The sequence below is a fragment of the Nocardia sp. NPDC056611 genome (assembly GCF_042792755.1).
Lineage (GTDB): Bacteria > Actinomycetota > Actinomycetes > Mycobacteriales > Mycobacteriaceae > Nocardia.
Map to the genome: position 1 here is coordinate 1,345,411 of NZ_JBHTVV010000001.1, position 56,497 is coordinate 1,401,907.

Here is a 56,497-nt window from a genome sequence, read left to right on the forward strand (position 1 = left end):
CGCCCTAGAAGATTGCGATCGAAGGCCCGACGGCGACGTCGGGCCTTCCTCAGTTCTCTGGCACGGGCTTTCGCCGGAGACGTCGCGGTCTTCCGGGCAATCGACTCTGGCTCCGGGCGCACGTATGTCTATTGGGCCAATGTCGACTGGTGTCTGTCGCGGGGAAGGGCAACCGGGTCGGGGATATGCGAAACCTGGCGGACCGCAGTGGGTTCCGGGTCGGCAGGCCTTTCGTGAACAATGTTAACTGAACAACTGACCAGTATTCATGTGGGTGACGGCTCGCGGTGGTGTGCGGTGCCTAGCCTGCCGCGCATGACAAAACGATTTCTACTCGCGCTGGCGGTCATGCTGGGCCTCGCCTCACTGGGAGCGCCACAGGCGAGCGCGGCTCCGTCGAGCGATAAGTGTGCACAGCTCGACAGTTCGCTGCAGTGGTATGGCGACAACGCCGCCAAGTTGCAGCAGATGATCAATGAATATGGCAAGTGCAACAAGGCCGTTCACGGCAACAAGCATCCGGTTGCGACGTTCGACTGGGACAACACCACGATCAAGAACGACGCGGGTGATGCCACCACGTTCTGGATCCTGCGGAATGACAAGGTGTTGCAGCCGCCGAACAAGGACTGGATGCAGACCAGTCCGTATCTGACGAAGGATGCGGCGGACGCGCTGTCCAAGGCTTGCGGGACCGACGTCGCCGCCGGGCAGCCGCTGCCGACCAGCACGAACACCGCGTGCGCCGATGAGCTGTACACGGTGTACAACGACACCACCACGACCGGCGGCAAGCCCGCGTTCGCAGGGTGGAATCAGCGCCGCACGGAAGCCTCGTACGCGTGGGTGAACAACCTGCTCTCCGGCTACAACGACGAGGCCGTCACCAAGTTCGCCGAGGCCGCCCGTGCGGAGAACCTCGCGAACCCTGTCGGCGCCACGCAGATGGTGGGCACCAAGAAGGTCGTGGCCTGGGTCCGCTACTACGACCAGATGGCGGACCTCTACCGCACCTTGCAGAAGGAGGGCTTCGATGTCTGGGTGATCACCGCCTCGCCGCAGGCCGTGATCGAGGCCTGGGCGCCGCATCTGGGCGTGCAGCGCAATCACATCGTGGGAATCCAGAACGTCATGGATCACGGTGTGCGCAGCTACCACACCGTCGGCTGCGGCGGTTCCGGTGACGACCAGGCGATCACCTACCTCGATGGCAAGCGCTGCTTCATCAACGAGCGCGTCTTCGGCGTCAGCGGCCCGGCCGCGTGGGAGCGCCAGGACACCCGCCAGGTCTTCGCGGCGGGCGACTCCACCACCGACACCACCTTCGTCCGCGACGCGACCGCCCTGCACCTGGTGATCAACCGCAACAAGACCGAGCTGATGTGCCCCGCGTACTCCAACGGCGACAGCAAGTGGCTGATCAACCCCATGTTCATCGAGCCCAAGGCCCAGAAGACCTCGCTGTACCCGTGCTCCACCAAGGGCTACACCAACCCGGACGGATCCGGCGCCCCGGCGAAGGACGACGCCACCGGTGCGGTCATCCCCGACCAGACGGACCGGGTCTACTGAGTTAGCGCGCCACCACCAGCCGGGCTCGGCAAGATCGCCGAGCCCGGCTTTTCCGTATCCGGCATCAGGCTGCATTCGGCGATGAACAGTTTGGCGGAGGACCAGTCGGCGATCAGTGGATCCGTGTCGGCGGTGAGGGAACGACCGTGGCGATTCTGGCAGCGCCTCGAACTGTGCCGCTGGCGAATAACTCAATCGCGGTGGACGGTGCCGAATCCAGGTGTGCCGAGTTCGATCGGTTCTCGGCCGGAACGATGGTGTACCTGGTGCCGGTGTCCGCGCAGATTACGTCGGCGATCTTGACCAAGGCTGGTATGTCATCGGGCTCGAAATGGTTGGCGCTCGGGGCGATCACCTCGTTCACGCATTCGGCGTAGGCGAGATTCATCAGGCGGTTGACCACGGCTCCGGGGCGTTTCGGGTCGCCGAAGTAGACCAGGACGAGGGACCATCCACGTTCCTCGGCGAGCGCGTGGATGCGCGCTTCGTCATGCTGCCATTGCGCGCCCGACACGTCGGGGCGGAGGAATCCCATCACGTAGTTGGTCATGGTCGTGTCCCGGCGTAGTCGCGGTACACGGGTCGGGTGATCGCGAGTCGGCCTCGATCGGTACAGCGCCAGCGGGCGGGTCCTTGCAGGGTGCCCGTTGCCAGCCCAGTGCGCGACAGTCGCAGCAGCGCCCGGTGGATCGAGGACTCGGGGAGCCCGGTCGCGCGGCAGAGCTGTCGGACGGTCAGCGCTTGGGTTGGATCCAGGTTCGACAGTGCGCCAAGCACTTTCGATTCAGGTTCGGTGAACGCCATCGCTCACCGTCCTCGGCTGATCGGGACGTGGGTGCGTGGCGGTTCAGCCGCCAGCCGTGCCTGGATGTCGGCGACGGTCAGCCGAGTGGCAGGGCGGTCGACGTTCCCGAGGATGTGGCCGGTCGTGGCGGCGGCGAAGACCAGTAGCGAGACGAGCGTGAGGGCGAGAATGATGTCCATGTTCGGCAGCTCCCGGTACTCGGCGGTCGTTGCAGCGCACCCAGATACCGCGAGCTCGTGGACTGAAGTGCCCACCCGGTATTGGGGCTGATTGCCAGTCCACTCCACACCGAGCAGTTGGCGGTAGATGCGCGGCGTGGGCGGGTGTGTGCAAAGGGGGTGTGCACAATCGCCGATTGATAGCGGTTCGACGTTACCGATGCCACACTGCGATTCATGGGACGCCGTGCGAAGCAACCGAATCGGCAGTTCGAAGAGCTGGTTGAAGAAGCCGGCGGGGTGCGCAAGGCGCTCGCCCGCCGCATCGTCGACCGGGACCGCGGTCTCGGACTCGAGCTCAGCTACGACCACACCTCGATCGGGCGTTGGCTCGCAGGGGAACAGCCACAGCCGCCGGTGCCCAACTTGATCGCGGACACCCTGACCGAATTGCTCGGGCGCACGATCACACCGGCCATGTGCGGCATGTCGAACCTCCGGGATGCGGCCGCGGATCTCGGCCTGGAGTTCTCACTCAGCCTGTCCGGCGCGGTCGACGCTTCGACCGCGTTGTGGCGCAGCGATATCGAGCACCGACGATTTCTGCAGGACACGTCCTATGCGGTCGCGGTGTACCCGGCCGCGTCCATGCGGTGGTTGACACTGCCCGGTCCCGAACATCCCGTCTCGATCGGCTCGTCGCGACGGGTGGGACAGATCGATGTCGATGCCGTCCAGACCATGGCTGCCGCGTTCCGGGATCTGGATAACAAGGTCGGTGGCGGCAAAGTCCGTTCGACGATCGTGCAGTACTTGCACAGCTCGGTCGCGCCGCTGCTGCGCGGCAGTTTCAACGAGCACATCGGTCGCCAATTGTTCGGCTCCACAGCAGAACTCGTTCGGTTGCCCGGTTGGGCCGCGTACGACCAGGAAGACCACGGCCTCGCTCAGCGCTACCTGATCCAAGCCCTCCGGCTCGCCCGCGCCGCCGGTGACGGCGCACTCGGTTCCGAAATCATGGCCGCGATGAGTCATCAGGCCACCTACGTCGGTCGGCCCGGAGATGCCATCGACCTGGCTCGCGCCGCGCAGATCGCCGCCCGCACTGCAGGTCTGGCGGCCCTCGAATCCGAATGTCATATGGTCGAAGCCCATGGGCACGCCGCCCGCCAAGACGAAACGGCTTGCATCACAGCACTCGGTGCCGCAGAACGCGCGTTCGACCGTGCGAGGCCCGGTGAACAACCGGCATGGCTGGCCTACTTCGACCAGTCCTACATGTCCGCGAAAGCCGCCCGTTGCTTCCGTGAACTCGGCGACAACATACGCACGGCGCAATTCGCGCAGCGGTCGTTGACGATGTCGGTGGGGTACCAGCGTGGGCGCGCATTCAACCTGAGTCTGCTCGCCTCCGCTCTGGCGGTCACCGATCCGCGCGAGGCCGTGCGGATCGGGCTCGGCGCGCTCGATATCGCCGCTGATCTCGCGTCACGCCGCAGCCTGTCCTACCTGCGAGACCTGCGTTATCGGCTGCGACCGTTCAACGACCTGACCGAGGTCGCCGAGTTTCGTCAACAGATCCTCGATCTCAGTCGGCGAGGCTGAGCGCCCGATAGATCGCGACCACCGTAGCCGCACCCACGATCTCGCCCCGGTCGATCATGGACGCCGCTTTGGTAAGAGGGATCCAGCGCACGTCCTCGGCCTCATTGATGTCGGGTGCGGTGTCGGTCAGATCCGCGCCCCGGGAGAGGTAGATCTCCTGCGGCTGATCCAGGGTGCCGATCGAGGGCTGATAGGTCACCAGATGCTGCATCGTCCGCGGCCGCCACCCGGTCTCCTCCTCCACCTCCCGAGCCGCCGCCACCGCGACGTCCTCGGCGGAATCGACGTAGCCGCCCGGCAGCTCCCACACCCACTGATCGATGATGAACCGATGCCGGTACATCAGCAGCGCGTCGCGATTCTCGTTGAGTACCAACGTCATCGCGCACCGTGGCATCCGAGCTACGTACTGGGTGAACCGGACGCCATCCGGTAGCTCGACATCCACAGTCGAGAGTCGAATGTGCCGATTCTCGTCGACCAGCCGCTCCCCGAGGATGCTCCACTGCGTTGCACGCTCCACTGTGCAGACAGTACGCGGCCGGACCATCAGACCGGAGCTCACTGGCCTACTCGAGTGGTTGATTCGTCGCTAATGAGCTGGTTGGTTCGTCGCATCTGGCCCGAAGGATCGGTCACCCTGTTTGTCGTCCGCCGACTGGTCGGATCGCGATGGACGGCCCGTCGATCAGCACCGCGCTGTTCGTATGCTTGCCCGTCAGCTCGAGCTGTTAGGTCAGAGACTTGCGGCTCTTGTCGTTTTGGCGGGCGGGATGTTGACAGACCGGCTTCAGGGGACACCTCGTGACCGGCTCGGGTTCGATCGCATTCCAGCTGGGGGCGCTGGAACGGCCGCGCCGTTTATCGGGCGTGGAAGGTGTTGCGGTACTGCTGTGGTGAGGTGCCGAGGCGGCGCGTGAAATGGTGGCGCAGGGTGGTGGAGGTTGCGAAACCTGCTTGCTGGGCAATGGTTTCGACGGGGAGGTCGGTGGTCTCGAGTAGTTCGCGGGCGTAGCGGACCCGGGTCGACAGGAGCCATTGCAGCGGGGTGGTGCCCACTTGGTCTTGAAAATGCCGGGTGAGGGTACGCACGCTCAAGGCCGCGTGGCGTGCGATATCGGTCAGGGTGAGCGGGCGGTGCAGGTTGGCTTCCATCCAGGTCAGGGTGCGTTGTAGCGGGTTGTCGGTGCGGTCCTGGGCCGGGTGTTGGATGAATTGCGCTTGGCCGCCCTCGCGCTGCAGGGGCATGACTATGCCGCGTGCGGTCTCGGCCGCGACCGCGGCGCCCAGGTCGCGGCGCACCAGGTGCAGGCACAGATCGAGACCCGCGGCCACGCCGGCAGAGGTGAGCAGCTGCCCGCCGTCGATGAACAATACGGCCGGATCCACGTCTACCTCGGGATAGCGGGCGGCGAGGTCGGCCGCGTGCCGCCAGTGTGTCGTGGCCCGGCGGCCGTCGAGCAGACCGGCGGCGGCGAGGGTGAACGCCCCCACACAGACCGAGGCGATGCGCGCGCCCCGTGCCGCCGCGGCGCGCAACTCCGTCAGCACCGGATCCGGGTGGGGCGCTGCGAAATTGGCGTGACCGGGCACGATGATGGTGTCGGCGGCAGCCAGATCGGGCACGTCCCAGTCGGTGCGCAGCGTGAACGCGCCGAGTGCGGGGTCTGTGGCGGTCTCGCCTCCGGGGGCGACCAGCCGGACCTCGTAACTCGCCCCGGCCGCGAGGCTGTTGGCCACGCCGAACACCTGGCCCGGGATCGTCAGCTCGAAGGGGACCACGCCGTCGAGCGCCAGAACCGCTATCACGTGCATGGCCAGAATTTAATGCACCGTGGCATTCTGGCCACTTTCGGGTTGCGGGGGTGCGTCGAAGAATCGGGAGCACAGACCCACAGGAGGCCGACCTTGAGTAATCGAATTCCCGATCCCTTCATCGACTTCGCACTGCCCGCAACGGATTTGGCGGTAGCCGCATATAGTTTCGCGCAGTCTGCCGAAACCCCGGTGGTGTTCGCGCACAGTGTGCGCAGTTACTTGTACGCGCGGGAACTGGCCGCGCGGCTGCATCCGGACGCCGGCTACGATGACGAGCTGCTGTTCCTGAGTTGCGTACTCCACGACATCGGTTTGAGCGAACTGGGCAACGGTGATCAGCGCTTCGAGGTCGACGGTGCCGACACCGCCGCCTCCTTCCTCCGTGAGCACGGTGTGGCCGAGCAGCGCGTGCGCATCGTGTGGGACGCGGTGGCGCTGCACACCTCCGACGGGATCGCCGGTCGCCGCGAACCCGAAGTCGCGCTCGCGCAGGTCGGAATCTCGGCCGATGTCCTCGGACGCAACCGCGAGCAGCTGCCGGTCGAACTGGTGGAGCGCGTGCACGCCGTGTATCCCCGGGCCGACCTGAGTTTCGCGCTCACCGAGGAGATCCTCGCGCAGACGCACGGCAAGCCGAGCAAGGCGAGCCCGGTCAGCTTCCCCGGACTGCTGCTGCGCGCCCGCCTGCCCTACGGCGAGATCCCCGACTGGCACGACCTGATGGGGGTCACCGGATGGGGCGACCGGCCACCGGCGGCGCGTACACCGGAACTGGCCGGAACCCCGGAGGAGCTGGCGGAACTCTTCGAGAAACGACTGGCGGCAGGCGATCTCGACGGGCTGGTCGAACTGTACGAGCCCGGGGCGGTTCTCGCGCCCGCACCGGGGACCGTGGTGGCGGGCGCCGACGCGATCCGGGAAAGTCTGCGCGACTACATCGCCGCCGGAGCGCGAGTCTCCCTGAGCCTGCGGCAGATTCATACGGCGGGCGATATCGCACTGCTGTCCAGCGACGCGACCGTCACCGGGCTGGCTTCCCAGCCGCTGACCACGACCACGACCGAGGTCGCGCGCAGACAACCAGACGGGCGGTGGCTGTACGCCGTCGACCACCCATTCTTCGGCGAATAACGCTGGCCGGTTTTCCAGCCATGCCCTCGGTCACGGCCGCATCGCTGACGGAGGTAATGCATGCATGAGACCACGGGGGCAGAGCCGCAGGTCAATAGCCTGCGGCTCTGCCGTTTTCGTGGCCGCGCGCGAACCGGAGGCGATCATGGTCGTACGCCGCGACGGTGCCCACTACCGTTGATAACCGGCGGGCAGAGGGAGGGCTGTGGGATGCGATGACTCGGTGTCGAAACGAGATCGGCGGCTGAATCGCGGCAGGGTTGCCGACCACCGAGTCAATTGGCTTGGCCGTCAATCTGTTTCACACCCGAGGTGCTGGTTGCCGGGTGTAGCGGATCGCTTGCGGTGCGGTAATCTCTGACCAGCTGAGTTCTCTAGATCGGAGCGGGTTGGTGAGTGCGGTGATGTCCCCGGTGCGGCAGGGACAGCCTCGGTCCAAGCGGGTGTGGATCGCCGGGGCGGTGGTGCTGGGAGTGGCGATCGCGGGCGGCGCTGTATATCTCGTCACGTCCGGCTCTTCCGACGACGCGGCCGCGGGGCCGACCTACCACGACACGAGCGACGAGTGCACGCTGGTCTCCGCCGCGCTGCTGAGCCGCTACACCCCTGGGGCGCAGTGCAGACGCACCCCGACGATGACGCTCAACCCCGACGAGGTCACCCACACGCCGAGTTGGACGACGGCCGATTCCGTGACGCATCCGGTCAGCATCCAGGTGGTCCTGCGCATGGCCGCCGGCTCGCCCGCGATGTACAGCCGTGCTCAGAGCTCGCTCTCCGATGTGTATCAGCCGCAGCTCAACGAGTCGAAGTCCATCGAGATCACTCCCGCTGAACTCGGGTCGAAGGTGCAGTCGGCCGTCATGGTCAGTGGTAGCCCGAAAGCGATTCCGGGTCGTTCCGACGCGCGACTCATCCTGCGTTCGGGTAATGCCGTCGTGGATGTCGTCGTCAACGACTGGAACGGTGCGGCCGCCTCGGAAGCCGCGGCGAAGGCGATCGCGGCGGACGTCGTAGCCAATCTGCATTAAAACGCAGGATGGTTCGGCAAAATCTGTCCGAACCCTGGTGTGACCCCTTCCCTGCAGGTAACTTTCGGCCTTGTCGTCAGTTACGCAGGAGGGGTTTGCCTTGCCCAGAACACAATTCGTCGCGGCACCACCGACGGGCAGCGAGCTCCGGCAGATCAGCGGGCCGGCCACGAACTGGATCTCGCAGCTGCGGCGCCAGCGCCGCGACCCGCACGGCGCGGCACGCGAGGACGAGAACACCTACGGCCCGGTGCATGTGCTGAACATGTTCGGCAGCCGGTGGATCATCGCCGCCGGTCCCGATGCGGCACAGCAGGTCCTGATGAACCGGGACCGGGTGTTCGCCAACGGCCCCGCGTGGAAGCCGCTCAACGGGCCCTTCTTCGACCGCGGCCTGCTGATGCTCGACTTCGACGAGCACAAGGCGCACCGCGCGATCATGCAGCAGGCTTTCGGGCGATCGGCGCTCAATTCCTACCTGGAAGCCCTCCACACCATCGTGGAACGCCACATCGCGGAGCTGCCGGAAGGCGGTGTGGCCGAGGGTAACCCGGTGCTCATGCACAAGCGTTTGGAGCAGCTGACCCTGGACGTGGCCCTCGAGGTCTTCATGGGTGCGCGCCTGCCGCGCGCGGAGGCCGACCGGATCAGCGGCGCCATCATGGCGCTCCTGCACGCCGGCGGCGCCATGGTGCGGATATCGCTGCCCGGCAGCCGCTGGCGGAAGGGCCTGCGCGCCCGCCGCACCCTCGAAGTGTTTCTCGCCGAACGGATCACGGCCGCCCGCGACCAGCAGGGCGCCGACCTGCTGTCGGTGCTGTGTCACGCCACCGGCGAGGACGGTGAACGCTTCACCGACGAGGACGTCGTGAACCACATGGTCTTCCTCCTGGCCGCCGCCCACGACACCACCACCGGCACCCTCGCCAACATCGTCTACAACCTGGCCAAGTACCCCGACTGGCAGAAACGCGCCCGGGCCCGCTCCCTCGACATGCCCCACGAGCTCGGCTACGACGAACTCGCCGACCTCACCGAATTGGACTGGATCTTCAAGGAAACGACGCGCCTGTGCACGCCGATCCAGATCGAGCCGCGCGTAGCCGTGCGGGACACCGAGATCTGCGGATACTTCGTTCCGGAAGGCTCGATGGTGATCGTCCCCGCCCTGGCCAACCACCACCGCCCCGAAATCTGGTCCCACCCCGAGGAGTTCGACCCGGAACGCTTCAGCGACGACCGCGCCGAACACAAACGCCACCGCATGGCCTGGGCCCCCTTCGGCGGCGGCCCCCACAAATGCCTGGGCCAGCACTTCGCCGGCCTCGAGATCAAAATGGTCCTCCACCAGCTGCTCCGCAGCTTCGAATGGGAAGTCCCGCAGGACTACATCATGCCCCTCGACATGAGCGCCACCCCGCTGCCGGAAGACTCACTGCCCGTGACCCTTCGACGACGGGGCTGACACGCCGAATCGGCTGCGGGGTGCCTGCCGGGCTTCGGCGGGCACCCCGGCCGGGGGCGGACTAGTCGGTCACGGTGACCGGCGGCATGGTGAATTCACCTGCCAGCATGGAGGATCCGGGGATGTAGGCGCGGGCGAACAGAATGAAGGCGTGGCCGAGGCCGGGGCCGGGGAGCCAGTTCGGCTGCTTGTCGGCGGCGGGTTCGGTGGCTTGGATACGGATGTCGAAGCTGCCGTCGGGGTTGGTGACCAAGCCGGGAGTGTTGTTCGAGATGTGGTAGCGGTTGATCGGGTTCTTGGTGAGGAACTGGCCGTTCTGCTGGACCTCGTAGAGGGTGACCGACCAGAACGCCTTGGACGGGATGCCGCCGGAGGGCAGGCGCAGGGTGTAGGCGCGGTCACCGGTCATGTAGTTGCCGGAGCTGTCGGTGAACGTGATCCAGTAGTTGGCTTCCTCGCGGCGCAGGCCGAGCATGCCCGTTCCGCTGCCCAATGAGCTGGCGCGCAAGGCGTAGTCGCGTTGTTCGGTGGTGCCAAGTAGGGATCCGGGCGGGCTGTAGTCGACCCAGCCCTTGGCCTTGGCCGTCTGGGCGGCGTACTGGGCCATGTAGTTGCCCAGCGTGGGATACAGCTCCTGCCACGCCTGTTGGGTCGGCTTCGGGATCTTGTCGAAAGTGCAATCCGCACCACAGATTCCGACCTTGCGGAACTTCTTGATCAGGGAATCGTCGTGGCTCGGTGGCGGATTCAGTTCCAGCATCTGATTGACCACGGCGAGGTAGTTCTCCGGCCCCGTGCCAGGCGCGACCCGGCGGACCGCGGCGCCGGCCGAATACCCCGGTGCCGGTGTGATGGTGAATCCGTCCTGGACGGCGTTGACCGCGGCCTGGTCGTCGGGCCCGGTCGTCTGAACGCGGAGGTTGACGTAGACGTCGTTGGTGGACGAACGCACCACCGAGACCCCTTCGGGCGCTTGACCGTTCCACTTCGGACCGACCAGGAGGACACGCTTCGCCGCGGTGCCGGTCGCCCGGGTGCCACCGTAATAGAAGGTGTTGGAGTAGAAGTCGATGAGGGTCAGCGCGTAATACCGGCTGCCGGTGTCGGGCGTATCGAGGAAGACCGGTCCCGCGGCGAGATCGATCCACGCCGTCGAGTAGAGCGCGTCGACCAGCGGTGCGTTGGCCCAGGTGTCGTTCGGTCCCGCCACCGACCGCGAGTGCGCGTAATGGTTGAGCGTGGTGCTGGTGCGTCCGCCGGTGGTCTCGAGCGCGTTCCATCGCAGCTTCGACAGGAAGTAGAGGGGGAACGCGTAGTCGTAGGCCTCGCGGATGGTGGTTTCCCGATGCGGTTCGGGACCGTTCGCGTCGGGTTCGTCAGCGCCCGCGGGCGCGGCGAGGGTCGCGAGTGTGGCGGCGGCGAGCGCACCCGCCAAGCCGCGTGCGACCAGGGAGAAGACGGCCCTGCGGCCTCTGATGATTCTCATATGGACCACTCCTGAGAGGTTAAGTCGAGCGCCTTAAGGCATATGACTTAACTTGGGTGGTCGTCAGCGGCGGAACTGCTGTACGGGCCACGGTCTTGACAGCCCGGTCGAGCAGGGGATGCGGTCACTCTCCGCTGGCGGCGCCGATCAGGAAGGGCCACGGCCAATCGGGCTCGGGTGTCGTGCCGGGCAGCTCGGCGAGGAGGGCGTCGGCGGCCTCCGAAACCGGCGCGGTGAGCATGCCGATGGTGGCGTCGATGATGTTGACGGTGAACAGTGCGCTGCGGGTGCCGTCCGCCGGTCCGGCGTGCTCGAACCCGGCAAGGGCTCGGACCGCGAGCATCATGCTCAGCGACAGGCGGGTACGCAGGATCGGCAGGGGAAGGTGTGCGAGGCGATCCGCCAACGCCGCCAGCACGGCCCGCACACTGCTGGTGACAGCGGGATCGGCACTGGTAAGGGTGTGGATCCACGGCGGGGTCGACACCTGGGCCAGGAAACGAAGGTAGTAGCCCTCGGGTTGAGCAGCCTTCTCGGCGAGGGGCCGGATCAGGGCGTCGGTGAGTTCGCGGGTCTCGGCCCCCTCACCGAGAGCGCCGAGCAGCTCCCAGCGCCGCTGATTCACCTGGCCGGTGTGCTGCTCGAACAGCTCGCGAACCAGCTGTTCCCTACTGCCGAAATGGTATTGCGCGGCAGTCTTGTTGCGCTGGCCCGCGGCGGCGGTCAGCTCCCGCAGGGAGACCGCGTCGATGCCGCGCTCGGCGAACATCCGCAATGCCGTGTCGGCCAGAAGCTGCCGGGTGGAAGGGCCTTGGGGCATTCAGCCATCGTAGTGATCACCGGAGCGGGCCGGCCGCCCTGACGGGATCGATGGACCGTAGTCGTCGATGGTCATGGAGTTGTAGAGGCGGCCGGTCTGGCCGGCGAGCCGTAGGAGGGCTCGGCGGGGGCGGGTGGGCAGGGCCGCGATCAGGCGGGCGCCTTGGGTCAGTCCGGTGATGCCGAGGCGGGATGCGGGGATGAGGGTTTTCGCGGCGCTGAGCGCGGCTGCTCGGCTGCCCTGGATGTGGGGTGTCATCACGCGTTCGTAAGCGGCGAAAGCGCGTTCGTGGTCGCCGCGCGCTCGAGCCAGTTCGCTCGCGAGAACGTAGGCGCCGACAACTGCCAGGGTGGTGCTGCCGCCCACCGCCGGGCCGGGGCAGTAGCCCGCGTCGCCGACCAGCGTCACCCTTCCGCGCGACCAGGTGTCCAGGTGGAGTTGGGTGATCGAGTCGAAGTAGAAGGCCGGTGTGGTGTCGAGTTCGGTCAGCCAGTGGTCCACCTCCGGATGCATGTCCTGGAAGGCGTTGCGCAGCAGTTCCTTCTGCCGTGGCATATCACGGTAGTGGTAGTCGAGTTCCCGCTCACTGTGGAACAGAAACAATGCCCGTGCCTCGCCGCAATGTCGGGTGCCGTACATCCCCGCGGTCCGGCCGACGCCGACATGAATGAGCAGCTCACGATCCAGCGCGGCGGCATCGCGCAAGGTCAGAACGCCGAGGTAGGCCCCGATGAAGGTGCTGGAACCGGGTCGGTCGCCGAAAACGAGCCGCCGGACCGTGGAGTGCAGTCCGTCCGCGCCGATGACGAGGTCGAACCGGCGCGGAGCCGCATGCTCGAACCGAGCCCCGCCGTCCGGCGAGAGCCCGGTGATCGAGTCCCCGAACAGGTACTCCACATCGTCACGCGTTGCGTCGTAATAGATCTCGCTCAGGTCATCCCGCATGATCTCGACATGCCGGTCGGAGGCGGCGCTGAAGATCTTGCCGAGGTCCACCTGAACCGCCCGCGACGACCTTTCCGGCCGCAAGGTCAACCGCGCAGTCCCGGTAGCGCACTCCTCGATCCGTTCCAGCACCCCCATCCTCTCCGAGATCTCCATCGCAGGCCGGAACAGATCCACCGCATGCCCCCCGGCCTTGCGCGACGTCACCGCCCGCTCCACCACGGTGACCGAAAACCCATGCCTGTTCAGCCAATACGCCAACACCGGCCCCGCGATGCCGGCCCCTGAAACGAGAATCCGCACGAAGCCCTCCTTGTGAACGAGTTCCACTATCCGCCGCCCACCACTCCGGATATAGGACAAATGTTCCCGAGCCAGTCGGATGCCCGGTCCGGGCAGGTTCACCGTGACGCCGGCCAGTAGCCCTTCGACTGGAAGTACTGTGTGGCCTCGGGGGAATCGTTGTAGTCGAGGAGATTTCCGACCTTCTTCGCGAGTACTTGCCGTACTTCCTCAGGGGTGGCGAAGAAGAACTCTCGGCGAGGGTTGGCGTGGTTGAGCCGTTGCTGGCCGAACTCCCTGTGGAGTTCGTTTTCGAGGGTGACCGCGTCGTCCGAGAAGTAGACCGCGTGGACGTCGAATGGGAACGGCACGGAGGCACCGCCGAGTTCGCGTACTCGGTCGAGTGGTTCGAGTCGGCGTGTCAAACCAATCTTGACCACGCCCGGGCCGAAGGCGCCGATGTTGGAGATGACGTAGACATAGCCTGCGCGGATATTCGCTGCGCGAAAGTCGTTCTGTGCGATGGCGTCGGCGATGCGTTCCAGCTGCTCTTCGATTTCGCTGGTGTCCTGTCCGGTGTCGCTGAGTCGCTGCAGCACGGCACGGTAGTGAGCTTGTTCCTTGTCGAGTCGCTCGCGTTCGGCGGCGAGCTCTTGTTCGACCTTGCGTTCCTCGCGCAGTCGCTCGCGTTCCTCACGAGCGATCTCGCGTTCCTCCTGTACCTTCATCATGTAGTCGGCGGTGAGCTCGAGTTCCTTGGTGCGCATCGTGTGATAGCTGGATGACACTCGCATCTGCATTGCCGCACCGAGTTTTTCGATGTCCTTGGCGGCCTTGTCGAGCCGTCGCTTGGCGGTGTCCAGGTTGCCGGCGCGCATGGTGCGGACGCAGTTCTCTGCCTCAGCGTTGTAGGCGCGCAACATGAGCTTGGCCAGGTCCGAGGTCAACCGGCGGCCTTCCACCAGGGAATTGTTGAAGCTGAACTTCTTGGCCACGACGATGGCCTCACTGCTTTTCACGGCCTCACGTACATCGGCGCGGAGCTGGGCGAGGGCCTGCTTGTAGTTCTCGGCGTTCTCCAAAGGGTGGTGATACTCGTAGATCCCCACCTCCTGAAGCACCAGGGCGTCGTCGACTGTGATGAGTCGGGGATCAGCCGGTGCCGGAGGCTCGAGAGCGGCAATCGCGCGGGACTGGAGTTGCGCGGTGAGCTGCTGGATCCGGTCTTGCAGGTCGGCGGATTCACGTTCCTTGACGACCAACATCTTTCGCAATCCCACGATCACTTCTTGCTGGTCGCTCATCCCCGTACTCCATGGTTTGCCAAGGGAACCAGTCCGTAAGGGTTCTTCGACACCGCGGCCGCCAGGTAATCCAGCGTGGCGCTGGGCTCCACCCTGGAGAGTTCCAGTGGAAGGAAATCCGCGCGATCAGTCGCCAACCGAACGAGGTCGATGCGGACGTCGTGGCCCGTCGCGCTGTCGACGGTATTGACTGCGACAGTGAGCGCGATGCTGTCGATGACCTTCTCCCGGTCGGCTTCGAACACTTCATGCGCCGTTCGCAACGCGGTCTGTGCGATCGCTGACGCGTAACGCCGTTTCGTTTCGGTCACCGGCACCGAGGTGGAGGTGATCTCGTCGCTGGTCTTGTTGTAGCGAAACGCCTTAATCGTCGGGAAGGTGTCGGGGTGCGGCGCCAACACGCTGATGTTCAGTTCGTGGTCGCCCGCGTCGAAGGAGTGCTCGTACGACACCTCGAACGCTTCTGGATAGATCGAGTTCGCCATGACGATCGACACGTATTCATCCATCGCATCGGGTCGGCGCTCCCGCAACCCGATGATCAGACTGTCCAAACGAGCATTCGACTCCTCAGTCTGGCGTCGACGTTCCGCATTCGCTTCGTCCAGTTCATGTTTCGCGTCGGCCAGCGCTGCCTTCCTCGCTGACTCCTGCTGCCGCCATCGATCGCGCAGCTCTGCGTTCATCGCGCAGGTATGAGACAGCGCCAGCTGCCAATGCTGAACGCGATTCAGGTACTCCTGTTGCGCTGACTCCATCTGGGCGGCATGTCTGCGATTGCCGCCGAGTGTGCCGCTGAGGCCCGACGGTGGCGGGGGCGGCACGAAGACCGGGCGATCAGGGGGCACTTGGTAGGCGGGAGGCCGAGTCGGCGTAAGTAGCTCAGGCCGATTGAGCGGGAGTTCCGCGGAGTGTTCGCGGAGCAATTCCAGATCGACCCAGTCATCAACCTCGAGAGTGGCGTTGAGGAGATTGTTGATCTCGTCGTAGGAGACGGCGAGCTGTGCATTCCTCTCCTCGACCTCCGCCTCTCGCGCCGCGATGTGGGCCAGTTTGGCCGCGCGCTCCGCGGATGCGCGTTCAGCGGCCGAAGCGCGCATGGCAGCTGCAGCTGCACGCTCTTGTTCGCGCGCGAAGCGCTGCGCCTCCCGGACGGCCTCGTTGTGCGCACGTGTCGCAGCCCGCTGCATCTGCGCTTGCCGCTGTTGCGCAAGCCGCTGCTGATGCTGCAATTCAGCGAAGAACCCCCGACGCCGCGTCACCCAGCTCCACCCCATTTCCGGCCATATTCACAGATCCGGCCGCAGAACCACGGCCTGCACTCCCTGTCGCGACTGGGTCGGCTCCGTTACAGACACCCGGCCCGGACACGCCGGATCTCGGGTCCATGGGCCGTCGACACTGGTCGGGGGCGTTCGTCACGCTGAATTCCTTGCCGGCGTGCTGATCTGATCGGCAGGGGGCGCGATCCCATCGCGGTACGCCTGCCCGATCGCTCGTTTCCGCGCGCAGGCTGGTTGATTCGTCGCTGGGTAGCTGGGTGATCGGCCGCTGAGTTCGTATTTGGTCAGGGCGTAGGGAATCAATCCGAGCTTATAACTGTTCAATTCAGTGTTAACGGTTAGAAGGCCGCATCTCGCGTGGGCCGATCGAGAGGGAGGTTGGGGGATGACCGGGCATTATGCGCAGGTTGCGTTCACCGATGCGGTTCGGGCTCATCAGGCGGCGCAAGGGAGTCTGCGGGGGTATGAGCGGATGGCGGCGGTGCCGGAGGTGGCGGATCGGCTGGGGGAGAACGAGGCGTGGTTCATCGGGGAGCGGGACAGTTTCTATCTGTCGACGGTGAGTGAGACGGGGTGGCCGTACATTCAGCATCGGGGTGGGGCTCGGGGGTTCTTGAAGGTGGTCGATTCGCGGACGTTGGGGTTCGCGGACTTTCGGGGGAACAAGCAGTACATCAGCCGGGGGAATCTCGACCATGACGGTCGGGTGGCGTTGTTCCTGATGGACTACGCGGCCCGGACCCGGCTGAAGATCTTCGGGCGGGCGCGGGTGGTGGAGGCTGCGGAGCAGCCGGAACTTGTTGCCTCGCTGACGGTTCCGGGGTACAAGGCGCAGGTCGAGCGGGCGGTGCTGATCGAGGTCGAGGCGTTCGACTGGAACTGCAGTCAGCACATTCCGGAGCTGTATCCGCGGGAGGAGGTGCTGGAGGCGGTGGCCGATCTGCGGGAGCGGATCGCCGATCTGGAGCGGGAGAACGCGGCCCTGCGGGCGGCGGGGACGACGAGCTGAGGCGGCTATCGACTGGCGGCAGCCGCCGGTGTGGGCTTCGCGGGACTCCATGCATGCCCAAACCGGCGGCTACCGTGGCTATTTCGCGCTCAGCCGGTGTTCAGTATCGCCTGCGTGGCGCTCCCGAGTCCGAGATCAAGGTGCCATGAAGGTGCCGAGCCCCGAGGACACGTTCGCCGCAATGCCGTCGGCGGTCGCCAGGGCGACGATCCGGCCGGCTCCGGTGCGCACCGGTACCGACGCCGGGGCGCAGGTGCAGGGCTGCGCCGCGGTTTCCCGGACCGGCATGTCGATCATGCCGGTGGCGCCGGTGGACAGGTTCACCCATCGGATTCGGACGGCCGAGTCGAGAACGTGGTCACCGTCGTACGCCGGCGGGTTGGCGACACCGAAGCTGGTGACTCCCGGCTCGTCGCCGACGGTGGCCGTCATGAAGATCGTGAAATATGCCGGGACGCCCCATGATTGGGAAACCTCCATCAAGGGGAGCTGAAACGTGGTCGTCTCCGCGGCGTGCGCGACGGCCTGCTGCTCCAGCAGCAGCGCACCTGCCATCACACCCGCGAAACCCAGCCTGCCGACGACACCGGCAGCCCGGCGAGTCACGTCATTCGTCACTGAACCTCCTCATGGTTGATTCGTGCGTGCATCGAGTGATTTCTGCGTGCATAGACATCGGCCGCGTGACCGCATGATCAGGGGATCGGCGCAGCCGACAGCCGCGAGCGCAGCGGCATCTGTGTATTCGACGCGGCGAGCTGCTCGGGCACCCCCGGCTACTGGGCGGCGCGTACGCCGGCGGCGAAGGCGTAGTCGCTTCGCCAATCCGGGCCGGTCGGAGCCAGCACGACCCGCTCGACACCGGCGGCCTCGTAGGCGACCAACTCGTCCGCGGCCGCACGAGGCTCCGCGGAGAGCGCCGGGGCGACGACGGTCACCGCGGGGGTCTGCCGCCCATACTGCTCAGCGAGCTGCTTCAGGTCGGTCAGCAAGCCGGGCAGATCGTCGAGCCCCGGGTTGATCGGCATCCAGGAATCCCCGTGCGCGGCGGCCCGGCGCCGGGCCCGAGCGCTATTGCCCGCGACCAGGATCGGCGGCACCGGCGCACCCGGCGACAGCGCGACATCGAGCCCGTCGTCCAGCGTCGTCCGCTCGCCGGCGATCAGCCGCGGTAGCACCGCCAGCGCCCGATCGGTGCGAACCCCCCGTTCCGCGAACCGCACTCCCGCCGCCCGCCACCCGATATCTCCGTGCGCCGGGTTGCCGGTCCCGACTCCCACCAGCAGCCGACCCTCCGACACCTGCTGCAAGGTGGCGATCTCCTTGGCCGCCCACGCAACCGGCCGCATCGCCAACAACATCGCGCCGAAACCGACCCGGATCCGATCGGTCACCGCCGCCGCCGTGCTGAGCGCGACGGTACTGTCGAGCATCGGCTGACTGGCGACGAGGTGATCTGTGGCCCACAGGGATTCGAGCCCCGCTGCCTCCGCCACCCGCGCACTCTCCCGGACCTCGCGTGGCCCCGACCCCGTGCTGTGCGGTCCCGACGTGGGCAGGAATACGCCGATCTGAATAGCCACCGGAGGGCCTCCACTTTCCTGTGCGGTTGGTACGTGGCTCAACGGTATGGCCTTGCCGCGAGCGTTCCAATGCGTGATTCGCTCAGATCTATATCCGAAGCGCGCAACTCCCGGCGCGCGGTGGTGAATGCCGGGAAAGCGGGATGCCCTTGCGGGCGGGGCGTTTCGGGTGGGTTGTGCGGTTCGAGCTCTTGCCCGATCCGGGGGTGCGACTCATGGCGCTGCGGTATACAGGCGGGGGACGGGTTTTCGGATACGGGTCGTAGGGGGCCGTTGTGGCGAGTTCGCGTGAGCTACGTACTGATGTGCCGCATTCGGCTCGGATGTATGACTACTTCCTCGGGGGGAAGGACAATTACGAGGCCGATCGGGAGGCGGGGGACAAGGCGCTGGCGGAGTTTCCGGCTGTCCGGGTGACCGCGCAGACCAATCGCGAGTTCATGCGGACCGCTACCCGGTATCTGGCGGGGGAGGGGGTTCGGCAGTTCCTGGATATCGGGACGGGGATACCCACCGAGCCGAATTTGCATCAGGTGGCGCAGGGGTTGGCGCCCGAGTCGAGGGTGGTTTACGTCGATAATGACCCGTTGGTGTTCTCGCACGCGCGGGCATTGCTGGTGAGTGCGGAGGAAGGGCGGACGGCGTTCGTCCTGGCCGACGCGGGCAAGCCGGAGGAGATTCTCCACGCTCCGGAACTGATGGAGACGCTGGACCTTTCGCAGCCTGTCGCGGTGTCGCTGATGGCGGTGCTGCATTTCGTGCCGGGGGACGTGCTCGAGATCGTGCGGACCCTGATGGAGCCGCTGGCGAAGGGGTCGTATCTGGCGATCTCGCATGTCACGACCGATTTCGACGCCGGGCCCGACGATCCCGAGGGGATGGCCCGGCTATTGCAGGTCTACATCGATCGCGGGATACCGGTGCAGCCGCGCACCCGGGGCGCGGTCGAGCAGCTGTTCGACGGGTTGGAACTGGTGGAGCCGGGGGTGGAGATCATCCACCGGTGGCGCAACCCCGGCGAGGAATTCCCGCCCGGCCACGACAAGAACGTGTCGCTGTACGGGGCTGTCGGCAAGAAGGTCTGAGCCGCACCGGGTTACGCGACGAAGGCCAGGCCGTAGAAGATCCAGCTGGTCACGGCGGTCAGCGTCATGCCGATGGCGGCGATCGGCGCCCAGCGGCGATGCCAGGCGCTGTGCGCGCCGGGGCGCGGGGGCGCGTCGAAGTTGCGGGCCGCGCGGATGATCACCACGGGCCACAGGACGACCGAGAAGACCGCGCAGGCCAGGTGGACGGCCAGGGCGGTCCACACCACGGTGGAGGCCGTGCCGCCGACGACGCCCGCGGCCCGCTCCTGCCAGCCGTTGAAGCGGACATCCATCTCGAAGAGCACCACGGCGGCGAGCAGACCGACCGCCAGCAGGATCTGAACTCCCTTGTGCAGGCCGAATTTCCGATTGACCCGGGCCTGGTAGACGCTCCACGCCAGCACTGCGACCACGGCCGCCATGACCAGCACCATGGTGTCCATCGCCCACGACGCTCTCGTGCCGAGGAAACCGTCGACTCCGGGGAAGTTGTTCATCGTCGGTGCCTTCACCTCTCTGCGGAGACAATCTTACCGACGGTGCGTCGGGAAGATCCGCGGACCGCGAGCGTAGCAGCGCGTGCGGCGTGTCCGGTTATCCCCCCTTTCCAGCCGCATCACCCCTCGTCAGCAGGGGTCCGGCGGCTGTTTGATGCCGTTATCGTCACCATCGAACGGAGGGTTCATGTCCGGAACGCAAGCGGCCGAGGGGCCGGGTCGGGTTTGTATCGTCGGCGCCGGGCCGGCGGGATTGTCCGCGGCTCGGGCGTTGAAACGCCTCGGGATCCCGTACGACCAGTTCGAGCGGCATTCCGATGTCGGCGGCATCTGGGACCTCGACAACCCGGGCACCCCGATGTACGAGTCCGCGCATTTCATCTCGTCGCGAAAGACGTCGGGATTCTTCGATTTTCCGATGCCCGAGCACTACCCGGACTATCCGGGTAACCGGCAGATCCTGGAGTACACGCGCTCCTTCGCCGCGGCTTACGGCCTGCGCGAGGCGATCCGATTCGATTGCGCCGTCGTCGATGTGCTCGAGGACGGCCTCGGCTGGCTGGTCACGCTGGACGACGGCACCGAGCGCCGGTACGCCGCGGTCATCTGCGCGACCGGCGTGACCTGGCAGCCGCGCTCGCCCGAACACCGGGGCTCGTTCGACGGCGAGATCCGGCACTCCTCGACCTACCGCAGTCCCCTCGAATTCCGCGGGCGGCGGGTCCTGATCGTCGGCCTGGGCAACTCCGGCGCCGATATCGCCTGCGACGCCGCCGCGAACGCCGAGGCCGCCTTCGTCAGCATCCGGCGCGGTTATCACGTCATCCCGAAACACATCTTCGGTATCCCCAGCGACGAAATCGCCAATAGCGGACCGCAATTGCCGCTGTGGCTGGAACGCCCGTTCTTCCAGGCGCTGCTGCGGCTGCTCCAAGGAAACCTGACGAAATACGGTCTGCCGAAACCGGATCACAAACTGTTCGAGTCGCATCCGCTGCTCAACAGTCAGCTCGTTCATTACCTGCAGCACGGTGACGTCGCCATCCGCCCCGATGTCGCGGCGCTGGAAGGCTCCCGAGTCCGGTTCACCGACGGCAGCAGCGAGGAAATCGACCTGATCCTCCACGCGACCGGCTACGACTGGTCGATCCCGTACGCGGAGAAGTACTTCGACTGGACCGAGGGCCGGCCCGACCTGTACCTGTCGGTGTTCAATCGCGAGCACCGCAACCTGTTCGGCCTCGGCTATCTCGAGATCAATTCCAGCGCGTACACGCTGTTCGACCACATCAGCAATGTCGTCGCCCAGTACCTGCACGACCAGCAGCACAATCCGGCCCGGGCGGCCGCGTTCGAGGGACTCATCGCCGGCGATCGGCCGAAACTCAACGGCGGCATCAAGTTCCTGGCCTCGGCCCGGCATCGCGCCTATGTCGACGCCCACGCCTATCACGGCTATCTCGCGGTGCTGCGCAAGCGATTCGGTTGGAGCAACCTCACCGCGGGCCTGTTCGAACCGATCCGGGCTGAGCGTTCGGCGTCGGAGGGTCGGTCATGAGGTGCCTGGTCACCCGCGCCCGCGCCACCGCCGAACTCGGCTACCACCCGGGCGATATCGGCGGCGCGATCCTCGACGCTGCCCGCTGGCACGAGCAACACCTGCCGCTGTGGCCGCCCGGCCGGTCCGGATCCCCTTGTCCGGGAAAAGGACCGGCTAGGCGAGGGTGCGGCGCGCCACGCTGGGCGCGGATCCGGTCCAGCGGATGTAGGCGCGGCGGAACTCGCGGATATCGCTGTATCCGATCTGGTGCGCGATCGCCGAGATCGGCAGCGCCGAATCCTGCAGCAGATAGGTGGCGCGCCGTTCCCGCACCCGATCCCGGACCGAGCTGAAACTCTCACCGGCGGTGGCGAGTTGGCGGCGCAGCGTGCGTTCGGTGACGTGCAGTCGCGCGGCGACCTCGGACATCGTCAGGGGATGCCGCAGATTCTGCTCGAGCAGGGTTTCGACGATCAGTACCACGTCGGGTTCCCGCCGCCCGATATCGAGCAGGCGGCGGCACGCGTCGACCGCGATCACGCGGGTCGGCTCACTGTGCGTGGCGAAAGGCAGGGCCAGGTCCGCGGCGGGGAAGACCGCCCGGTTGGCCTCGGCCGAGAACTCGACCGGGCAGCGGAAGAACCGCTCGTAGTGACCGGCGTACGGCGGCGGGGCATAACTCAGCTCCACCCGGGTGGGCGACCAGTCCGACCCGACCACGGACCGCACGAAAATCATGGTGCTGCACAGTATTTCCTCACACAGGAAGCTGAGCAGCTGCGGTTCGGGCCAGCGTTCGTGCAGGCGCAGCGCCGCGTGGTGCTGGTCGCGCTCCAGTTCGATGTCCATCAGGCTGCCCGATGCCTGGTGCAGTTCCAGCCCGATCGACATGGCCTCGCCCACGGTGGCGGCCGAGCGCATGGCCACCCCGAGCATGCCCATCGACAGCAGGATGTCGCGCCCGCCCACCTGCATACCGAGCGGCCGCCCGGGCATGTCCGCGATGGCGCGCCGCAGGACGGTGACGGCCTGCCGGAAGGACACCTTGATCGAGTCCGCGGTCAGCACATCCGGCGCGGTCAGACCGGTCCCCGTGAACCACTGCCCGACGTCGCGCGCCTCCCGCGCACCGATCTCGACCAGCCCGCTCAGGACCGATGGGGGGATCGTGGGCAGATCCAGCCTCGTGCTCACTCCGTCCGGACCTCGCACCGACGGACGCCAAACTTGGTCACACGTCCAATCTAAGTTCGCGAGATCGTTTACACCAGCGGACACCGGTCGTCACCCCTTGAACGCGGCGGGGCTCAACAGCCGCCGAGCCGGGCCAGCACCGCCCGGTACAGCGCGTGCCATTCGTCATTGCCCTGGCCCGCGAACTCCCCGTCCGTACTCAGCTGGAGAGTGTGCGCCAGCCGGACGCCGGTCACGCAGTCCGACGGGGCGACCGTGATGTACTGGCCCTGGAAGCCGTTGGCCTGGAAGCCATCCGGCGTCGCGCCGCTCCACCACTGGAAGCCGTAGCCTCCGACGGTGGCGTCCCCGGCATCGCTGGCCGGTTTCATGCCGGTGGTGGCGGCGGTGACCCACTGTGGGGACACCACTTGCCGGCCCTCGGGCGTGCGGCCGCCGGTACGCAGGAGCTCACCGAGCCGCACGAAGTCGCGAGGCCGGGCGAACAGGGCTTCGGAGGCGATGGCCGCGCCGGTCCGGTCGGTCATGATGTCGGCCGGCGCTTCCATTCCCGCGGGCTGCCACAACTGTTCGGAGAGAACCTGGTTGAACGGCTGGTGGTAGACGCTCTCCAGCATCCAGGCCAGCACCTGGGTGTCGGCGCTGCTGTAGTTGAAGGCGACGCCGGGCGCCCGATCCGCCGGAAGCGACTTCAGGAACTCGTCCCGGGTCTTCCCCGACCCGCCCTCGGTGTAGTAGTCCAGGGACATCTCGATCCACTGCGTCACCTGGGTGTTCTGCGACAGCTCCTCGGTGTGCTCGTCCCACCGGATGCCCGACCGCATCTCCAGTAGATTCCGGACGGTCGCGCCCTGCCAGGCGGTGCCGGTCAGCTCGGGGATGTAGCGCTCGATCGGATCGTCCAGCGAGGCGATCAGGTGCTGGTCGACGGCGATGCCGACCAGGGTCGAGACGAAGGACTTGGTGGTCGACCACGCCTGATGGGCGGTGTCATTGGACCAGCCATTGGCGAAGTACTGCGCGACCAGGGACCCCCGGTGCGCGAATTCGATGACGTCGGTGCCGGAGTCATTGAGAAAATCGGCGACCGTCTTGGTGCCGCCCGCCCACTCGTAGGTCACGTCGAGCAGATCGACGGGCGCGTGCGGCAGCGCGGCGGCGGCTCCGGCCGCGATCGGCGCGTGCGGCAGGGCCACATCGGGTTTGACCACATCGATCGGGAGCGGCAGCAGCACCTTGTTGTGGACGAGGATCTCGCGCACGTAGTTCGACCAGAATTCGGGCGACGACAGGCTCGCGGCGCTGCCCGCGATCACATCCCGCAAGAGCGGCACCCCGAGCAACCGGCCACCCTGGATCGCCGCCAGCAGATCGGTCGCGTCGGTGATCGGCTGCGGCGCGGGATCGGCCGTCGCGGCCGGGAACCGACCGCCCAGGGCGAGCACGGTAGTCGTGGCCGTGATCGCGCCGAACCGAATCAAACGACCGCGATTGCCTTGGCTGCGAACTGATCTGCGCATGCGGCTGGGGAACTCCTCTGAGTCCCGCCGTCCCCCTGGGGAACACTGAACGGCGGGTGTCCGGCTGGTTTCGCAAGAACATACCCAGAGGTAGAGGCGGTGGACTCGGGACTCACCGCCTTGACCGACCGGACACCCGTGAGTGACCGGTTTGCCCCCCCATCGGCCGGAATGGCCGCTCTCAGCCGGCGCTGCGCATCAGGCCCTGGGTGTCCACCGAGGCCACCAGATCGCCTGCCCGCGTGAAGATCTGGATCCGGCCGTGCATCCGGCCACTGCCCGCGAAGTTGCTCTCGCACCGCATGAGCAGCCAGTCGTGCAGGCTGAACGGGCGGTGGAAGGTGACCGTCTGGGCGAGCATCGCGGCGGCCCCGCGACCACCGAGACGCGCGATCTCGGACTGTGGATAGGGCCGCATGGCGACCGGGCCCAGGAAGCCCTCGCTGCCGTGGGCCAGCAGGGCGCGGGCCAGACCGGGCTCGTCCGGAGCCTTGTCGCAGCGCATCCACACGTCCAGGGTCGGTGACCCGGCCAGCTCGAGAGCGAGCGCATCGGCCCCGCCGAGCGTGCGAACCTCCCAGGGCAGCAGCGCGCAGGGCAGTTCGTCGCACTCGTCGGGACCGGGCACGTCCTCGGGCAGATTGGCACTGTGGGCGAGGAAGTCGGGCTCCTCGACGCTCAGCATGGCCAGCACACGCGCGTGTTCGCGCCCTTCCTGCCGGAACGACACCTGGACGGTCGCCAGCGCCCGGCCGGACTGAACGGTCTCGACCTCCACGTCGACATCGCGATCCGCGTACCCGCCGCGCGGAAACACCCCGTGCAGCGACTGGACGGCCATGTGCGGCACCGTGCGCTCGGCCGCGATGACGGCCTGGGCGAGCGTCTGACTGCCCAGGGTCGTCGGCAGCGTCGAGGTGATGTTGCGGGCCCGGAACCTCCCGGGCCCGGCCTCGGTCAGATCGAGAACATCGAGCAGGTCCGTCAGGTCGACGACCGGCCACATGTGGGTACCACCAGCCATGGCCGAATGTTTGCACACCCGGCCGTGGAAATCCGCACGGGTCCCGCTCGCCGGATCAGCTCCGCTCGGCGATCAGCGCGGGAGTCTCGTCCCCGGATCGCGCCGCGCCGCGGAAGGAAACCGCCGCGACGGACAGGATCCCGACGGCGAAGCAGGCGAGGGTGTACCAGAGGTTGCCGATGGGGTCGCCGTTCTCGGTGACGCCGTTCTTCGCGTCGAAGAAGTCCGGGAGGGCCGTCGCCCACAGGACCGCGAAGACGACGAGGTAGAGCGTGGCGTAGACGCGGACGAAGGCATTGTCGTAGCGCGGTTCGGTGTTGCCCGGCTGCCGCAGGCGCGACCACTGGCGATACATCAGCCAGACCGCCACCACCGAGAGCGCGATCAGTTCGAGCGCGTAGATGACGCCGCGCACGGTGGTGCTGCCGGCGCCGAGGACCGTGGCCGGAAGCGGGAGGATGAAGGTGCCCGCGGACGCCGCGAGACCGATCACCACTGTGCGCCAGGTCAATTGGAGACCGGTGAAATGCTCACCGGCATCCACGCGGCGACCCACGAACCGGTACACGCAGAACGCCAGCGACATCGGCCACAGGGCGGCGAAGACCACCACGCTCGGCAGCGGCACCGAATCGAACATGGGCTGGTTGAGCGGGTTGTCGGTGGTCCACTCCCACCAGCGCAGCTGCGGGCCGATCTGATCGAAGATCTCGTAGAACGCATGGTGCACGAAGCCGACGCAGGTCGCGCCCGCGAGCGCGCCGTAGCGGAAAACGCCCAGCATGCGCACGATCTCGTAGGCGATCGTGGCCATGAACGGGTAGATCGCCACGATGTAGAGCGGCAGGCGGCCCCACAGGAAGTCCACCGTGAACACGTTGTGCGCGAACATCGTGTCCACGTGTCCCGAAATGCCGAACGCGGCAGGGAAATACAACGGCGGCTCGATGACGAACAGGTACGCGGTCGCGCCGAACCACAGCACCAGATTGGTCGGGTCGCCGTGGCGGCGCAGCCGGATGACGGCCCACACCAGCGCGAGGATCGAGCCCAGGATGATCGTCGTCTCCAGGACCGGCAGGGTCCAGTTCTCCAGTGCCAGCGGGCTTCTCAGCTCGAACAGCCCGCCCGCCTCCTCACAGGAGAAGCCGAGCGACTTCGCCAGCCCGGCGAAGGTGGGTGCGCAATGCTCGGCCATCAGTTCGCTCCCGCCCCGGACGTCTCGGCGGTATACCAGCGGGTCACGTCGTAACCCTCCTGGTAGCGCTTGAACCACACGTCGGCCAGAGCGGGCGTCGTCTCGTGCGCCGGATTGTGTTTGGGCAGCTGGCTGCGGATGACGCCGCGCAGCGCGACGAGCTGCTCACCCAGCGGCAGATCGTCGAAGGCGCGCGGGCCCGGACCCGCGTAGGGCAGCGCGAGGCTGGGCACCACCTTGCCCAGCAGCTGCTGATAGCGGTAGGTCGCGAACATCGACATGGCGTCGATCTTCCGCTCCTCCAGCGGCACATGCTTGTTGAATCCGGCGCACGCGATCCGCACCATGCGCAGCACGTGCCGGAAGATCGACGGCGCCACCCGCATCCGGTAGAGGTCGCTGCCCACCAGCGAATCGAAGATGATCAGCGCGGAACTGCGGTGCTCGACCTCCTCGACGAAATGCCAGATGAACAGCGACGCGACGCGGTCGTCGCCGGGCCGGAAGAGCGAGGCCTCGTTGTCGAGCATCAGCTTGAACACCGAGGTGAAGGTGGCCTCCAGGTCGGCGGTGTAGGCCAGGCGATACTTCAGCGGCTTCTCGGCGGTGAGCTTGTCGAATTCGCCGACCACCTCGTCGAGGGTCTCCTGCAGGCCCGGGTAGGCGCGGATCAGGCCGCGCACATGCTGGCGGTGCGCGGTCGAATGCTGGCCCTCCTGCCGCATGAAGGCGTCGGCTTCCTCGGCCACCTCGGGGTCGGTGAACTGCGACTTCGCCTGGGTGATCATCTGCACGATCATCTTCTCGAAACCGATGGCCAGGAACGACACCGCGTTGGCCATGCTGGAGAAGGCCGGGTTCTCCGGATTCCAGAGGAACGGCACATCGTGTTGTTCAAACGCGAAAGTCAGCTTCCGCACAATCAGGTCAGTCATATCGGGCGATTCCTCGTCTTCCGGAAGGGCTGGGGTCCGGTGGCCCGGTCGCGCGCTCCGATGCCGCTGTGAACATACAAACATACACAGCCACGTACAAGTGTATGATTTGAAATCCCTGCTCAGCGGGATCGCGCGCCGAATGCGACCCTTCCGGGTGTTACGGTCTGGCCATGGCACGCAGGCGCGGGTGGGGCGGGAGTCCGCCGGAGAACGACGAGGAGGCGGCGGCTCGAATCGTCGCCGCCGCAGTCGAATTGATCGCGCGCACGGGCTCGGAGATCAGCATCGCCGACGTCGCGGAATCCCTCGGCGTGATCCGGCAGACCGTGTACCGCTACTTCCCCAGCGCCGACGCCCTCATGCGGGCCTCCGCCATCGCCTCGGTCGCCGGCTTCCTGGACCGCCTCGAAGCGCAGGTCAGCGGCATGACCGATCCCGTCGAGGCGATGACCCACGGCATCGCCTACACCCTCACCGAGGTCCGCCGCACCCCGCACCTGGGCCTGCTGCTGGCCGCCACCTCCTCCAACGCCGACCCCGCCGGCATCACCTCCGAGGAGGCGCAGGCCTTCGGCCTCACGATGATCAAGCGATTCGACGTCGACTGGCGGCATTACGGCTACGACGACGAGTCCCTGGCCGAACTCGTCGAATTCCTGCTCCGCACCATGCAGTCCTTCTTCATCTCCCCGGGCAACCCGCCCCGCTCCGACGCCGAACTGCGCCGCTACCTGCGCCGCTGGATGGGGTCGGCGATCATCGCCCAATCCACGGTCATGAACTAGGCGCTCCGCTCACCGGGGATCGTTAGCGCTGCTCTCGAGTGCTACCGTGCCCCCAAAGGAGGGCAGGGCTATGAAAAATGTTGTGGCACAGCTGGCGGGCGGGTTCAACGCGGGCATGGTGGCGCTGACCAAGCTCCCGGTCATCGGGCCGTTCGTGGGGCGCGGGCTGGTGGTCATCACCTACACCGGGCGGCGGTCGGGGAAGACGTTCTCCATTCCGGTCGGGTACATGCGGTCGGGCAAGGACATTGTCATCGGAGTGGCCATGCCGGAGAAGAAGACCTGGTGGCGGAACTTCCTGGGTGAGGGCGGGCCGATCTCGCTGCACCTGAACGGCGTGGATCGCAGCGGGCACGCGGTGACCGAGCGCGACAACGGGCGGGTCAGCGTGCGGGTGACGCTCGACGACACGGTCTAGCCTGGAGGGGTGCCGGTGCTGCGCGTGACCGTGGAATTCGCCGATGGGGCGCATCGGTCACTGCGCGTGTGCTGGTCCTCGGACACGGACTCACCGCGCTTCGAATCCGCGCGGGTGTTCCTGGTCACCGTCGAATCCCCCTCGCCCCGAACCTATCTGAGTCTGGTCGATCGGCTGGATCGCGCTTCGGTCCAGCTGCCCGAGGACCTGCCCGCGGGGACGTATGCGATCGAGATCGACGCCTACGGCAGCGCGAGCTGGGGTGACGGGCGGCTGGACGCGCGCGGGCGCAGTCCGGAATTCACCCTCGAACCGGTCTGATCCTCCGTCGGAGATCAGATTTCGCGAGTGATCTTCCGGTTTCCCTGACAAGAATTTTGGGGCACGATCGGGCGATGAAGGTTCACCACCTGAACTGCGGCACCATGCGGTTGCCGTTCGCGACGTACGTCTGTCACGTGCTGCTGATCGAAACCGCGGCGGCCGGTCTGGTGCTGGTGGATTGCGGCTTCGGCCTGGCGGATATCGCCGATCCCGCGGGGCGGCTGGGACCCAGTCGGTTCATGAACCGTCCCATCCTGGATCCGGCGGAGACCGCGGTGCGTCAGCTCGCGGGCCTGGGCTACGCGCCCGAGGATGTCCGCTACATCGTCGCCACCCACCTCGACGGGGATCACATCGGTGGAATGGCCGACTTCCCGCACGCCACCTTGCATGTCACCGCCGCGGAGGCGCTGGGGGCGATGCACGAGCCGACCTGGCAGGAGCGCAACCGCTTCCGCCCGGGGCTCTGGGCGCACCGGCCGAAGATCGTCGAGTACGCGCCGGAGGGGGAGAGCTGGCGGGGGTTCACCGCGCGGGAGCTGACCGAGATCAGCCCCGGAATCGTGTTGATCCCCATGCCCGGTCACACCCGAGGCCACGCGGCGGTCGCGGTCGACGCCGGTCACCGCTGGGTGCTGCACTGCGGCGACGCCTTCCTGCACCCGGGCCGCCTGGACGGGTCGCCGGTGCCGCGCATGCACGCGCTCGCCGAGAACCTCCTCGCCCACGACCGCGCGGTGATGCACGCCAATCAGGCGCGTCTGGCCGAGCTGTACCGGTCGAGCGGCCCCGATCTGCTGATGGTGTGCGCGCACGACCCCGGCATGCTGGAGGACGCGGTCGCCACCGCCTGAGCCGATCCCGGCTGGGCGGCAACGGTATTCGGGGGGACCCGCCCGGGCGCACCGGATATGCTGCCTGGCGGACCGCCGCGCCGGGAACAGGGCAGCGGGGAGGATCGAGGGGAGACAACAGGATATGCGGGGTGGATGGGCCAAACGGGGCCTGGTGGGAGCCGCGCTGGCGACCGTGGTGCCGTGGGCGGCGGTGGTGACGGCCGGACCGGTTGCGGCGGAGCCGAATCCCAAGGCATTCGACTTCTTCGTCGACTCGGGCATGGGGTCGATCAAGACCCGGATCGTGCGGGCGGCGGACGGCAATACCGATCGGGTGGTGTACCTGCTCGACGGTGAACGCGCCCAGAACGACTACAACGGCTGGGAGCTGCACACCGAAATCCCGGCCGCACTGGCCAAATTCAATATCAATGTGGTGCTGCCGGTCGGCGGCGAGTCCAGCTTCTATCAGGACTGGGACGCCCCGAGCAGCTTCGGCGGCGTGAATCCGGACGCCGGGCTGTTCCCGAGCCGCGACTCCGGGTCGGCCATCGCGGGCTGGGACGAGAGCTCCGGGAAGTCCTACACCTATCAGTGGGAGACCTTCCTCACCCACGATCTGCGGGACGCCCTACGGGATCGGCTGGGGTTCAGCGACTCTCGCAACGGCATCTTCGGACTGTCCAGCGGCGGCAGCGCGGCGCTGCTCATGGCCGCCTACCATCCGGACCAGTTCGTCTACGCCGGTTCGATGTCGGGCTATCTGTCCTTGGCGGCGCCCGGCATGCGGGAGGCGCTGCGCCTGGCGCTGCTCGCCGCGGGCGGCTACAACATCGATTCCATGGCAGCCGCGGGCAGCGCCAAATGGCAGCGCATGGACCCGTACGGCTTCGCGCCCAAGCTGATCGAGAACAACACGCGGCTCTACATCGCCGCGGGCAGCGGGACCCCGGCGCAACAGGACCTGTCCTCGGCGGACGCGATCATCCAGGGCATGCCCCTGGAAGGCATCGCCCTGGCCAACACCAAGGCGTTCCAGTCCCGCCTGCAGGCGCTCGGCTACGACAATGTCAGCTACGACTTCCCGAGCATCGGCGTCCACAACTGGGGCAACTGGGAACAGGTCGCGACGCGCATGCTGCCGGACCTGGCCCAGCACATCGGCAAGCCGCTGCCGCCGGGTGCGCAGCCGGGCCCGCCGCCCGGGGACGGTCCGGGCGGTGCGCAGCCGCCGAACGGTCCCACCGGCCCGCCGCCGCAGAACTAGCGGGTCGTGACACCGAAGATCCGCTGCCGACCGGTTCACCGGCCGGCGGCGGATCTTCTGGTGCGCGGGTCAGCGGGCGTTGTCGACGGCCAGCAGGTGGAAGGCGGTCTTGCCCGCCTGGCCGAAGTTGTTGTCCGAGACCAGGATCAACGAGCGGCCGCCGCCGGGCAGCTCCGGACCCCAGGTCATGCCCTCGGCGCACTGGGGGTCGATGCCGTTGGCGGTGAAATCGAACAGCAGCCGCTTGGACATCGGCTTGGCCGACGCCGGAGCCGAGGCCGCACCGGTCACCGGATCCGCACCGGCGGTGGAGGTTTCATAGATGCGGGCGGTGAAGCCCTGGTTCGGGACGAGACTTCGTTCCAGGGTCAGGTAGCGGTCGCCGTCGATCGAGAGGATCTCGGCGACACCGGTGGCGACCGGCAGCGCGCCGGGGGCGACCTTGTCGACCGGGTAGATGTACTCGCCCAGGTCCGCGCCGGTGGTGTGGTGGATCCGCACCAGGCGGGCGCGGCTCTCCACATCCGGTCCGGCCGCGGGACCGTCCTGGGTCAGGGCGTTCTCGCTGAGCGCGACGATGGACGAACCGGCCGCGTCCATGGCCTCGAACCCGAGGTTGTCACGAATGCCGGACTGCGGGACGCCCTGGGCGTCGAGCACCGGCGTGAAGGCCTCGGGCACCGGAATGTCGCGGACGTAGGAGCCGTCGAGGTTCGCCTCGCGGATGAAGCCCGGTCGGCCGACCTTCGCCTCGCCCTCGCTGGTGTAGTAGAAGCCCTTGTGATTCGGGGTCCAGCGAATGGACTCGGTGTCGGAGGCGCGCGGGGCGTACGGGTTGCCGTCGGCGTCGCGCAGCTGGATGAGGGTGTCGAACGCCGGGTCGCCCAGGCGGCCGTCCGCGCCGATCGGCAGCCGCAGCGTATAGGCCCGCACCGGTCCCTGTTCGCCGCGGTTGTCGCTGATGGCGAGGTAGTTCTTCTTCGCGTTGTCGTAGTCGATGCCCGACAGGCCGCCCACCTTGAAGCCGCCGAACTGGGTGTCGTCCGACAGCGTCACCGAGTTGACGTAGCGAATGCCGATCGCGGTGTCCGCCTGGCCCGCCGGCGTCGAATCCAGTGGTAGCAGCGGTGCGGTGAGGCCCACGGTCACGGCGCAGGCGACGGTGCTCAGGCGTGCGAACTTCATTGGCGTGAAGGCCCTTTCGTTACGGGGAAGCGCTGCTTCCCGGTAAGCGTCCGAACCCTCACGCCGGTCGGCCAGAGATCGTCCCGCTCAGCGGATTCCGGCCGGGAATTTCGTCTAAACGTCCAATCCGTAGGTGAGGACATCCGGGTCGGGGCCGATCCGGGTGCCCTGATCCAGGGCGGTGACGCGGTGCATCTGGTCGGCGGTCAGCTCGAAACCGAAGACGTCGAAGTTCTCCCGGATGCGGGACGGCGTCACCGACTTCGGGATCACCACGGTGCCCAGCTGCAGATGCCAGCGGATGATCACCTGCGCCGGGGTGCGCCCGGTCTCCTCCGCGACCTCCACCACGACCGGATCCTTCAGATCCGCGCCTCGCCCGAGCGGACTCCACGCCTCGGTCGCGATGCCGTTGTCGGCGTGGAAGGCGCGCAGATCCGCCTGCCCCAGATGCGGATGCAGTTCGATCTGGTTCACCGCGGGGATCTCGCCGGTCTCGGCCATCACCCGGGACAGATGGTCGCGGGTGAAGTTCGAGACGCCGATCGAACCGACCCGGCCCTGCGACTTCAGCGTCTGGAAGGCCCGGAAGGTGTCGACGAACCGGTTCGCCTGGGCCACCGGCCAATGGATGAGGTACAGGTCCAGGTAGTCCAGCCCGAGCCGGGCCGTGCTCTCGTCGAAGGCGCGCAGGGCCGAGTCGTAGCCCTGCTCGGAGTTCCACAGCTTCGTGGTCACGTAGACCTCGTCGCGCGGCACGCCGGACTCGCGGATCGCGCGGCCCACTTCGACCTCGTTGCCGTAGATCGCGGCCGTGTCGATGCTGCGGTATCCCGCGCCGAGCGCGGCGGTCACGACGTCGAACGCCTCCGCGTCGGCGACCTGGAACACCCCGAAACCGAGCGTCGGAATCACATGTCCGTCGTTCAGGACGACCGACGGCACCGTGCTGCTCTCGCTGCGAAAGGTCATATCGATCGACTATAGGCTTCCCGCGCCGCCCGGCTACCGCGTCCGGGCCGGGTCGGCGCGGATGGGGTCGTCCCCGGCCCAGCCCCAGCGGCTCTCCACCCGTACGGTGACCGGGGCGGCGGGGGCGTCGACGTACGGGGTGAGGCGCTGCAGTTCGCCCCAGTCACGGGTCCAGTCGTGGTCCAGGTAGGCGGGGATGGTCTCGGAACGCGCCAGCAGATCCGACCAGCCGAGCGGGCCGCCGCCCGAATCGCCCTGCCAGGTGGTGGCGACCTGGGCATTGAGCTTGTCGGGCAGGATGCGCCAGGCCGGGAGCTGGGCGACGCCGTCGCGGTGGTCGAACGGGCGCTGGCACGGGAAGGCCAGGCCGACATGGAAATCCGTCAGCACCGGGGCGTCGTGGCCGACCACCGCGTCCAGGGTGGCCAGGCGCGGCAGGCGTGGCGGTGTGAGGGCCAGCCACTGCTGACCGGTGGGGTCGTCCGCGGTGGCGATCAGGCGAATGGCATTGGCGCCGACGGGGACTCGGTCCAGGGGGATGGGCAGGTTGCGCCATCCGGGTGCGCCGCCGACCGTGGGCGGGGTCAGATCGCCGCGGGGCTGGAGGGTGCCGTCGTCGGCGCGATGCGCGAACTCCACGCGGAGGGCGGCTCCGTCGACTCGGTGGCCCTGCTGCTCGCCCGCGATATGACCGGCGACGGTCAGGATCAGCGCCTTGAATGCCGAGTCCGGTTGCGCCGCATCCTCATCCAGGCGATACCACCGGGTCGTCAGGTGGCTGGGCCGAGGGTGATCGGTGGTGTAGTTGCCCAGCACCGGTGTGCGTGTGGGATCCAGGCCGTAGGGCAGGGCGACGGTGCTGCCATTGATGCCGGGATCGGACTTGGGTTTGTCGGCCGGGCCGCCGCCGGGCGGGGGAGTGGACGGCTTGCCGCCGTTCCCGGCGCCGCCGCCCGGGCTGCCTTCGGGGGCGAGGTCGCCGACGCCGTTGGCGGTGAATCCGCTGTTGTCGGCGGCGAGTCCATCCGCCGGTGCGCCCGTGTAAGGCTGGAGGACCGAGTCCGCCGTCGCGGTCTCCACCAGGACGTCGTCGGCCATCGCGCACGGTTTGCCCTCCAGTGCGCGGATATTCGACAGCGCGACGGAGTACGCCGGGTATTGCGACCAGGCGGCCGAAGCCATGGTCGCCACTTCGAAGGCCACGAGCGCGGCGGCGGTGATGGTCAGCGGCCGAATGGCGATCCTGGCGAAAGGTGAGGCAGCCCGGCTGTTTCCGGCCGATCGATAGGGTTCGCGCCAGTACTGCCAGGCGGCCACAGCCAGGCACAGCGCACCCAGCCCGAAGATCAGCGACGCGAGGCCGACGCCACCCGCCAGCGGTGCGCGATCGGGCCAGCGCACACCGTAGCCGGAGACGTACCACCAGCCGTTGGAGCCGGTGAAGCTGAACGCCACCAGGAACAGGACCGCCGCCGCGAACGCGGTGCGCAAGTACGGTAGTCGAATACCGTTGCCGCCCACCGCGACCGCCGTCACCGCGGCCAGCGCTCCCGCCAGACCGGCGTAGACGCCGAAGTGGTGGGTCCATTTGGTCGGAGTGAAGGCCATGAGCAGCGGCGACATCACGGCGATGCCGAGCACCCGGGCCACCGGGCCGCGCGCGGTGTCCGGAATCCGTCCGCCCTTGCGCAGCGCCACCGCCAGGCAGACGGCCAGGCACAGCAGCATGGCGAGCACGCCGAAGCGGCGGGCCAGGGAACCGTCCGGGGTCAGCGAGAGCAGTGAGATCCAGCGGGTCGGCTCATCCGGCCAGGAGAAGTCGGGGCCCACGAGTTTCCGCACCCGGGTGGCCTCGGCGACCGACGCCAGCGTCTGGTCGGCGAAGACGACCGTCAGCACCAGGGTGCCCGCCGTGAGCACCGGGGCGATGCGCGCGAGATGGCTGAGCACCCCGCCGGAGGCAGCCCGGACCTGGGCGACCAGCACGAACAGCACCCGCCGCGAACCGGCGAACAGCGCTGCCAGGCAGATCAATCCGGACGGACCGGCCGCCAGGGAGAACGCCGCGATCAGGACCGCCACCGCGGCGGGCAGCAGGCGCCGCGTCGCGATGGCGCGCTCGATGGAACACCAGGTCAGGAGCGCGCCCAGGGCGATGAACGGTTCGGGACGCAGGCCGTTGTCATACGGCAACCACAGGGCGAGGAACACCAGTGCCGCCGTCCATCGCGGTCCCGCCGACCGCACCCGGGAACCCAAGCGCGGCAGCACTTCCCGGCTGATCACCCACCAGCACAGCACCCCGGCCAGCAGCGCGGGCAATCGCAGCCAGACGCTCGCGTCACTGATCCGGGTCATCTGGGCCAGCAATTCGTACGGCCACCCGAACGGCGCCTCGGCCACCCCGTACCAGCGGTAGTAGTTCGCGGTGTAGCCCGCGTGCTTCGACACCCGGGCCATGGTGAGGATGTAGCCGTCATCGGAGGTATTGGCCCCGATCACGTGCCAGACGCCCAGGGTCGCGAGCACCACCGCGTCGGTGCCGGTGAACCGCCACCAGCGCGCGGGCAGGAACCGCCGTCGGTGCCGCCCGTCGGCGGCATCGAGGAAGTACAGGCAGACCAACGCCACCAGCGTGCACAGTCCCGCGCCCGCCATGGCCGCCAGCTTCCACAGGCTCGGCCGTGACGAGAACCGCGCGTCCACCTCGGCGTGCAGCGTGGCATCGCCCAGCCGAGCCTGATCCAGATCGGTGTACACGCCCACGATCTGCGGCCGCACATCCTCGGCCACCGTGGACCGGAACGGCTTACCCTCCGGGGTCGCGAGTCCGGTCAGCTCGGCGGTCGTCCCGCTCGCGGTCGAGTGCACGACAAGAGCGTCGCAACCGTTGTGCGGCACGATATTCGGAGTCGAACCGGCGCCGGTGCCGGGTCCGGGCGCGGTGCCGCTCCCGGAACCGGCGGGCGGCAGCGGTGCGTCGGCGGCCGGTGTGGATCCGGCAGGGGGAGTGGCGCCCGCGGGCGGCGTCGGGCCGTCGGACGGAGCGGGGCCGGTGGGCGTCGTCCCGCCCTGGGGCAGCTTGGCGCCGGCGGGCGGAGTGCCTGTCGTGGATGGCGGGACCGCTGCCGGGGTCGAACCCGGTGCGGGCGGCACGGCTTGCGGCGTGACGCCCGAGGGCGTGGTGATCGCGGTCTCGGAAGCTGTTCCTACGCCCGTCATCTGGAATACCGACGCCGTGATCAGCGGCTTGTTGCGCAGTGTCACCGACAGGGTGCGCCCGCTGCCCGGCAGTTCCTCGATCCGCGCGATCAACCCCGTGGCGGAGCCGCCCGGGGCCTGGGCCGGCACCGTCGACAGCACGGTGCCGCTGGGCAGCTCCCGCAGCGCCGCGCACGGCACCCGGAGATCGAGCGTGAGCGGCACATAGTCCACCAGTGGCGCGGTCAGCTGAATCGCCTGCGCCGGTTGCCAATCGATACTCGCCCGATCCTGCCGGACCGGCAGCAGCGGCACCAGCACCGCCAGCAGAACACCGAGCACCCCCGCCACGAGGGCGATCAGTCGAATGTGAAAACTTCCCCCGGAAACTGAACGCACGAACGCCGATGCTAGCCATCGCCTCCGCGAATCTCATCGCGGATTTCCGCGGCGCCCGTTTCAGTGGCCGGCGATCGACCGCATCCAGTCCAGGACCACGGCGTGGTAGCCGCCGGTATTCGGGGCCAGATTGACGGCGTGGCCGCTGTCGGGCACCACGTGGGTGCGCAGTCGTGCGGCGGGCGAGAAGTACTGCTGTTCAGCCGCGTACAGGGTCGCGGTGTCGGTACAGGTGCCGAAGCCGGGGCCGCACACCATGCGGTCGCGGCTGCCGTCCACGATGAGCACGGGCGCGGAGATGAAGCTGGACATACCCGGCAGGGTGGAGAGCAGGCCGTCCGGGTATTCGGTGAGCGAGAAGGTCTCCTTGGTGGCCTCGTCGAGGGCGACCACCCGCGGATCCGGGTCCAGGCCGTAGAAGTCGGCGGCGCGGGTGCCGGGCCGGGTCACCAGGTAGCCGGGATCGTAACCGCGCCCGGCGAATCCGGGATCGTCGACGGCCTGCTGATAGGTGCTGATGACGCCGAGGACGTCCGGCACGCTGAGCGTGTGGGAGTAGCCGGTGAGCAGGACGCCGTCGACATCGTGGTAGCCGGTGGCCTCCATGACCGAGGTGCCCGAACTCAGCGAATGCCCGGCGGTGACCACCGTGGTGAAGGGCGCGTTGCCCGCCAGTCCGGCCCGCAGCGCGGTGACCATGCCGTGCAGGGCTTCCGCGGTGGCGGTGGCGGTCAGGCTGACGCTGAGCGGGCGGGTGCTCGCGCCGTTGCCGAGCCGGTCGGCCACCAGTGTCGCGTATCCGGCCTGGTTCATGGCCTGGCGGAAGTTGTAGGTCTCCGGCTGGTACGGGAAGTCCCAGTAGACGTGGTTGTAGTTGGAGCCCGACATCAGGACCATGACGGTGTCGGTCGGCCCGTCGGGCAGGCAGAGCGTGGCCGCCACCGTCCCCTGCGGCACCGGGAAGGTCAGGTCCTGGCAACGGTCCGATGCGGGTTCGCTCGCGTGGGCCGGACCGGTGACGAGAGCGAGCAGAGTCGCGGCCGCGCACACGGCCGACGTCCGTAATGAGGTGCGCACGTGCGGAAATCCCCTGAGCGGTTCGATTCCGGCCATCTTCTGGCGAATGACGATACTCCACACCGAGATCCGCGACCTACCCATCGAGAAACGTGATCGAAGATCTACGATGCACGGTATGGGCGCGCGAAATGTGCACTTCGTTGGGAGCTTTCCGGCCGAGAGCACCGGCGATGCGATGCGGGCGATGCTGGACGGTGCGGGCCCGCGGTTACGCACCCTGCCCACCGGGGAGACCCGCCGCTACGAGTGGTACATCCAGCCCATCATCGACGACCTGGTCGCCCAGGGTGCGCTGGAGGTGAAGAGGAGCGGCACCTGGCTCTCCAGTCACGAACGCACCATCCACCGTGCGGCCCGGGGCGTCGAGCTGACCGGCGGCATGATGGAACTGGGGTACCTGGCCGAGGCCCAGGAGGCGATGCCGATCTTCCGGGCCCTGCGCGCGGAACGGGATCTGCCCGGACTGTCGCTGCAGATCGGGATGCCCACCGCCTTCACCCTGGCGTTCATAGCCATGGGCCGGTGCGGCGTGCGCAAGCATCGGAAAGCATTTCAGGACGCCAGTATTCGCGATATCGAGACCATTCGCGCGCTGGCAGGTGACGACGTGGTCGTGCAGTTCGAGGCGACCGCCGAGATGGTGCTGATGGCCACGACCCAGCCCCTGCACCGGCAGGTGGAGGCGGCGGCCGGCCTGGGTCGCGGCATCGCCGAGATGGCCGCGGCGACACCGCCGGGGACCCGCATCGGCGTCCATTTGTGCCTGGGCAGCATGAACAACAAGGCGCGAACCACCTTGCGGGATACCAGACCGCTGGTGGCGCTGGCGAATTCGATTGCCCGGCAGTGGCCTTCGGGAAGAACCCTGGAATTCATCCACGGCCCGCTGGCGGCCGGAGACATCCCGCCGTCCACGGATCCTGCCTTCTACGCGCCCCTCGCGGGCCTGGACCTGCCCGCGGGCGCCCGCTTCCACGCCGGGCTGGTCCACGAAAGCCCCACCGAGGCAGCGCAAATCGAGACGCTGCGGATTGTCGAGAAGGCGCTGGGTCGTCCGGTCGACGGGGTGGCCAGTGCGTGCGGCCTGGGCCGCCGGCCGCGCCCGATCGCCGACGCTCTGGTCACTCGCGCCGGCTTCCTCGCCGCCGCAGGCTGATTCGGCCTCAGCCCGGGCTGATTCGGCCTCAGCCGACGACCGACTTCATCCAATCGACGACGACGGCGTGATAGTCGCGGGTGTTCGGGGCCAGGTTGATGGCGTGACCACTGTCGGGCAGCACGTAGGCGCGCAACTTCGCGGCCGGTGAGAAGTAGGGACTCTCGGCGGCCTGGAGGGTGGCGCTGTCGGCGCAGACACTGAAGCCCGGACCACAGACCATGCGGTCGCGGCTCCCGTCCACCAACAGCACCGGGGCGGTCATCAGGCTGGACTCGCCGGGCAGCGTGGCGAGCAGGCCGTCGGGATACTCGGTGAGGGAGAAAGTCTCCTTGGTGGCCTCGTCGAGGGCGACCACCCGCGGATCCGGGTTCAGGCCGTGGAAGTCGGCGGCGCGGGCCCCGGGGCGGGTGACCAGATACGTGGAATCGTAACCGCGCCCGGCGAATCCGGGATCCTCGACGGCCGGATAGTAGCTGCTGATCACCCCCAGCACGTCGGGGACGCTGAGCGTGTGCGAGTAGCCGGTGAGCACGACGCCGTCCACGTCGTGATAGCCGATGGCCTCCATGACCGAGGTGCTCGACGTGAGTGAGTGCCCGACCGTGACCACCTTGGCGAAGGGGGCATTGCCCGCCAGTCCGGCGCGCAGCGACTGCACCATGACGTGCAGGGCGTCGGCGGTGGCGGTGGCCGTCAGCGAGAGACTGGGCGGCCGGGTGCTCGCGCCGTTGCCGAGCCGGTCGGCCACCAGTGTCGCGTATCCGGCCTGGTTCATGGCCTGGCGGAAGTTGTAGGTCTCCGGCTGGTAGGGGAAGTCCCAGTAGACGTGGTTGTAGTTGGAGCCCGACATCAGGACCATGACCGCGTCGGCGGGACCGTCGGGCAGGCACAGCGTCCCCGACAGCGTGCCCTGCGACACCGGGAAGCTGACGTCCTGGCACCGGCCGGCCGTCGAGTCGTCGGCCTGGGCGACGCCCGGGGTGAAGCACAACAGCGTCGCGGCGGCGCTCACGGCCAGCGCACGGAACTTGGTGTGCACGTGGGTAATTCCCTTCCGGGGATCGGGATGGGCTGCGGCTCAGAGCTTCCGGCCGATACCACAGAGGACGACGAGACTGGTCGGGCCCGGGTCGACCGCGAGCCACTCGTTGGCGGCGACCAGACCCGGGGGCAGCATCTCCATGCCGTCGAAGAACTCCCGCACCCGTTCCGGCGGGCGGAAATCGGGCTGGGCGGGGCTGTTCGCGGCATTGGTGGCGGCGGTGTTCTTGAAGAACGGGTGGGTATTGGTCGAGGCGTGCTGGATGGCGAGCAGGCTGCCCGGGGCCATGGCCTCGCGCAGGCGGGCCACCGCTTCGAACGGCTTCTCGTCGTCCATGACGAAATGCAGGACGCCGACGATGAGGAAGGCGACCGGCTGTGAGAAGTCGATTCCGGCTTCGATACGCGCCAATTCGAGAATCTTGTCCGGTTCGCGAATGTCGGCGAGGATCGGCGTCACGCCCGGCGCGCCGGTCAGCAAGGCGTTGCTGTGGGCGAACACCACGGGATCGAAATCGATGGACGCCACGATCGAGGTCGGCTCGATCTCCTGCGCCACCTCGTGCACATTCGGCGAGATCGGAATGCCCGCGCCGATATCCACGAACTGGCGGATACCCGCGTCGGCGGCCAACTCGACGGCACGCAGCAGGAAACGCCGACTGTGCCAGGCGGTCACCCGGGTATCGGGCGCGACTTCGAGCATCCGATCGCCGTATTCGCGATCGGCGTCGTAGTTGTCCTTGCCGCCGAGCATGTAGTTGTACACCCGAGCAGGGTTGGGCCGGAACGGGTCCACACCAACCGGTGCTCGATTGTTCTCAGACACCGCACCTCCCTCGACATCCACGCCGATGGTAACAATCGGCGGCGCGCGCCAGAGGGAAACGCGCAGCTTACCCGCAACCCGCCAGAATGGTGCCCATGACGCGAATCGGAACCGAGCGGGTACCGGTGGGAGCGGGGCCCCTGACGCGGGCGGCGGTGGTGGCGGTGGCCCGCCGCCACGCGTGGGTGGACGTCGACGCGCGGGCACTGGCGGATCTGGAACGGAGGCGCCGCGACATCGACGAGCTGGCGCACAGCGACCGGCCCGTCTACGGGGTGTCCACCGGATTCGGGGCGCTGGCCCTGCGGCACATTCCGGCGGATCGGCGAACCGACCTGCAGCGCTCGCTGATTCGCTCGCACGCCGCGGGGGCCGGAGCGCCCGTCGAACCCGAGGTGGTGCGCGCCATGATGCTGCTGCGGCTGCGCACCTTGTTGTCCGGGTACACCGGCGTCCGGCCCGAAACCGCCCGTGCACTGGCCGCGCTCCTGGATAGCGGACTGATTCCGGTGGTGCCGGAATACGGTTCGCTGGGCTGCTCGGGCGATCTGGCCCCGCTGGCCGCGGTCGCGCTGGCGCTCATGGGGGAAGGCTCGGTGCTCGGCCCCGACGGCGCGCGACCCATCGCGCCCGCGCTGGCCGAGCACGGACTGACCCCGATCATCTTGGCGGAGAAGGAAGGTCTGGCCCTCACGAACGGCACCGAAGGCATGCTCGGCATGCTGGTGCTGGCCATCGAGGACCTGCATCGGCTCTTCGATCTGGCCGACCTCACCGCCGCCATGAGCGTGGAGGCGCTGCTCGGCACCGACCGCGTCTTCGCCGCCGACCTCCAGGCGCTGCGCCCGCATCCCGGGCAGGCGGTGTCGGCCGCGCGCATGCGGACGGCGCTGGCCGGATCGGAGATCGTGGCCAGCCATCGCGGCGAGGACTGCCCGCGCGTCCAGGACGCCTATTCGCTGCGGTGCGCACCGCAGGTACACGGCGCGGCCCGCGACACCCTCACCCACGCCGAGACCGTCGCCGAACGCGAATTGGCTTCCGCCATCGACAATCCCGTGGTGCTGGCCGACGGCCGGGTGGAGTCCAACGGTAACTTCCACGGGGCGCCGGTGGGCTATGTGCTCGACTTCCTGGCCATCGCCGTCGCCGACGTGGCCGGGATCGCCGAGCGGCGCACCGACCGGATGCTCGACGTGCACCGCTCGCACGGGCTGCCCGCGTTCCTGGCGGCCGACCCGGGCGTCGACTCCGGGTACATGATCGCGCAGTACACGCAGGCCGGGGTGGTGTCGGAGCTGAAGCGATGCGCGGTCCCGGCGTCGGTGGACTCCATCCCCTCGAGCGCCATGCAGGAGGACCACGTGTCCATGGGGTGGTCGGCGGCCCGCAAACTGCGCCGTGCGGTGGACGGGCTGACGACCGTGCTGACCATCGAACTGCTCACCGCCGCAAGAGCCTTGGACTTCCGCGCGCCGCTGCGGCCCGCACCGGTGACCGGCGCCCTGCGGGACCTGGTCCGCACCCGGGTCCCCGGCCCCGGACCCGATCGGCATCTCGCACCCGATATCGCCGCCGTCACCGACCTCCTGCATTCAGGAGCGATGGATCACCTTCTCGGACAAGGGGTTTCGTCATGACCAGAACGGTTCGCGCGGCCCGCGGCAGCACCCTCACCGCCCGCACCTGGCAGACCGAGGCCGCCTGGCGGATGCTGCACAACAACCTCGATCCCGACGTGGCCGAACGACCCGGCGACCTGGTCGTCTACGGCGGCACCGGCAAAGCCGCCCGCGACTGGCGCTGCTTCGACGCCATCGCCCGCACCCTCGTCGACCTGAGCGCCGACGAGACGCTGCTGGTGCAGTCCGGCAAGCCGGTCGGCGTGCTGCGCACCCACGAATGGGCGCCCCGGGTCCTCATCGCCAACTCGAATCTGGTGCCGGACTGGGCGAACTGGCCGGAATTCCGGCGGCTGGAGGCGGCCGGGCTGACCATGTACGGGCAGATGACCGCCGGATCCTGGATCTACATCGGCACCCAGGGCATCCTGCAGGGCACCTACGAGACCTTCGCGGCCGTGGCGGCCAAGCGTTTCGGCGGCACCCTCGCCGGAACCCTCACCCTGACCGCCGGCCTGGGCGGCATGGGCGGGGCGCAACCACTGGCCGTCACCATGAACGGCGGCGTGGCGCTGTGCGTCGAATGCGATCCGCGCCATGCCCGGCGGCGGGTCGAGACCCGCTACCTCGACGAGATCGCCGACGACATCGACGACGCCCTGACCCGGGTGCTCGCCGCCAAGGCCGCACGGCGGCCACTGTCGGTGGGGCTCATCGGCAATGCCGCCGAAGTACTGCCGGAACTGCTGCGCCGGGAGGTCCCGGTGGACATCGTCACCGACCAGACCTCCGCCCACGATCCGCTGACCTACCTGCCGATCGGCGTCGCCGTCGAGGACTGGGACGACTACGCGGGCCGCAAACCCGACGAATTCACCCGCCGCGCACGCGAATCCATGGCCATCCACGTGGGGGCGATGGTCGGGTTCCTGGACCGGGGCGCGGAGGTCTTCGACTACGGCAACTCGATTCGCGGCGAGGCCAAACTGGCCGGGTACGAGCGGGCCTTCGACTTCCCCGGTTTCGTGCCCGCCTACATCCGCCCGCTGTTCTGCGAGGGCAAGGGACCGTTCCGGTGGGTCGCGCTCTCCGGCGACCCGGCCGATATCGCCGCCACCGATCGCGCCGTCCTCGACCTGTTCCCGGAACAGGAATCCCTGGCCCGCTGGATCCGGCTGGCCCGCGACCGGGTCGCCTTCCAGGGCCTGCCCGCCCGCATCTGCTGGCTCGGCTACGGCGAACGGCAGGCCGCCGGACTGCGCTTCAACGAACTCGTAGCGGACGGGACGGTCAGCGCGCCGCTGGTGATCGGGCGCGACCACCTCGACTGCGGGTCGGTCGCCTCGCCGTACCGCGAAACCGAGGGCATGGCCGACGGTTCCGACGCCATCGCCGACTGGCCACTGCTCAACGCCCTCGTCAATACGGCCTCCGGGGCGAGCTGGGTGTCCATCCACCACGGCGGCGGGGTCGGCATGGGGCGCTCCATCCACGCCGGACAGGTGACCGTCGCGGACGGGACGCCGCTGGCCGCGCAGAAACTCGACCGGGTGCTCACCAATGATCCGGCCACGGGGGTGTTCCGGCACGTCGATGCCGGATACCCGGAGGCCGATGCCGTCGCGCGGGCGAAGGGCGTCCGGATTCCGCTGGGGGAGGCCTGAATTGACCACCTACTGGGGTGAGCGCGCGTGGCTGCCGTCGGGGGTGGCGGAGGGGGTGCGCATCGATGTCGCCGAGGGCGTCATCGTGGCGGTGGCCGGCGGTGAACGGGCCTGCGGGACCCGGCTGCCCGGCATGGTGGTGCCGGGGTTCGCCAACGCGCACTCGCACGCGTTCCATCGGGCGCTGCGCGGACGGGCCCAGTCGGGTCGGGGCAGCTTCTGGACCTGGCGGGACCGCATGTACGCGGTCGCCGCACGCCTGGAGCCGGACTCCTATTACCGGCTGGCGCGCGCGGTGTACGCCGAGATGGTGCTCGCGGGCTACACCAGCGTCGCGGAGTTCCACTACCTGCATCATGCGGCGCACGGGCAGCGGTACGCCGACTCCAACGAGTTCTCGCACGCGCTGGTCGCGGCGGCCACCGATGCCGGGATCCGGCTGACGCTGCTCGACGTGTGTTATCTGGCAGGCGGTTTCGGTCAGCCGACGACCGGTGCGCAGCAGCGATTCGACGACGGCGATGCGGAGGCGTGGGCGCAGCGGCTCGAATCCTTCTCCCCGGCAAGGGGATTGGTGCAGGTCGGGGCGGCGATCCACTCGGTGCGGGCCGTCCCCGCGGATCAGCTGCCCACCGTGGTACACGGCGCGGGGGACCGGACCCTGCACGTCCACCTGTCCGAGCAGTCGCGGGAGAACGAGGAATGCCTCGCGGTCCACGGCTGCACGCCCACCGAACTGCTGGCGGCCGCCGGGGCGCTCGGCCCGCGCACGGTCGCGGTGCACGCGACCCATCTGACGCCCGGGGATATCACCGCCCTCGGGGAGGGCTGGGCGTGCCTGTGCCCCGGTACGGAAGCTGATCTCGGCGACGGCATCGGGCCCGCCCGGGCGCTGGCCGACGCCGGGGTGCGGCTGGCGCTCGGCAGTGACGGGCAGTCCGTCATCGACCCCTGGTTCGAGGCGCGGGCCCTGGAAATGCACGAACGGCTCCGCAGCGGCGAGCGGGGACGATTCGGCGCGGGCGAACTGCTGTCCGCCGCCACCGCACACGCCGCCTCGGGATGGACCGGCCCGGGTGTGATCGCTCCCGGCCGGGACGCCGACCTGGTGTGCGTGGACACGGCGTCACCGCGCACCGCGGGCGTGACCGGGGACGGAATTTTGTTCGCGGCCACCGCATCCGACGTCACCGATGTCATGGTCGCGGGCCGCTGGGTGGTCCGCGATCGCGCCCACGGAACCCTCGGCGATGTCGCCGCGGCCCTCGACACCGAGATCGGAGCACTATGGCGATGAACCCGGAGACCACGGTCATCACCGGCATCGGCGAACTCACCACCAATACGGCGGAGTACGGCGTCCTGCGCGACGCGGCCCTGGTGATCGAGTACGACCTGGTGCGCTGGATCGGCCCCACCGCGACGGCTCCGGCTGCCGATCACCATGTGGACGCCGGAGGCCGGGCCGTACTGCCCGGCTGGGTGGACAGCCACACCCACCTGGTGTTCGCGGGGGATCGCACCGCCGAATTCGGGGCCCGGATGAGCGGAATCCCCTACTCCGCGGGCGGTATTCGCACCACGGTCGATGCCACCCGAGCGGTCAGCGATGCCACTCTGGCCGCGAACCTGCGGCGGTTGCGGGCCGAAGCCCTGCGTCAGGGCACCACCTACCTGGAGACCAAGACCGGTTACGGGCTGACCGTCGCCGACGAACAGCGCTGTGCCATGGTGGCCGCCGACATCGCGGACGAGGTCACGTTCCTGGGCGCGCACGTGGTCCCGCCCGAACTGTCCGCCGACGAGTACCTGGACCTGGTCTGCGGACCCATGCTCGACGCGGTCGCGCCGTATGTCCGCTGGACCGATGTCTTCTGTGAGACAGGCGCTTTCGACGCCGATCAGTCGGCCCGGGTGCTGACGGCGGGCCGCGCACGCGGCCTGGGTCTTCGCGTCCACGGCAATCAACTGGGCCCCGGGCCGGGTGTCCGGCTGGCCGTCGAGCACGGCGCGGCCAGTGTCGACCACTGCACCCACCTGACCGACGCCGATGTCGCCGCGCTGGCCGATTCCACCACCGTCGCCACCCTGCTGCCGGCCTGCGACCTCTCCACTCGCCAGCCACTCGCCCCCGCCCGCCGCCTGCTGGACGCCGGCGCCCGGATCGCGCTCGCCACGAACGCCAACCCCGGCAGCTCCTATACGACCTCCATGGCCTACTGCGTGGCCACCGCGGTCCTGCAGATGAATCTGACTATCGCCGAGGCGATCTGGGCCGCGACCGCGGGCGGCGCCCAAGCGCTCGCCCACGATCTGTCGGCGCCCGGCGCGGTGGGGGTGCTGCGCCCGGACTCCGCGGCCGACCTCCACATGCTCGACGCACCCTCCGCCATCCATCTCGCGTACCGCCCGGGCGTCCCGCTGACCCGGTCGGTCTGGCGGCGCGGCGAACAGGTGCGGCCCGGCTAGCCGGAGCGCTTGCTCACGAATCCTGTTCGTGCGCCTGCGCCACCAGATCGAAGAACACCCAGACGCCGCCCTTCTGATAGGCGTCCGGCGTCTCGGAACCGCCGAGGAAGGGGTACGGGGTGGCGATGTAGACCTCGCCGTCGTCGAGCGGGCCGAGGCGTCGGCGGATCTCGGCGACATGACCCGGCTGCAGTACGTAGGTGATGACGCTCGGATCGAACAGGACCCGGCTGACGAAATCGGTGACCTCGGTGAAGACGCCGTAATCCTTCACGCCGGGACTGTACGGGTCGAAGATGCCGTACTCGCCGGTGCGGCTGCTCATCAGGAACGCGTGCCCCAGATCCGAGTAGCCGACCACCGTGTCGTACGGCGGATACTGCTCGGCCCACGCCGGCATCACCCGGTCCATACGCAGGTCGCCGATGAGGCGGAAGGGAACGCTGGTCACCGCGACCATCCAACCAGACCGGCCGGGACTCTCACTCGACAGGTTCCGCCGCACCGGGTAGATATCGAGCGACCGATCGACATGGAGGTGCCCGGTGACCGAGGAATGGCGCAAAGCCGCTGAGCGCGTGCGGAACTGGGGTCGCTGGGGCGACGACGACCAGCTCGGGGCACTGAACCACCTCACACCGGACCGCATCGCCTACGCCGCCACCCGGGCGCTGCGGGGCCGCGCCATCCAGCTCGGCATCCCCATCGACGCCTACGGCCCCCAGGGTTCCAGCGGCTACCGGCGCAACCCCATCCACCTGATGTCCCTCGACGGCGGCGACGCCGAGCTCGCGGGCTACCTCGAAGGCTGGGGCGGACCCACCGAAGCCCAGGTCGCCGGACTGTACGGGCACGGCCCGATGCGCTTCAACGACGACTACCTGATGATGCCGCTGCAATCGTCCACGCAATGGGACGCCATCTCGCACGTGTACTACGACGGACTGCTCTACAACGGGTACCCGGCCGGTTCGGTCACCAGCTTCGGTGCGACGAAACTGGGCATCGAGCGGATCGCCGAGGGTGGCGGCGTGGTCGGCCGCGGCGTCCTGCTGGACGTGGCCCGGCACCGGAACGTGGACCGGCTCGAACCGGCCGCCGTCATCAGCCCGCAGGAACTGGCCGCGGTGGCCGAGGCCCAGGACGTCGAGCTGCGGCCCGGCGACATCCTGGTGGTGCGCACCGGCTGGTGGACCCGCTTCCTCGAAACCCGCAGGCACGGCGAATGGTTCGCGGGCAGCCCCGGCCTGAGCTGGCGGTGCGCGGAATGGTTCCACGAACACGACATCGCCGCCGTCGCCGCCGACAACCCGGCCGTCGAGGTGATCCGGCCCGAGGACGGGGTCATGATGCCGCTGCACATGATCGCGCTGCGGGACATGGGCATGCCGCTCGGCGAGATCTGGGATCTCGAAGCGCTGTCCCGCGATTGCGCCGAGGACGGCGTCTACGACTTCCTGCTCTGCGCGCCCGCTTTGCGAATTCCCGGTGCGGTGGGGACCCCGATCAGCCCGATCGCCATCAAATAGGACCGGCGGCCGGTAGATTCGGCAACGCTCATGGTCGAAAGCGGACAACCCAGTCGAACACCGCGGTACGCGCCGAGGGCCGGTGCCCCCACCGGTCTCGAACTGCTGGACTTCGACCGGCTCCGCGGCATGTCCGTCGCCCTGGGCCGGGAGACCATTCGCGGCGATTTCCACGTGCTGGCCCGGTGCACCGCGGGCAGCGGGCGGCTGACCGTCGACTTCGCGGCACACGAACTCACCGCCGACACCATCGCCTGGATCCATCCCGGCTGGACGCACCGCTGGGACGACATCGCCGACCTGAAGGGCGATCTCGTGCTGGTGCGCTCCGACCTGGTTCCGGCCGCGGTGCTCGGACGGCTGCCGTCCACACCCCCGATCGTGGCCGCCAATGCTCTGACCGACAGTGCCTTCGACCATCTGGCCGGGGAATACGCCGCCGATCCGCCCGACGCCGCTATCCTCGGGCACCTGCTCGGCGCGGTCACCCTGCGGCTGTCGGCGGCCCTGCCGGCGCCGCCGGAACCCACCGACCTCTTCGGCCGGTTCGCGCGCCTGGTCGAACGCTGTCACGCCGACACCCGGGAAGTGTCCTGGTACGCGGCACAACTCGGCTACTCGCCGCGCACCCTCTCACGCGCCGTGCAAGCCGCCATCGGGGTCACCGCCAAGCAGTACGTGAACGCGCGCGTCACCCTGGAGGCGAAACGCCTGCTCGCGCAGAGTCCCGCCACCACCGCCGACTGCGCCCGTCACCTCGGCTTCGACGACCCGGCCAACTTCACCAAGTTCTTCCGTGCCCACACCGCGACCACCCCCACCGGGTTCCGGCTCGAACTCGGTGAGCAGGGCGCGACCCCGGCGTCCCCCGGGTGACGCCGGGTGAACCGCCGCGGCCGTCAGGCCGGAGGCGCGGGCTGCCAGCAGCCAAACGGCGGTCCGGGCGGGGTGATCAGAGTCCAGCCGATGAGCAAGGAGAACACGTGGCGGTCATCGGGAAAATACTCCGGAATCGGCGCGCGACGGCCGCGGAGCTGGCCTGGGGCCGGGCGAATCTGGGCGCGGGCGACGTCTTCGAGGTGACGAGCACGGACTTCACGCACGAGGCGCGGCTGGACATCCGGCACACCATGAGAAGAGTCGGAGGGCAGGATCTTTCGCCCGCGCTGGCCTGGTCGGGACTACCGGCCGGACATGCCGGACTGCTGGTGGTGGTCGAGGACCAGGACGCGCCGTTCGGCGGGCCGTTCGTGCACGCGCTCGCACTGATCGAACCTGGCATCGGCGAATTGGCGACGGGGGCACTGGGTTCCGGCACCGACGCCGAGGGCGTCCGGCTGCTGCGGTCGAGCTGGGGCCGGGGCTACATGGGGCCCGGGCCGATTCGCGGGCACGGACCGCACCGCTACGTCTTCCAGGTGTTCGCGCTGGCCGAACCGGTCGCGCTGCCCGGCGGCCGGTCGCTCGACGCCGCCACACCGCACAAGGTGCTCGACGCCGCGCGGGCCTGCGGGCGCGGGCGGATCGACGGGTTCTACGAACGTTCCTGACACAGCACGAGAGCCGCGGGCGGCAAGGCCTGCGGCTCTGGGGGATTCGATCCGGTCGTTCATCATCCGGCGGCGTTGACGGGCAGCGACAGCACCACCTCCTGTTCGTTCTCCGGCAGGTAGTGGACGCCCACGATGCGGCCGACCTGGACCAGCGAGACCGCCGTCGGGGGCAGGAACTTCTCGGTGCGGGTCTCGAAGGTGGTGCCGTCGGGGCGGGTGACCACCAGGACCAGGTCCAGACGGGTGTAGCCGTCCCGGATCTCGCCGGGCACCGACAGCGACCGGACCACCGCCTGCGCCGCGGTGCCGCGCCGGGCGATATCGAGCTTGGCGGGCGTGGTGAAACCCTTGCGGATCATGGCCGCGTTCATGGCGTCCTGGGCCGCCGAGGTGTCGCCGGACAGGTCCACCTCGACCTTGTCCAGGCTGTCGGGCAGGTAGCGGACCGGCAGCACCACGCCCGGACGCAGCAGGGCCAGCTGGGTGAGCGGCACGATCAGCTTGGCGTGCGAGGCGAACACCTTGCCGTCGGCGCCCTCGACCCGGAAGTCGATGCGCACCTGCGGCTGCTCGTTGAGATACACGCCGGTCTGGCGGACGCTCTCGACGGTGCCCAAACCCACCAGGCCGTCGCGGAACTGGGAGCTGTTGGTGCCGGTGAAGGCCGACATGATGCCGTCGCCGGTGAAGGCGAAGACGATCGGGATGATGGTCAGGGCGATGATCGGCAGGGCCATCTGCGGGCCCACCCAGCCGAAGACGTCGTCGGCGGTGAGGCCGTGCCACAGGTAGTAGCCGATGGCCAGGACGCCGAGAGCGAGGACGCTGTAACGGATTTGGTTCTTCATGTGTTTCTCCTGATGCGAAGTCGTTGTGGTTGCCGCCCCCGCTCGTGCCCGGTGGCACGAGCGGGGACAACGGGGGCCGGGCCGGGTCAGCCGACGATGGTGGAGCAGGCGAAGACGATCTCGAACTTCTCGGTCTTCGGGCCCGCCATCGGGTTCGACAGGTCCACGCCGCCGACGCCCTCACCGGACACCGTGTAGGTGTTGCCGCTCTTGGTGACCTTCGCCGAACCGCCCGGCATGCCGTTACCGAAACCCACCGCGTACGGCTGGCCGTTCGCGCCGCCCTTGGTGCCGGTGATGCCGACCGCCTGCACGGTGTCGTCGCCGGTGATGGTGGCGCTGGCGGCGAGGGTGCCGTAGGTGGCGTTGCTCTGGTCGGCGAGCGCCAGGGCCAGGGTGCCCGCCTGCTTCACGCAGGTGGTGTCGAACTTGCCACTGATCGCCTTGCCGTCCACCGACGCGGACGACGCGCCGCCGGCGGGAGTCGCGGAGCCGGGCGCGGCGGAGGTCGCGGCGGTGGTGGGGGAACCCGACTTGGAATCGCTGGAGCTGCAACCGGTCACCAGCAGCGCGGCCGCGGCGGTGGCGGCGAGGACGGCGGTGGTTAGGCGGATCGGCTTGGTGTTCATGGTCATTCCTCGTTCTCGTGATGGTGGCTCCGGGGTGGAACCGATGCCAGAACAGTAGGAATCGGAACCCGGCCTACCGATCCCAACTTCCGGGGCGCGCGGGCCGGGGAAACTGCGATAACGTGGGCGAATGCGACGACCGCGGGCCATGGTGCTGGATGAGGTCTGGCACCGCCTCGCCGGTGTCGAACCCCTGAGCGGACCCCACGGCGGGCCCCTCCGCCGCACCGTCAAGCTGATCCTGGATCCCCTGGTGATCCGGCCCGTCCAGCACCCGGCCTGCGCCGGAGCCATGCTGACCGCCGACGGCGCGGTGCTGCTCGCCGCCCGCGTCCACGCCGCCGCCGACGTCCTCGCCGCCACCGCCGCCTGGTTCACACTGCTCAAGCAGACCCGGCGCGCGCTGCGCATCACCGAGGGCAATGCGCAGGATCTGTACTTCCAGCGCTGCTTCGAACTGGCCACCGTCTCGGGTCGGCCCGATCCCGTGCGGGACCGGCCCGCCGCGGAAGCGGCGCTGCGCGAGATCCACGGGGTCACCGCAGGACGCACCACCCAGGCGCTGCGGGAGTACCTGTCCGAACCGGAGCGGTCCGGGGAGGTGGCCGAGCTGATCGACACCGCGTGGCGGCGACGCCCGCTGACCGAGGTCCCCGATCACGCGGATCTGCTCGGCGAACTCGTCGACGCCTGCGCCGCAACCCGATTCGACGATGCGAACGATCAGCCGGACCTCGACGACGCCGTCGCGGCGTCCGTGGGCACGCACACCGGGATTCGGCTCTGGGACGGTGGGATCGGCAGTACCGCACAGGAACTCGGACTCACCCTGTACCCGCTGCCGCAACCGCCCGGAGTGGGAGCGTCGGCCGCTACCGCCACCCTCGGCCTACCGCTCGACCGCACCATTCACGAGCGGGTCTTCACCGTCCTTCAGGCCTCCAGCGAACGCGCCGATCTGCCCCCGATTCCGGAGCTCGTCGACGCCGAGATCGCGCGCGCCTGCTCGCCTTGGGCGCTGCTGGACGAGTCGCTGCGGGTGGCGGCGGCCGCGGGAGCCAGGCTCGCGGTCGCCCTGCGGCCGCTCGGCGACCACCGCGGACACGGGCCGAACGGCAAGGGCGGGAGCGTGGTTCCGCCCCAGGCCCGAGCAGGTGCACCGGATGCGGAGGCCGGCTCACCCGGCATCACCACCGGAGTCCCCGGGGCCGCGACAGATTCGGAGGACCCCGCCGCCGGTGGCGCGGCAGCCCGGCTGATCAACGGGCGCTGGCAACGCGAGGCCTACGTCTTGCAGGCCCGGCGGATGGCGGTGCACGTGGGCGCCGTCGACGGGCCGCTGGGTGCCATCGCCGCCGATCTGCGGGTGCCGTGGCGTCCTTACCTGCGGAGGCTGTGGCCGCGATTGCATGGCCGGGATGTGCGCGAATTTCCGGTGTACGCGGCCGACGAGCTCTGGGACCTCCTCGACGGGGTGGCACGCTCGGTCATCCTGGACCACCGCATGCGGGTCAAGAAGGCCCTGGCCGCCACCGCGACCGCCGAGCCCGAGGCCCTGGAATCGAGGGCGGGATGACGCACTCGACCGTCACCATCGAGCGCTGGCCCGACGCTGTGCGCGCGATCGTCCCGGCCGGAACCCCGGCCGTCGCGCCCGCCGGACCCGGCGTCATGGTGCTGGAAGTACTCGGCGGCCTCCTGACCTGGAATGTCCTTGCCGCGCAAGAACTCCCCGTAGCGATCATCGACGATGTCGACGCCGCCCAGGAGTGGGTGTGGGCCCTGTACGGCGAGCTGGTCGCCACCGCGCTCGACGCCGTGCGGCCGCGAGCCCGCGAACTGGACAGGGATCTCGCCGAATTCGATACCGCCGCAACCGGTCCGGATACTCCCCTCGACGAGCCGACCGGTGTGGACGACGGGGTTTACGGTGCCGACGCTGTCGATCGCGGGCCCCAAACCCTCCCCGCAGACTCCCGTCAGCGCCGCCTGACCGAAGCGGCGACGGCCCCCGGGCTCCCCGCGCTGGTGGCGAGTGCCCGCAGACTCGCGTACGCGCACTGGGCGTCACGCTGGTGGCCGGTCTCGGTGCTGGACGGCATCGCCGCGCTCGACCAAGCCCTGCTCGATCGCGATATCGCACTGCTGACCGAGGAGTGCGAGTCGCTGGTCGACGGGGACGACGCGGTCCCGCCACCGGTTCGGGAACCTGTCGAATCCTCGCTGCGGGCTTCGGATTACGCGCTCGCGGCCGGTGACGGTGACCGGATCGGCGCCGCCATGGTGCTCGCCCGCGGCACCGGTGGCTGGGACTGGCGGCGGTGCCCGCCCGGCCTGGTCGACGCCTCCGAATCCGCGGTGTCCTGGCAGGTCCTGCGGGCGGCCGGGGTCACCACCGTCGCCATTGCCGTGGCGGCTCATCCGGACCTGCCCGCAGGGGTGCCCGAGCATCTGCGGCCGTGGGCCCGCGTCGACACCGGGCGTGGTGAGCTGCTGACCGAACTGCGTCCGGGTGGCGACAGCTGGACCGGCGAATCCGATTTGCCCGCATCGGCTTCCACGGTGGACGTCGCCATCGGCGTCCCGGGCTTCGGGCCCGACCTCGAGGCCGATCCACAGGCGGCGGCGCAGGGCGCGGTGCGTCGGCGAATTCGCGACTTCGCGGCCGAACGGCTCCGGACCGCGTCGGCCCAGGTCGGTGACGACGGTCCGTTCGCGCCACTGCTCGCCGAAATCGATGCCGCCGCAGGTGATTCGGACTTCTGAGCATGAGTACGGGTATCGACGAGAACACGGGCGAGAGCCCGCTGTTACGGGCCGGGGCGGAAGCCGTGGCGCGCGGCGAACTACTGGAGGGGCTGCGGATATTCGAGCGGGCCGCCGAGGTCGAGCACGGGGATCTGCGGTTGTGTGCGCTGGTGGACGTGGCGGTGGTGACCGATCGGCTGGGGGATCACGCCGGGGCGGCAGCACGGTTCCGGGAAGCACTGGCGCGGATGCGGAAGGACGCGCCCAGGATGTATCCCGGCGCGCTGATCGGTTTGTCACAGGCCTTGCAGAATCTCGGGGATCTGGACGGGGCGCAGTCGGCCCTCGAACAGGCTCGGGAGGTGCTCGGGTACGAGGGTGCGCCGGGCGATCTGCGGCTGGCGTGCCTGGTGTCCGCGACGGCGATTGCCCTGCATCGGCAGCAGTGGTGGCGCGCGCTGGAGCTGGCCGGTGAATCATTGGACGCGGCACGGCGGTTCGGGCCGGAGCAGGCCGGGCATCCGCTGATGAACCTGGCCGCCGCGCATTTCGAGACCGGGCGCTGGGAACTGGCCCAGGATTTCGCGGGGCAGGCGCTGGCCGCCTTCGAAGCCGTCGCCGACCCCGGCGGCGTCGCCGAGACCCAGCAGAACCTGGCTTTGATGCACACCCGCACCGGCGCTTTCGACGAAGCCGAACCGCTGCTGGCCGCCTCCCAGGAGTATTTCGAGGCGACTGGAATGGCGCATCGCGCGGGCATCGGTCTGAAGGTCATGGGGTTCATCGCCGAGCGCCGTGGGCGGACCGGTGCCGCGGACGCTCAGTACCGGGCGGCGCTGCACCGGTTCGAAGAGTCGCACGCCGTGGTCGAGGCAGCGGACGTGCGACTTCGATTGGCCACCAACGCGTTCGCGGCGGGACGATACGAGGACGGCGAGTCCGAGCTGGCGGCGGCGCGCGGCGCCTACGCCGCTCGCGGCCTCGGGCTGCACTGCGCCCAGCTCGACTACTGGCACGCGGGACTCCTGGAACCGCTCGTCGCGCACGTGCCGGGCCTGCTGGCGCGAGCGGTGGATCTAGCGGTCCCGGCGGCACTGGCCTTGGACGCCGTCCGTTACGAGCTCCCCGACGGCACCCAGCGTGACACCTGGAACCGCCGCATCGTGAATCCCGCCCTGCGGCTCGCCTTCCGGTACGCCTACCTGGCCGGGGACGCCCGGCTGGTAGCCGACCTCATCGACAATCAGTGCGCGGGAACGATCCTGGACATCGACCGGCTCGCCGCGGACCAGCCCGCACCGCTGGACCTGTTCGAACCCTTCGATCCGCCCTCGGACTCGGCGGCCGCGGTTCAGGACGCGCTGCAACTCGGCACCGCCCTCGCCGCGGTGGCCGCGGGCGCGGGACTGCCTGTCGCGCCACCGCCTCGTATCGCGGTGCGACCGGACGGCCACATCGCCCTGTCCGCCTGGCTCGACGCCGCCGAACAACGCTACGGCCGCCGCGTCCGCACCGATCGCGTGATCCCCGCATGACGCCCACCGTGCTGGTCCGCATGGCGGACGCGGGCGACCTCTACCTGACCTGGCGCTGGATCGACGACAGCGCCCCCGCCGGGGTCGGAGTGGTACCGGAAGACCAGGTCGAAGCGGCCATGAGCCGGTTCACCGCCGCCCTCCCCGCACCGGGAGTCACCGGTGGGCTCGAGAATGCGCTCACCGCAGGTGAACTGGCGACCGCCGGGGCGGAAAACGCGCTGGCGCAGTATCTCTCGTCGGTATTTTTGCCGTACAACCTGGCCGTATCGCTGCACGAGTTCTCCGTGCGAGGTATTCGCCCCCACATCCGGATTCAGCCGTCGCCCCGCACCGCCCAACTGCCCTGGGAACTGATCGCCCCCGACCCGGATGTGCGCCTGCTGGACATCGCCGACGTGAGCGTCCTCGCCCCGCCCGGCATCGTGCACGCCCCCGCCCGGGTAGCGCGATCATGGACGGACACCCGCGATCTGCCCGTCGTCGCGGTACTCGACCCGCGCGTGCCCGGCTTCCGCGCCGACTCCGCCCTCGGATCCGTTCTCGGCCGGATGGACTCCGCCGCAGCCCCACTGGCCGCGCTGGTCGCCGACCACGCGGCCGCCGGCCGCCTCACCCCGCCCGTCGCCGAACCGGTGGAGGCGTTCCGCCGCACCGATCTCGACCGCGCGTGGCTCAGCCGCGCCCTGCACGCGGGCGCGGCCCGGCTGCTCTACGTCGGCCACGTCACCGCCGCCGCCCCCGAATCCGGCCGCAGCGAATCGGCCACCCTGCACCTGTCCTGCACCGCCGCCAGCCCGGGCTGCGCGCCCGCCTACCGCGATCATCGCCCGCTCTCGGCGCGCGACCTGCTGCTGGGCACGCATGCCCTCGCCGCGGATCCGAGCTCCGGCAACCTCGGCGATGATCTGGGCTACGGTCCCGGCATCGTGGGCGAGCGCGCTGGGACCATTGGCCAAGGAGCTGGGGGCATCGGCGATGGCGCCGGGAGCGCGGGCGGCGGTGAGACGGGCAATGGTGTTGGCGGCGTGCGTGTTCCCCGGACGGGACCCGAGATCTGGCCGATTCCGAGCCGGGTCGCGCTGATCGCTTGTGAGAGTGGTGGCGA

The 56,497-nt window shown here is 68.6% G+C and carries 53 protein-coding genes (2 of these 53 running past the window's edge); 26 read left to right on the top strand and 27 right to left on the bottom strand.

Translation table 11 applies throughout. The features are described from left to right. Positions 1 to 8, top strand: the end of a protein-coding gene (locus tag ACFRAQ_RS06180) for an alpha/beta hydrolase (protein WP_379094697.1). Its footprint begins 1,348 nt before the window's first position; the window shows 8 of its 1,356 coding nt (coding positions 1,349-1,356); its start codon lies off the left edge, out of view; its stop codon occupies positions 6 to 8. Between the two features lie 307 nt (positions 9 to 315). Beyond that, entirely contained in the window at positions 316 to 1,572 is a 1,257-nt protein-coding gene (locus ACFRAQ_RS06185) for a haloacid dehalogenase-like hydrolase (protein WP_379094699.1), read from the top strand. Between the two features lie 112 nt (positions 1,573 to 1,684). Here ACFRAQ_RS06185 and ACFRAQ_RS06190 read toward each other — a convergent pair whose 3' ends face one another. The 3 genes from ACFRAQ_RS06190 to ACFRAQ_RS06200 are packed head-to-tail and all read right to left on the bottom strand — an operon-like array spanning position 1,685 to position 2,556. Then, on the bottom strand, positions 1,685 to 2,122 hold the full coding sequence (locus ACFRAQ_RS06190) for a hypothetical protein (RefSeq protein WP_379094701.1): 438 nt from the start codon (positions 2,120 to 2,122) through the stop codon (positions 1,685 to 1,687). Next, the gene (locus ACFRAQ_RS06195; RefSeq protein WP_379094703.1) at positions 2,119 to 2,376 is read right to left on the bottom strand and encodes a helix-turn-helix domain-containing protein; all 258 of its coding nucleotides are present in this window, start codon (positions 2,374 to 2,376) and stop codon (positions 2,119 to 2,121) included. The genes ACFRAQ_RS06190 and ACFRAQ_RS06195 overlap by 4 nt, the downstream gene beginning before the upstream one ends. Positions 2,377 to 2,379: 3 nt before the next feature. Beyond that, the gene (locus tag ACFRAQ_RS06200) at positions 2,380 to 2,556 is read right to left on the bottom strand and encodes a hypothetical protein (protein ID WP_379094705.1); all 177 of its coding nucleotides are present in this window, start codon (positions 2,554 to 2,556) and stop codon (positions 2,380 to 2,382) included. 216 nt (positions 2,557 to 2,772) lie between these two features. Between ACFRAQ_RS06200 and ACFRAQ_RS06205 the strand changes: the two genes are divergently transcribed. Further along, positions 2,773 to 4,140, top strand: coding sequence for a hypothetical protein (locus ACFRAQ_RS06205; RefSeq protein WP_379094707.1), 1,368 nt, complete (start codon positions 2,773 to 2,775; stop codon positions 4,138 to 4,140). Here ACFRAQ_RS06205 and ACFRAQ_RS06210 read toward each other — a convergent pair. Together ACFRAQ_RS06210 and ACFRAQ_RS06215 are read right to left on the bottom strand one after the other, a co-directional pair. Next, positions 4,124 to 4,522, bottom strand: coding sequence for an NUDIX hydrolase (locus tag ACFRAQ_RS06210; RefSeq protein ID WP_379094709.1), 399 nt, complete (start codon positions 4,520 to 4,522; stop codon positions 4,124 to 4,126). The two genes, ACFRAQ_RS06205 and ACFRAQ_RS06210, sit on opposite strands and share 17 nt — an antisense overlap. 479 nt (positions 4,523 to 5,001) lie before the next feature. Further along, the gene (locus ACFRAQ_RS06215; protein WP_379094711.1) at positions 5,002 to 5,955 is read right to left on the bottom strand and encodes a GlxA family transcriptional regulator; all 954 of its coding nucleotides are present in this window, start codon (positions 5,953 to 5,955) and stop codon (positions 5,002 to 5,004) included. Between the two features lie 93 nt (positions 5,956 to 6,048). On the opposite strand from ACFRAQ_RS06215, the gene ACFRAQ_RS06220 reads away from it, so the two are divergent. From ACFRAQ_RS06220 to ACFRAQ_RS06230, 3 genes are all read left to right on the top strand, one after another. Then, complete coding sequence (locus ACFRAQ_RS06220) at positions 6,049 to 7,089, top strand: nuclear transport factor 2 family protein (RefSeq protein WP_379094713.1); 1,041 nt, start codon at positions 6,049 to 6,051, stop codon at positions 7,087 to 7,089. 392 nt (positions 7,090 to 7,481) lie between these two features. Further along, complete coding sequence (locus ACFRAQ_RS06225) at positions 7,482 to 8,120, top strand: hypothetical protein (protein WP_379094715.1); 639 nt, start codon at positions 7,482 to 7,484, stop codon at positions 8,118 to 8,120. A gap of 100 nt (positions 8,121 to 8,220) precedes the next feature. Further along, on the top strand, positions 8,221 to 9,585 hold the full coding sequence (locus ACFRAQ_RS06230; RefSeq protein ID WP_379094717.1) for a cytochrome P450: 1,365 nt from the start codon (positions 8,221 to 8,223) through the stop codon (positions 9,583 to 9,585). A 61-nt stretch (positions 9,586 to 9,646) separates the two neighbouring features. On the opposite strand, the gene ACFRAQ_RS06235 is transcribed toward ACFRAQ_RS06230, so the two are convergent. The 5 genes from ACFRAQ_RS06235 to ACFRAQ_RS06255 form a co-directional block, all read right to left on the bottom strand. Continuing rightward, positions 9,647 to 11,071: a DUF1254 domain-containing protein gene (locus ACFRAQ_RS06235; protein WP_379094719.1), complete on the bottom strand. Its 1,425-nt coding sequence runs from the start codon at positions 11,069 to 11,071 to the stop codon at positions 9,647 to 9,649. A gap of 124 nt (positions 11,072 to 11,195) precedes the next feature. Further along, positions 11,196 to 11,891, bottom strand: coding sequence for a TetR/AcrR family transcriptional regulator (locus ACFRAQ_RS06240; RefSeq protein WP_379094721.1), 696 nt, complete (start codon positions 11,889 to 11,891; stop codon positions 11,196 to 11,198). After that, positions 11,892 to 13,139 (bottom strand): FAD-dependent monooxygenase, encoded by a 1,248-nt coding sequence (locus tag ACFRAQ_RS06245; RefSeq protein ID WP_379094723.1) that lies wholly within the window; start codon positions 13,137 to 13,139, stop codon positions 11,892 to 11,894. 98 nt (positions 13,140 to 13,237) lie between these two features. Beyond that, positions 13,238 to 14,422 carry a DUF4041 domain-containing protein gene (locus tag ACFRAQ_RS06250; protein WP_379094725.1) on the bottom strand — a complete coding sequence of 395 codons (1,185 nt, stop codon included), beginning with the start codon at positions 14,420 to 14,422 and terminating at the stop codon, positions 13,238 to 13,240. Further along, positions 14,419 to 15,684 carry a hypothetical protein gene (locus ACFRAQ_RS06255; protein WP_379094727.1) on the bottom strand — a complete coding sequence of 422 codons (1,266 nt, stop codon included), beginning with the start codon at positions 15,682 to 15,684 and terminating at the stop codon, positions 14,419 to 14,421. The genes ACFRAQ_RS06250 and ACFRAQ_RS06255 overlap by 4 nt, the downstream gene beginning before the upstream one ends. A 406-nt stretch (positions 15,685 to 16,090) precedes the next feature. Here ACFRAQ_RS06255 and ACFRAQ_RS06260 point away from each other — a divergent pair, with 406 nt between their 5' ends. After that, positions 16,091 to 16,714, top strand: a complete 624-nt coding sequence (locus ACFRAQ_RS06260; protein ID WP_379094730.1) for a pyridoxamine 5'-phosphate oxidase family protein — start codon at positions 16,091 to 16,093, stop codon at positions 16,712 to 16,714. Between the two features lie 135 nt (positions 16,715 to 16,849). On the opposite strand, the gene ACFRAQ_RS06265 is transcribed toward ACFRAQ_RS06260, so the two are convergent. Together ACFRAQ_RS06265 and ACFRAQ_RS06270 are read right to left on the bottom strand one after the other, a co-directional pair. Beyond that, positions 16,850 to 17,332, bottom strand: coding sequence for a hypothetical protein (locus ACFRAQ_RS06265; protein WP_379094732.1), 483 nt, complete (start codon positions 17,330 to 17,332; stop codon positions 16,850 to 16,852). 158 nt (positions 17,333 to 17,490) lie between these two features. Next, positions 17,491 to 18,297 carry an LLM class flavin-dependent oxidoreductase gene (locus ACFRAQ_RS06270; RefSeq protein WP_379094735.1) on the bottom strand — a complete coding sequence of 269 codons (807 nt, stop codon included), beginning with the start codon at positions 18,295 to 18,297 and terminating at the stop codon, positions 17,491 to 17,493. A gap of 275 nt (positions 18,298 to 18,572) precedes the next feature. Between ACFRAQ_RS06270 and ACFRAQ_RS06275 the strand changes: the two genes are divergently transcribed. Beyond that, complete coding sequence (locus ACFRAQ_RS06275) at positions 18,573 to 19,382, top strand: SAM-dependent methyltransferase (RefSeq protein ID WP_379094738.1); 810 nt, start codon at positions 18,573 to 18,575, stop codon at positions 19,380 to 19,382. 11 nt (positions 19,383 to 19,393) lie between these two features. Here the strand turns inward: ACFRAQ_RS06275 and ACFRAQ_RS06280 are convergent, their stop codons facing one another. Continuing rightward, the gene (locus ACFRAQ_RS06280) at positions 19,394 to 19,882 is read right to left on the bottom strand and encodes a DUF420 domain-containing protein (protein WP_379094741.1); all 489 of its coding nucleotides are present in this window, start codon (positions 19,880 to 19,882) and stop codon (positions 19,394 to 19,396) included. 187 nt (positions 19,883 to 20,069) lie between these two features. On the opposite strand from ACFRAQ_RS06280, the gene ACFRAQ_RS06285 reads away from it, so the two are divergent. Beyond that, on the top strand, positions 20,070 to 21,440 hold the full coding sequence (locus ACFRAQ_RS06285) for a flavin-containing monooxygenase (protein ID WP_379094744.1): 1,371 nt from the start codon (positions 20,070 to 20,072) through the stop codon (positions 21,438 to 21,440). Positions 21,441 to 21,596: 156 nt separating this feature from the next. Here the strand turns inward: ACFRAQ_RS06285 and ACFRAQ_RS06290 are convergent, their stop codons facing one another. The 5 genes from ACFRAQ_RS06290 to ACFRAQ_RS06310 all read right to left on the bottom strand — a co-directional run bounded on the left by ACFRAQ_RS06290 (position 21,597) and on the right by ACFRAQ_RS06310 (position 27,293). Next, entirely contained in the window at positions 21,597 to 22,616 is a 1,020-nt protein-coding gene (locus ACFRAQ_RS06290) for an AraC family transcriptional regulator (protein ID WP_379094746.1), read from the bottom strand. Between the two features lie 113 nt (positions 22,617 to 22,729). Next, positions 22,730 to 24,136 (bottom strand): serine hydrolase domain-containing protein, encoded by a 1,407-nt coding sequence (locus ACFRAQ_RS06295; RefSeq protein ID WP_379094749.1) that lies wholly within the window; start codon positions 24,134 to 24,136, stop codon positions 22,730 to 22,732. Between the two features lie 181 nt (positions 24,137 to 24,317). Further along, positions 24,318 to 25,160 (bottom strand): acyl-CoA thioesterase, encoded by an 843-nt coding sequence (locus tag ACFRAQ_RS06300; protein ID WP_379094752.1) that lies wholly within the window; start codon positions 25,158 to 25,160, stop codon positions 24,318 to 24,320. A gap of 55 nt (positions 25,161 to 25,215) precedes the next feature. After that, positions 25,216 to 26,358 (bottom strand): hypothetical protein, encoded by a 1,143-nt coding sequence (locus ACFRAQ_RS06305; RefSeq protein ID WP_379094754.1) that lies wholly within the window; start codon positions 26,356 to 26,358, stop codon positions 25,216 to 25,218. Beyond that, positions 26,358 to 27,293, bottom strand: coding sequence for a metal-dependent hydrolase (locus tag ACFRAQ_RS06310; protein WP_379094758.1), 936 nt, complete (start codon positions 27,291 to 27,293; stop codon positions 26,358 to 26,360). Before ACFRAQ_RS06310 ends, ACFRAQ_RS06305 begins: the two co-directional genes overlap by 1 nt. A gap of 173 nt (positions 27,294 to 27,466) precedes the next feature. Here ACFRAQ_RS06310 and ACFRAQ_RS06315 point away from each other — a divergent pair, with 173 nt between their 5' ends. The 5 genes from ACFRAQ_RS06315 (at position 27,467) to ACFRAQ_RS06335 (ending at position 30,926) form a co-directional block, all read left to right on the top strand. Beyond that, positions 27,467 to 28,081 (top strand): TetR/AcrR family transcriptional regulator, encoded by a 615-nt coding sequence (locus ACFRAQ_RS06315; protein ID WP_379094761.1) that lies wholly within the window; start codon positions 27,467 to 27,469, stop codon positions 28,079 to 28,081. A gap of 70 nt (positions 28,082 to 28,151) precedes the next feature. Further along, positions 28,152 to 28,499 (top strand): hypothetical protein, encoded by a 348-nt coding sequence (locus tag ACFRAQ_RS06320; RefSeq protein ID WP_379094764.1) that lies wholly within the window; start codon positions 28,152 to 28,154, stop codon positions 28,497 to 28,499. A gap of 9 nt (positions 28,500 to 28,508) precedes the next feature. Continuing rightward, positions 28,509 to 28,820, top strand: a complete 312-nt coding sequence (locus tag ACFRAQ_RS06325; RefSeq protein WP_379094767.1) for a hypothetical protein — start codon at positions 28,509 to 28,511, stop codon at positions 28,818 to 28,820. 74 nt (positions 28,821 to 28,894) lie between these two features. Next, positions 28,895 to 29,677 (top strand): MBL fold metallo-hydrolase, encoded by a 783-nt coding sequence (locus ACFRAQ_RS06330; protein WP_379094770.1) that lies wholly within the window; start codon positions 28,895 to 28,897, stop codon positions 29,675 to 29,677. Positions 29,678 to 29,801: 124 nt separating this feature from the next. Continuing rightward, positions 29,802 to 30,926 carry an alpha/beta hydrolase gene (locus ACFRAQ_RS06335; protein ID WP_379094773.1) on the top strand — a complete coding sequence of 375 codons (1,125 nt, stop codon included), beginning with the start codon at positions 29,802 to 29,804 and terminating at the stop codon, positions 30,924 to 30,926. Between the two features lie 69 nt (positions 30,927 to 30,995). Here ACFRAQ_RS06335 and ACFRAQ_RS06340 read toward each other — a convergent pair whose 3' ends face one another. The 4 genes from ACFRAQ_RS06340 to ACFRAQ_RS06355 all read right to left on the bottom strand — a co-directional run bounded on the left by ACFRAQ_RS06340 (position 30,996) and on the right by ACFRAQ_RS06355 (position 37,844). Then, positions 30,996 to 32,111, bottom strand: a complete 1,116-nt coding sequence (locus tag ACFRAQ_RS06340) for an esterase-like activity of phytase family protein (protein ID WP_379094776.1) — start codon at positions 32,109 to 32,111, stop codon at positions 30,996 to 30,998. Positions 32,112 to 32,225: 114 nt separating this feature from the next. After that, the gene (locus ACFRAQ_RS06345; protein ID WP_379094779.1) at positions 32,226 to 33,083 is read right to left on the bottom strand and encodes an aldo/keto reductase; all 858 of its coding nucleotides are present in this window, start codon (positions 33,081 to 33,083) and stop codon (positions 32,226 to 32,228) included. Between the two features lie 33 nt (positions 33,084 to 33,116). Beyond that, positions 33,117 to 36,683: an arabinosyltransferase domain-containing protein gene (locus tag ACFRAQ_RS06350; RefSeq protein ID WP_379094782.1), complete on the bottom strand. Its 3,567-nt coding sequence runs from the start codon at positions 36,681 to 36,683 to the stop codon at positions 33,117 to 33,119. 60 nt (positions 36,684 to 36,743) lie between these two features. After that, positions 36,744 to 37,844, bottom strand: coding sequence for an alpha/beta hydrolase (locus ACFRAQ_RS06355; RefSeq protein ID WP_379094785.1), 1,101 nt, complete (start codon positions 37,842 to 37,844; stop codon positions 36,744 to 36,746). Positions 37,845 to 37,878: 34 nt separating this feature from the next. On the opposite strand from ACFRAQ_RS06355, the gene ACFRAQ_RS06360 reads away from it, so the two are divergent. After that, positions 37,879 to 38,919, top strand: coding sequence for a hypothetical protein (locus ACFRAQ_RS06360; protein ID WP_379094788.1), 1,041 nt, complete (start codon positions 37,879 to 37,881; stop codon positions 38,917 to 38,919). 28 nt (positions 38,920 to 38,947) lie between these two features. On the opposite strand, the gene ACFRAQ_RS06365 is transcribed toward ACFRAQ_RS06360, so the two are convergent. Both ACFRAQ_RS06365 and ACFRAQ_RS06370 read right to left on the bottom strand, forming a co-directional pair. Further along, positions 38,948 to 39,961: an alpha/beta hydrolase gene (locus tag ACFRAQ_RS06365; RefSeq protein WP_379094790.1), complete on the bottom strand. Its 1,014-nt coding sequence runs from the start codon at positions 39,959 to 39,961 to the stop codon at positions 38,948 to 38,950. A 39-nt stretch (positions 39,962 to 40,000) separates the two neighbouring features. Continuing rightward, on the bottom strand, positions 40,001 to 40,792 hold the full coding sequence (locus ACFRAQ_RS06370) for an SAM-dependent methyltransferase (protein ID WP_379094793.1): 792 nt from the start codon (positions 40,790 to 40,792) through the stop codon (positions 40,001 to 40,003). A gap of 95 nt (positions 40,793 to 40,887) precedes the next feature. On the opposite strand from ACFRAQ_RS06370, the gene hutH reads away from it, so the two are divergent. From hutH to hutI, 4 genes are read left to right on the top strand one after another with little or no spacing between them, the layout of a single operon-like run. After that, positions 40,888 to 42,432, top strand: coding sequence for a histidine ammonia-lyase (gene hutH / locus ACFRAQ_RS06375; RefSeq protein ID WP_379094796.1), 1,545 nt, complete (start codon positions 40,888 to 40,890; stop codon positions 42,430 to 42,432). Further along, entirely contained in the window at positions 42,429 to 44,078 is a 1,650-nt protein-coding gene (hutU, locus tag ACFRAQ_RS06380) for a urocanate hydratase (protein ID WP_379094799.1), read from the top strand. Before hutH ends, hutU begins: the two co-directional genes overlap by 4 nt. Position 44,079: 1 nt before the next feature. Continuing rightward, a complete protein-coding gene (locus ACFRAQ_RS06385) occupies positions 44,080 to 45,375 on the top strand; it encodes a formimidoylglutamate deiminase (protein WP_379094802.1) in 1,296 nt (431 codons plus the stop codon). Next, positions 45,372 to 46,547 carry an imidazolonepropionase gene (gene hutI / locus ACFRAQ_RS06390; RefSeq protein ID WP_379095855.1) on the top strand — a complete coding sequence of 392 codons (1,176 nt, stop codon included), beginning with the start codon at positions 45,372 to 45,374 and terminating at the stop codon, positions 46,545 to 46,547. The genes ACFRAQ_RS06385 and hutI overlap by 4 nt, the downstream gene beginning before the upstream one ends. Positions 46,548 to 46,560: 13 nt before the next feature. On the opposite strand, the gene ACFRAQ_RS06395 is transcribed toward hutI, so the two are convergent. Further along, entirely contained in the window at positions 46,561 to 46,998 is a 438-nt protein-coding gene (locus ACFRAQ_RS06395; protein ID WP_379094805.1) for a T6SS immunity protein Tdi1 domain-containing protein, read from the bottom strand. 94 nt (positions 46,999 to 47,092) lie between these two features. On the opposite strand from ACFRAQ_RS06395, the gene ACFRAQ_RS06400 reads away from it, so the two are divergent. From ACFRAQ_RS06400 to ACFRAQ_RS06410, 3 genes are all read left to right on the top strand, one after another. Beyond that, positions 47,093 to 48,076 carry a cyclase family protein gene (locus ACFRAQ_RS06400; RefSeq protein WP_379094808.1) on the top strand — a complete coding sequence of 328 codons (984 nt, stop codon included), beginning with the start codon at positions 47,093 to 47,095 and terminating at the stop codon, positions 48,074 to 48,076. 129 nt (positions 48,077 to 48,205) lie between these two features. After that, entirely contained in the window at positions 48,206 to 48,952 is a 747-nt protein-coding gene (locus ACFRAQ_RS06405; RefSeq protein ID WP_379094811.1) for an AraC family transcriptional regulator, read from the top strand. 107 nt (positions 48,953 to 49,059) lie between these two features. After that, positions 49,060 to 49,626 (top strand): YbhB/YbcL family Raf kinase inhibitor-like protein, encoded by a 567-nt coding sequence (locus ACFRAQ_RS06410; RefSeq protein ID WP_379094814.1) that lies wholly within the window; start codon positions 49,060 to 49,062, stop codon positions 49,624 to 49,626. Positions 49,627 to 49,688: 62 nt separating this feature from the next. Here ACFRAQ_RS06410 and ACFRAQ_RS06415 read toward each other — a convergent pair whose 3' ends face one another. Together ACFRAQ_RS06415 and ACFRAQ_RS06420 are read right to left on the bottom strand one after the other, a co-directional pair. After that, positions 49,689 to 50,477, bottom strand: a complete 789-nt coding sequence (locus ACFRAQ_RS06415) for a hypothetical protein (protein WP_357086327.1) — start codon at positions 50,475 to 50,477, stop codon at positions 49,689 to 49,691. An 86-nt stretch (positions 50,478 to 50,563) separates the two neighbouring features. Further along, entirely contained in the window at positions 50,564 to 51,106 is a 543-nt protein-coding gene (locus tag ACFRAQ_RS06420) for a lipoprotein LpqH (protein ID WP_379094817.1), read from the bottom strand. A gap of 148 nt (positions 51,107 to 51,254) precedes the next feature. Between ACFRAQ_RS06420 and ACFRAQ_RS06425 the strand changes: the two genes are divergently transcribed. The 4 genes in view from ACFRAQ_RS06425 to ACFRAQ_RS06440 are tightly spaced (at most 2 nt apart) and all read left to right on the top strand, a layout consistent with a single transcriptional unit that may run on beyond the window. Beyond that, the gene (locus ACFRAQ_RS06425) at positions 51,255 to 52,682 is read left to right on the top strand and encodes a hypothetical protein (RefSeq protein WP_379095858.1); all 1,428 of its coding nucleotides are present in this window, start codon (positions 51,255 to 51,257) and stop codon (positions 52,680 to 52,682) included. Further along, entirely contained in the window at positions 52,679 to 53,872 is a 1,194-nt protein-coding gene (locus tag ACFRAQ_RS06430) for a hypothetical protein (protein ID WP_379094820.1), read from the top strand. The genes ACFRAQ_RS06425 and ACFRAQ_RS06430 overlap by 4 nt, the downstream gene beginning before the upstream one ends. 2 nt (positions 53,873 to 53,874) lie before the next feature. Beyond that, the gene (locus ACFRAQ_RS06435; protein ID WP_379094823.1) at positions 53,875 to 55,389 is read left to right on the top strand and encodes a tetratricopeptide repeat protein; all 1,515 of its coding nucleotides are present in this window, start codon (positions 53,875 to 53,877) and stop codon (positions 55,387 to 55,389) included. Continuing rightward, on the top strand, positions 55,386 to 56,497 hold the 5' portion of the coding sequence (locus tag ACFRAQ_RS06440; RefSeq protein ID WP_379094826.1) for a hypothetical protein. Its footprint extends 304 nt past the window's final position; only the first 1,112 of its 1,416 coding nucleotides appear in the window; it begins with the start codon at positions 55,386 to 55,388; its stop codon lies beyond the right edge, outside the window. The genes ACFRAQ_RS06435 and ACFRAQ_RS06440 overlap by 4 nt, the downstream gene beginning before the upstream one ends.

Coding starts and splice junctions, on each gene's coding strand:
- ACFRAQ_RS06345 (WP_379094779.1), bottom strand. CDS start 33,083: ATGACCTTTCGCAGCGAGAGCAGCACGGTGCCGTCGGTCGTCCTGAAC.
- ACFRAQ_RS06355 (WP_379094785.1), bottom strand. CDS start 37,844: ATGGGTAGGTCGCGGATCTCGGTGTGGAGTATCGTCATTCGCCAGAAG.
- hutI (WP_379095855.1), top strand. CDS start 45,372: ATGAACCCGGAGACCACGGTCATCACCGGCATCGGCGAACTCACCACC.
- ACFRAQ_RS06195 (WP_379094703.1), bottom strand. CDS start 2,376: ATGGCGTTCACCGAACCTGAATCGAAAGTGCTTGGCGCACTGTCGAAC.
- ACFRAQ_RS06435 (WP_379094823.1), top strand. CDS start 53,875: ATGAGTACGGGTATCGACGAGAACACGGGCGAGAGCCCGCTGTTACGG.
- ACFRAQ_RS06250 (WP_379094725.1), bottom strand. CDS start 14,422: ATGAGCGACCAGCAAGAAGTGATCGTGGGATTGCGAAAGATGTTGGTC.
- ACFRAQ_RS06360 (WP_379094788.1), top strand. CDS start 37,879: ATGGGCGCGCGAAATGTGCACTTCGTTGGGAGCTTTCCGGCCGAGAGC.
- ACFRAQ_RS06305 (WP_379094754.1), bottom strand. CDS start 26,358: ATGGCCGAGCATTGCGCACCCACCTTCGCCGGGCTGGCGAAGTCGCTC.
- ACFRAQ_RS06205 (WP_379094707.1), top strand. CDS start 2,773: ATGGGACGCCGTGCGAAGCAACCGAATCGGCAGTTCGAAGAGCTGGTT.
- ACFRAQ_RS06425 (WP_379095858.1), top strand. CDS start 51,255: ATGGTGCTGGATGAGGTCTGGCACCGCCTCGCCGGTGTCGAACCCCTG.
- ACFRAQ_RS06285 (WP_379094744.1), top strand. CDS start 20,070: ATGTCCGGAACGCAAGCGGCCGAGGGGCCGGGTCGGGTTTGTATCGTC.
- ACFRAQ_RS06260 (WP_379094730.1), top strand. CDS start 16,091: ATGACCGGGCATTATGCGCAGGTTGCGTTCACCGATGCGGTTCGGGCT.
- ACFRAQ_RS06340 (WP_379094776.1), bottom strand. CDS start 32,111: ATGAAGTTCGCACGCCTGAGCACCGTCGCCTGCGCCGTGACCGTGGGC.
- hutH (WP_379094796.1), top strand. CDS start 40,888: ATGACGCGAATCGGAACCGAGCGGGTACCGGTGGGAGCGGGGCCCCTG.
- ACFRAQ_RS06280 (WP_379094741.1), bottom strand. CDS start 19,882: ATGAACAACTTCCCCGGAGTCGACGGTTTCCTCGGCACGAGAGCGTCG.
- ACFRAQ_RS06335 (WP_379094773.1), top strand. CDS start 29,802: ATGCGGGGTGGATGGGCCAAACGGGGCCTGGTGGGAGCCGCGCTGGCG.
- hutU (WP_379094799.1), top strand. CDS start 42,429: ATGACCAGAACGGTTCGCGCGGCCCGCGGCAGCACCCTCACCGCCCGC.
- ACFRAQ_RS06190 (WP_379094701.1), bottom strand. CDS start 2,122: ATGACCAACTACGTGATGGGATTCCTCCGCCCCGACGTGTCGGGCGCG.
- ACFRAQ_RS06215 (WP_379094711.1), bottom strand. CDS start 5,955: ATGCACGTGATAGCGGTTCTGGCGCTCGACGGCGTGGTCCCCTTCGAG.
- ACFRAQ_RS06295 (WP_379094749.1), bottom strand. CDS start 24,136: ATGCGCAGATCAGTTCGCAGCCAAGGCAATCGCGGTCGTTTGATTCGG.
- ACFRAQ_RS06320 (WP_379094764.1), top strand. CDS start 28,152: ATGAAAAATGTTGTGGCACAGCTGGCGGGCGGGTTCAACGCGGGCATG.
- ACFRAQ_RS06200 (WP_379094705.1), bottom strand. CDS start 2,556: ATGGACATCATTCTCGCCCTCACGCTCGTCTCGCTACTGGTCTTCGCC.
- ACFRAQ_RS06430 (WP_379094820.1), top strand. CDS start 52,679: ATGACGCACTCGACCGTCACCATCGAGCGCTGGCCCGACGCTGTGCGC.
- ACFRAQ_RS06185 (WP_379094699.1), top strand. CDS start 316: ATGACAAAACGATTTCTACTCGCGCTGGCGGTCATGCTGGGCCTCGCC.
- ACFRAQ_RS06310 (WP_379094758.1), bottom strand. CDS start 27,293: ATGACTGACCTGATTGTGCGGAAGCTGACTTTCGCGTTTGAACAACAC.
- ACFRAQ_RS06235 (WP_379094719.1), bottom strand. CDS start 11,071: ATGAGAATCATCAGAGGCCGCAGGGCCGTCTTCTCCCTGGTCGCACGC.
- ACFRAQ_RS06210 (WP_379094709.1), bottom strand. CDS start 4,522: ATGACGTTGGTACTCAACGAGAATCGCGACGCGCTGCTGATGTACCGG.
- ACFRAQ_RS06420 (WP_379094817.1), bottom strand. CDS start 51,106: ATGAACACCAAGCCGATCCGCCTAACCACCGCCGTCCTCGCCGCCACC.
- ACFRAQ_RS06405 (WP_379094811.1), top strand. CDS start 48,206: ATGTCCGTCGCCCTGGGCCGGGAGACCATTCGCGGCGATTTCCACGTG.
- ACFRAQ_RS06240 (WP_379094721.1), bottom strand. CDS start 11,891: ATGCCCCAAGGCCCTTCCACCCGGCAGCTTCTGGCCGACACGGCATTG.
- ACFRAQ_RS06315 (WP_379094761.1), top strand. CDS start 27,467: ATGGCACGCAGGCGCGGGTGGGGCGGGAGTCCGCCGGAGAACGACGAG.
- ACFRAQ_RS06415 (WP_357086327.1), bottom strand. CDS start 50,477: ATGAAGAACCAAATCCGTTACAGCGTCCTCGCTCTCGGCGTCCTGGCC.
- ACFRAQ_RS06330 (WP_379094770.1), top strand. CDS start 28,895: ATGAAGGTTCACCACCTGAACTGCGGCACCATGCGGTTGCCGTTCGCG.
- ACFRAQ_RS06300 (WP_379094752.1), bottom strand. CDS start 25,160: ATGGCTGGTGGTACCCACATGTGGCCGGTCGTCGACCTGACGGACCTG.